Genomic DNA, 57,671 nt, shown 5'->3' with positions numbered 1-57,671 from the left:
ACGCATTCAGCAAGCGTTCTTTGGCCTCTTCACCGGCGAGACAGAAGATAAATACGGCTGGTTGGATCAGGTTAATAACTAAATATAAATGTGGGACGGCACGCACCGTCCCATTAAATAGTCAGACGGGAGTAAATAAAGCATGCCTAAGTATCGTTCAGCCACCACCACCCACGGCCGTAATATGGCGGGTGCCCGCGCACTGTGGCGCGCCACCGGAATGACCGACGCCGATTTCGGCAAGCCAATTATCGCCGTGGTGAACTCCTTCACCCAGTTTGTGCCGGGCCACGTACACCTGCGCGATCTCGGTAAGCTGGTTGCCGAGCAAATCGAAGCCTCCGGCGGCGTGGCGAAAGAGTTCAACACCATTGCGGTGGATGACGGTATCGCAATGGGCCACGGAGGGATGCTCTATTCGCTGCCGTCGCGCGAGCTGATCGCCGACTCGGTGGAGTATATGGTTAACGCCCACTGCGCCGATGCGATGGTCTGTATCTCCAACTGCGACAAAATCACCCCGGGGATGCTGATGGCCTCCCTGCGTCTGAACATTCCGGTGATCTTCGTTTCCGGCGGCCCGATGGAAGCGGGGAAAACCAAGCTTTCCGACAAAATCATCAAGCTCGACCTGGTCGATGCGATGATCCAGGGCGCGGACCCGAAAGTCTCTGACGAGCAGAGCGACCAGGTGGAACGCTCCGCGTGCCCGACCTGCGGCTCCTGTTCCGGGATGTTCACCGCCAACTCCATGAACTGCCTGACCGAAGCGCTGGGCCTTTCTCAGCCGGGCAACGGCTCGCTGCTGGCGACCCACGCCGACCGTAAACAGCTGTTCCTTAACGCGGGCAAGCGCATCGTTGAGCTGACCAAACGCTACTACGAGCAGGACGATGCCAGCGCGCTGCCGCGCAACATCGCCAGTAAAGCGGCGTTCGAAAACGCCATGACGCTGGATATCGCCATGGGCGGTTCCACCAACACCGTTCTGCACCTGCTGGCCGCCGCGCAGGAAGCTGAAATCGACTTCACCATGAGCGACATCGACAAGCTCTCCCGCAAAGTGCCGCAGCTGTGTAAAGTCGCGCCGAGTACCCAGAAGTACCACATGGAAGATGTCCACCGTGCGGGTGGCGTGATTGGTATTCTCGGCGAGCTGGATCGCGCCGGGCTGCTGAACCGCGACGTGAAAAACGTGCTCGGCCTGACGCTGCCGGAGTCGCTGGAGCAGTACGACGTGATGCTGACCAAAGACGACGCGGTGAAAAACATGTATCGCGCCGGTCCGGCGGGCATCCGTACCACCCAGGCGTTCTCGCAGGATTGCCGCTGGGACACGCTGGATGACGATCGCGCCGAAGGCTGCATTCGCTCGCTGGAACATGCCTACAGCAAAGACGGCGGTTTGGCCGTGCTGTACGGTAACTTCGCAGAAAATGGCTGCATTGTGAAAACCGCAGGCGTGGACGACAGCATCCTGAAATTTACCGGCCCGGCAAAAGTGTATGAAAGCCAGGACGAAGCGGTAGACGCTATCCTCGGCGGCAAAGTGGTGGAAGGCGACGTGGTGGTCATTCGCTACGAAGGGCCGAAAGGCGGTCCGGGCATGCAGGAGATGCTCTACCCGACCACCTTCCTGAAATCGATGGGCCTCGGCAAAGCCTGCGCGCTGATCACCGATGGTCGTTTCTCTGGCGGCACGTCAGGCCTCTCCATTGGCCACGTCTCGCCAGAAGCGGCAAGCGGCGGCAATATCGCGATCATCGAAGATGGCGACCTGATCGAAATCGACATTCCGAACCGCGGCATTCAGCTGAAGCTGAGTGACCAGGAGATTGCGGCCCGTCGTGAGGCGCAGGAAGCCCGCGGCGACAAAGCCTGGACGCCGAAAGATCGTCAGCGTGAAGTCTCCTTCGCCCTGCGCGCTTACGCGAGTCTTGCCACCAGTGCAGATAAAGGCGCGGTGCGCGATAAATCTAAACTGGGGGGCTAATGATGGCCGAGTCACAACCCTTATCCGCCGCCCCTGAGGGGGCGGAATACCTGAGAGCGGTGCTACGCGCGCCGGTCTATGAAGCCGTGCAGGTCACGCCCCTGCAAAAAATGGAAAAACTCTCCTCGCGCCTCGACAACGTCATTCTGGTGAAGCGTGAAGACAGGCAGCCGGTGCACAGCTTCAAGCTGCGCGGAGCCTACGCGATGATGGCCGGGCTGACGGACGAGCAGAAAGCGCGCGGGGTGATTACCGCGTCGGCGGGCAACCACGCGCAGGGCGTGGCGTTTTCCTCGGCGCGTCTGGGGCTGAAGGCGCTGATCGTGATGCCGGTTGCTACCGCAGACATCAAGGTCGACGCGGTGCGCGGTTTCGGCGGAGAAGTCTTGCTCCACGGGGCTAACTTTGACGAAGCCAAAGCCAAAGCGATTGAGCTGGCGCAGCAGCAGGGGTTCACCTGGGTGCCGCCGTTCGACCACCCGATGGTGATTGCCGGGCAGGGTACGCTGGCGCTGGAACTGTTGCAGCAGGACGCCCATCTCGACCGCGTTTTCGTCCCGGTGGGCGGCGGTGGCTTAGCCGCAGGTGTGGCGGTGCTGATCAAACAGCTGATGCCGCAGATCAAAGTGATTGCGGTTGAAGCGGAAGACTCTGCCTGCCTGAAGGCGGCGCTGGACGCGGGACATCCGGTAGATCTGCCGCGCGTCGGGCTGTTCGCCGAGGGCGTGGCGGTGAAGCGCATTGGCGACGAAACGTTCCGCCTGTGCCAGGAGTATCTCGACGATATCGTCACCGTCGACAGCGACGCTATCTGCGCGGCGATGAAAGATCTGTTCGAAGACGTGCGTGCGGTGGCGGAACCCTCCGGCGCGCTGGCGCTGGCGGGGATGAAGAAATACATCGCCCAGCACAACATTCGCGGCGAGCGTCTGGCGCACGTGCTTTCCGGCGCCAATGTGAACTTCCACGGCCTGCGCTACGTGTCCGAACGCTGCGAGCTCGGCGAACAGCGTGAAGCCCTGCTGGCGGTGACCATTCCGGAAGAGAAGGGCAGCTTCCTGAAGTTCTGCCAGCTGCTGGGCGGCCGTTCGGTAACGGAGTTCAACTACCGCTTTGCCGACGCCAAAGATGCCTGCATTTTTGTCGGCGTGCGTCTGAGCCGTGGCGTGGAGGAGCGCAAAGAGATCCTCAGCCTGCTGCACGACGGCGGCTACAGCGTGGTCGATCTCTCTGACGATGAGATGGCGAAGCTGCACGTGCGTTACATGGTCGGCGGCCGTCCTTCCAAGCCGCTGAAGGAACGCCTGTTCAGCTTCGAGTTCCCGGAATCACCGGGCGCGCTGCTCAAGTTCCTGCACACGCTCGGCACGCACTGGAACATCTCCCTGTTCCACTACCGCAGCCACGGCACCGACTACGGGCGCGTGCTGGCGGCGTTCGAACTGGGCGAGCACGAGCCGGATTTCGAAACGCGCCTGAACGAACTGGGCTATGAATGTCATGACGAAACCCATAACCCGGCTTTCAGGTTCTTTCTGGCTGGCTAGTGGTTCGGCAATATCGTCCAGAACGCATCAATAAGCGGCTCATGCAGCCGCTTTTTTTGTGCGCACACGCCCAGCTCAAACGGCGTTTTCTCATCGCTGCGTTCTAAAATCATCACGCGATTGCGCACCGGTTCCGGGCTGTTTTCCAGCACCACTTCCGGCAGCAGCGCCACGCCGCAGCCAAGCGCCACCATCGACACCATCGCCTCATGGCCGCTGACGGTAGCGTAAATCGACGGGTTGCTGATTTTCTGACGGCGGAACCACAGCTCGATGCGGCGGCGCACCGGCCCCTGATCGGCCATGATAAACGGCACCGTCGACCAGTCCGGTTTTTCTACCGAGACCTGGTTACGCACCGGGCAGGGCAGCGCCGGGGCAATCAGCACCACCGCCAGATTCTCCAGCATCGAGAACGCCACCGCCCCCGGCAGGGTTTCCGGTTTCCCGGCAATCGCGAGATCCGCTTCGCCCGTGACCACTTTTTCCATCGCGTCGGCGGCATCGCCGGTGGTGAGCTTAATTTCAACCGACGGATGTTCCGCGCGGAAGCGGTCAAGAATGGGGGGAAGATGGCTGTAGGCAGCGGTCACGGAACAGAAAATATGCAGCTCGCCGGAAAGCGACGGCCCCTGCTGGTCGATGGTGTGCCGCAGCTGCTGATACTGCAACAAGGTTTGCTGGGCAAAGATGCGCAGCTCTTCGCCGGCTTCCGTGAGGGTGACGGTGCGGTTATCGCGCACGAACAGCGGCTGGCCGAGGTCTTCCTCAAGGCGCTGGATCTGGCGCGAAAGCGTGGACGGGCTGACGTGCATCGCCCGGGCGCTGCGGCCAAAGTGACGGCTTTCCGCCAGGTGCAGGAACATTTTCAGATCGCGTAAATCCACCGATTCCACTCCCTCTTTTTACATTGCATAAATTGCAATGTGACGTTGTGAATATATCAATTTCCGCAATAAATTTCCTGTTGTAATGTGGGTACATTGTCGCTGAAAGGCGAACCGAACAATAAGACACACAACATCACGAGGTATCACCCATGGCTAACTACTTTAATACACTGAACTTGCGCCAGCAGCTGGCGCAGCTGGGCAAATGCCGCTTCATGGCGCGCGATGAATTTGCTGATGGCGCGAGCTACCTTCAGGGTAAAAAAGTGGTCATTGTCGGCTGTGGCGCACAGGGTCTGAACCAGGGCCTGAACATGCGTGACTCCGGGCTGGATATCTCCTACGCCCTGCGCAAAGAAGCGATTGCCGAGAAGCGCGCTTCATGGCGTAAAGCGACCGAAAACGGCTTCAAAGTGGGCACCTACGAAGAGCTGATCCCGCAGGCGGATCTGGTGGTGAACCTGACGCCGGACAAGCAGCACTCTGACGTTGTGCGTTCCGTACAGCCGCTGATGAAAGACGGCGCCGCGCTGGGTTACTCCCACGGCTTCAACATCGTTGAAGTGGGCGAGCAGATCCGTAAAGACATCACCGTGGTGATGGTGGCGCCGAAGTGCCCGGGCACCGAAGTGCGTGAAGAGTACAAACGTGGCTTCGGCGTACCGACGCTGATCGCCGTTCACCCGGAAAACGATCCGAAAGGCGAAGGCATGGCGATTGCCAAAGCCTGGGCAGCGGCCACCGGCGGCCATCGTGCGGGCGTACTGGAATCTTCCTTCGTTGCGGAAGTGAAATCTGACCTGATGGGCGAGCAGACTATCCTGTGCGGCATGCTCCAGGCTGGCTCTCTGCTGTGCTTCGACAAGCTGGTGGAGGAAGGCACCGATCCGGCATACGCTGAAAAACTGATTCAGTTCGGCTGGGAAACCATCACCGAAGCGCTGAAGCAGGGCGGCATTACGCTGATGATGGACCGTCTGTCCAACCCGGCAAAACTGCGCGCGTTCGCACTCTCTGAACAGCTGAAAACCATCATGGCGCCGCTGTTCCAGAAACATATGGACGACATCATCTCCGGCGAGTTCTCCTCCGGCATGATGGCAGACTGGGCGAACGACGATAAGAAACTGCTGACCTGGCGTGAAGAGACCGGTAAAACCGCGTTCGAAACCGCACCACAGTACGACGGCAAGATCACCGAGCAGGAGTACTTCGATAAAGGCGTCCTGATGATTGCGATGGTGAAAGCAGGCGTTGAGCTGGCGTTCGAAACTATGGTGGATTCCGGCATCATTGAAGAGTCTGCGTACTACGAATCGCTGCACGAGCTGCCGCTGATCGCAAACACCATCGCCCGTAAGCGTCTGTATGAGATGAACGTGGTGATCTCCGATACCGCCGAGTACGGTAACTACCTGTTCTCTTACGCCTGCGTACCGCTGCTGAAAGAGTTCATGACCACCCTGCAAGCGGGCGATCTGGGCCAGGCGATTGCGGAAGGTGCGGTTGATAACGCGCAGCTGCGTGACGTTAACGAAGCGATCCGCAGCCACGAAATCGAGAAAGTGGGCCAGAAACTGCGTGGCTACATGACCGATATGAAACGTATCGCGGTAGCAGGCTAAACACGATGAATCGGGTGGCGCAAGCCACCCGAACTGTTTTAGCTACGCAGTATCGCGCCGGGATAACCCAGCTGGCGCCACGCCTCATACACCACCACCGACACCGCATTCGACAGGTTCATGCTGCGGCTGTCCGGCATCATCGGAATACGAATTTTCTGCTCGGCTGGCAGGGCATCCAGAATGGTGGCCGGCAGGCCGCGGGTTTCCGGACCAAACATCAGATAATCCCCGTCCTGATAGCTTACGGCGCTGTGCGCTGGCGTGCCTTTGGTAGTCAGGGCGAACATGCGCTGTGGTTTTTCGGATCCCAGAAACGCGGCGTAATCGTGATGACGAACGACGGCGGTAAACTCATGGTAGTCCAGCCCCGCGCGGCGCAGACGTTTGTCGTCCCACGTAAAGCCCATCGGCTCAATGATGTGCAGACGAAAACCGGTGTTGGCGCACAGGCGGATAATATTGCCGGTGTTCGGCGGAATTTCTGGTTCGAATAAGACGATGTTAAGCATGCTGCCCCCTTAATTGCGGGGGCAGAATAGCAGAAAAGAGAGGGACTAGGCGACGCCCGGCTCCTGCGCGCGGCTATACAGCATTTTGTAGACGGTTGCCGCCGCGGCCACGAGAGCAGGCACGCTGAGGATCATTAAAATACTGTCTGCCTGCCACTGCATGGAAAGAAGCTGGGCGCTGGTCATGGTGCCCGCCACGCCGCCGAAGCGGCCGATCCCCTGCATCCAGGCGATACCCGTCGCGCGGCACTCGGTAGGGTAAAAGGTGGCGGCCAGGGTCTGCATGCCCGACTGCGCGCCGTTCATCGCGATCCCCATCAGGAAAATTAACCCGCCAAACAGGGCGATATGGTTATGCTCAATGCCGAGTAAAAGAATCAGGCCCATCGTCAGCACGAAACCACACGCGACCACCTTGTGCGCTTCCCAGCGATCCATCATCCAGCCCGCGAGCAAAATGCCAGCGGTGCCGCCGAAGGTGAACAGCGAGGTGAGCCAGGCGGATTCCGCCAGCGCATACCCCATCCCCTGCATCAGCGTCGGCATCCAGCTCAGCAGGACGTAATAAATCACCAGTCCCATAAAGTAGGTGACCCACAGCATCAGGGTGCCGGGCAGCCAGGGCATGGAAAACAGCTGCGACACGCTGCCTTTTTTCGACGCGACTTTCTCCTCTGTCAGGAAAAAGCCCGTGACGCTATCCAGCGTGCTGCGGGCGAACCGGCTGGCGATGCGGCGAACCTGGGCGATGTCTTTCCCGCGCTGCACCAGAAACTTCACCGACTCCGGCAACAGCAGCGCCAGCAGCACCGTTAAAATCAGCGGCGCAATCGCGCCGGTCAGCAGCACGCTTCGCCAGCCATGGTGAGGGATAAGCCAGGACGAGATCGCCCCGCCGCCCGCCGCACCCAGCGTAAAGCCGCAGTACATGGTGTTAATTGCCATGGCGCGGCAGCGCTGGGGGGCAAACTCTGAGATCAGCGTGATGGCGTTAGGCATCGCGGCGCCCAGCCCGAGACCGGTCAGAAATCGCCATAGCGTCAGGGTATTCAGACTTTGCGCCCAGGCCGTGCCCAGGCTCGCCAGGCCGAAGAAGAGACACGAAAAGACCAGCACGCGCTTGCGTCCCATCCGGTCCGATACCGGACCTGCAATCAGGGCTCCCAGCGACAGCCCCAGCAGCGCCGCACTCAGCACCGGCCCCAGATCCTGTTTATGTATTCCCCACTCCGTCGACAGCGTAGGCGCAATGTAACCCATCGCTGCGGTATCAAACCCATCGATCGCCAGCACCAGAAAGCCCAGCACAATAAGAAGCCAGTGAAACCCTGAAAAAGGACTTTCATCGATCACCTGCTGAATATCCACCCGACCTGAATACGTCATACGTTCCCCTCCGATGTGATGTTGTTTTTGTGTTCTTGTATTTGCTTGTCTATACAATTGCGGAGGGGCGGGGTGTGTCAAATTTTCTTATCAAGAATGTTACGCAGGTGTTATTTTCGACAAAAAAAGCGCCCGAGGGGAAAGTCGGGCGCGGAAGAAGGGGAGGCTAACCGGGGAAGATCAGGCCGCGTTTCCTTGGGAAAGAGGGGCCAGCGCCGCAGGCAGCTTACTGAGCTCCTGCACCAGAGAGTCTTTGCTGATTTCGCTAATCGACTTCGCCCCGGTCAGGGTCATCGCTACTTTCATCTCTTTCTCGATCAGGTTCAGCAGATTCGCCACGCCCGCCTGGCCGCTGGTGGCCAGCGCGTACAGGTAAGCACGGCCCAGCAGCACGCTGTCGGCGCCGAGCGCAATCATGCGCACCACGTCCAGCCCGTTACGGATGCCGCTATCGGCCAGGATCGCAATATCGCCTTTCACCGCATCGGCAATGGCCGGCAGGGCGCGGGCGGAGGAGAGCACCCCATCAAGCTGGCGGCCACCATGGTTAGAGACCACGATCCCATCGGCGCCAAAACGCACCGCGTCGCGGGCATCTTCCGGGTCGAGGATCCCTTTGATCACCATCGGGCCGTCCCAGAATTCGCGGATCCACTCCAGGTCTTTCCAGGAGATCGACGGATCGAAATTGTTCGCCAGCCAGCCAATGTAGTCCTCCAGCCCGGTCGGTTTACCCAGGTAGGCCGAAATATTGCCCAGATCGTGCGGACGGCCGTTCAACCCGACATCCCACGCCCACTGCGGGTGCGTCACCGCCTGCCAGTAACGGCGCAGGGCCGCGTTAGGGCCGCTCATGCCGGAGTGGGCGTCGCGGTAGCGCGCGCCGGGGGTCGGCATGTCGACGGTAAAGACCAGGGTTGAGCAGCCCGCCGCTTTGGCGCGCTCCAGCGCGTTGCGCATAAAACCGCGATCGCGCAGGACGTACAGCTGGAACCACATCGGGCGCTTGATGGTCGGGGCGACTTCTTCAATCGGGCAGACGGACACGGTGGAAAGGGTAAACGGAATGCCTTTGGCATCTGCGGCGGCGGCGGCCTGCACTTCACCGCGACGGGCATACATGCCACATAAACCGACGGGCGCAAGCGCTACCGGCATGGAGAGCGTCTCGTTAAACAGCTTCGTCTCAAGGCTCAGGTCAGACATATTTTTCAGCACGCGCTGGCGCAGGGCCACTTCCGACAGGTCCTCCACGTTGCGGCGCAGGGTATATTCGGCGTACGCCCCGCCGTCAATGTAGTGGAACAGGAATGGCGGCAAAATGCGCTGTGCCGCGGCGCGATAGTCACTGGCTGCGGAAATAATCATGCTTTGTTCTCCCTGGAAATATCACTCTCGCCAGGCAGACGGGTAATACGCGCCTGTCGGGCCTGATCTTCATCGAATCGTTTAATGGTGGTATGCACGAAGCCGAGATGCGCCATCATCGCCTTGCGCGCGGCCTCGGCATCACCGGCCAGAATGGCGTTGAGCACCGCCTCGTGCTGTTCGGTCAGCTGGGCAAATACCGGCGGGACCAGATACATGCGCTGGCGACTCTGCTTCACGGAGGATTGCAGCAGGTCGAAGAACCCGCGCATGGTTTGCAGCAGCACCACGTTGTGCGAGGCCTCGGCAATCGCCAGATGGAACCGCACGTCCGCCTGGGAGGCGATGTCCGGGTCGCTGCTTTGCGTGGCTTCAAAACAGGCTTTGAGCTTCTCTTTGTCGGCGTCGGTTGCCCGCATCGCCGCGTGCCACGCGGTGCTGGTTTCGATGGCGTGACGCGCTTCGAGGATGTCGAAGCTGTAGTCCGGGTCGTTTTCCATCAGCGTCTTCAGCGGCTGCACGATGTTTTGTTCGGACCAGTCGTCATGCTGCCAGCGCACGAAGGTGCCGCCGCCGCGACGGCTCAGCAGCACCCCTTCGCTGACCAGCGTCGCCAGCGCCTCGCGCAGTGAGTTGCGCGACACGCCAAGCTGAGCGGCAAGCTGACGCTCGGCGGGCAATCTCATGCCCGCTTCCAGCTGTTGTTCTTCTATCAGCGCCCGTACGCGAGTGGCAATCTCGTCGGACAGGCGTCTGGGCATCACTATCATGGAATCATCCAGGTTAAGACATAGGCCTGCAATGTGGTGATCACGCCCACCATGCAGGTAAATATCAGGCTGTGTTTAACGGTAAAGCGGAACAGATCCGACTCTTTGCCTACCAGCCCCACCGCAGCACAGGCAATGGCGATGGACTGCGGTGAGATCATCTTCCCGGTCACGCCGCCGGTGGTGTTCGCGGCGACCAGCAGCACGTCCGAGACGCCAATCTGCTGCGCGGCCGTGGCCTGTAGGGCAGCAAACAGGGCGTTAGATGACGTATCTGAACCGGTCAGGAACACCCCCAGCCAGCCGAGGAACGGCGAGAAGAAGGTAAACGCGTGGCCGGTATGCGCCAGCGCTAACGCCAGCGTCGACGACAGGCCGGAGTAATTCGAAATAAACGCGAACGCCAGCACCATGCCGATGGAGTAAATCGGCAGCATCAGCTCTTTAATCGTCGCCGCAAAGGTCTGTACCGCGGCGGCAGGCTTCATGCGCAGCCACACAACGGAAAGGATAGCGGCAAACAGGATGGCCGTACCGGTGGCTGAGAACCAGTCGAACTTAAACACTGCCGCATACGGCGTGGCGTCGTGCACCACCGGCGGCATACGGGCGACCATTTTGTCGAGGAACGGCACGGAGATATTAATCACCATGTCGTACAGCGCGCCGCCCGGGGCGAACAGGGCTTTAAACGGCGGAATGCTCCACAGCGTCACGGTGGCGGTCAGGAACAGGAACGGTGACCACGCGCGCACAATCTGTCCGGCGGTATAGCCGGTGCGCGCCAGCGTCTGATCCACGTGCGATGCGCCCATGTCAGCAAAGCGGAAGATACGTACCGGCTGCCAGCGTTTCAGGAACAGCGTCAGGCAGACCAGCGACACCAGGGAAGAGATGATGTCCGGCAGTTCCGGGCCGAGGAAGTTGGAGCTGAGATACTGGGCAATGGCGAACGAACCGCCCGCTACCATCACCGCAGGCCAGGTCTCCTTCACGCCGCGCCAGCCGTCCATAATCGCCATGATCCAGAACAGCACGATAATGGTCAGGAACGGCAGCTGGCGGCCCACCATCTGGCCGATCTCGAAGCTGTCCAGCCCGGTCACCTGGCCCGCCACCAGAATCGGAATGCCCATCGCGCCAAACGCCACCGGGGCGGTGTTCACAATCAGGCACAGGCCAGCGGCATACAGCGGATTAAAGCCCAGCCCGACCAGCAGAGCGGCGGTGATCGCCACCGGCGCGCCAAATCCTGCCGCCCCTTCAAGGAACGCCCCGAAGGAGAAACCGACAATCAGCATCTGTAAACGCTGGTCCGGTGTAATAGAGAGAATCGACGAGCGAATAATGTCGAACTGCCCGGTTTTCACCGAGATTTTGTAGACAAAGACAGCGGCGATGATGATCCACGCAATCGGCCACAGGCCGTAGAAGAAACCATACACCACAGAGGCCAGCGCGCGATCGACCGGCATTTTATAGAAGAACAGCGCCACCAGCAGGGCGATGGCAACGGTGTACGTTGCGGCAAGGTAGCCCTTCAGCTTGAGCTTTATCAGCGCAAAGAAGAAGAACAGGATCGGTAGCGATGCGATCAGGCTCGACAGCCAGATATTCCCGGCCGGATCGTAGTTTTGTTGCCAGAGGCTCATGCAGGTCTCCTGAGGACCACACAGGTGTTCGTCGGGTGAGTCTCTGCTCATCTCAGCGTCACACTTAGTGTAAAAGTGGTCCTTCCAATATTGTGATGTAGGGTTAATGGCAATAAATGGTTAACCAAGTGTTGCTATTCAGCAATGCTTTTGTGAAGTGGAGCATCGAAACTGTGAACGATGGATAGCTTTACGCATGATTGGTAGGACCAAAACCGCAAGTTCAACTCACCGCGTGCGTTGGGAGCGGTAGTCAGGTGGAGGGCATTACATTCGCCTTTTGAGCAGATACGGCGCGTAAAAGAGGTTGAATAAAATGGGTATGTGATAATATTGCGTGAATCAAATGAGGTTTGTTTGTTTTATTTATGTTTTTGAAAATCTGTATATGTGTGATCAGAGTGATATATTTCCTATAAATAAAAAATTTTTTTGGTTAAAAATGCGAAATCGAAGCTGTAGCAAAAAATTTTAATTAAGGTAAATTTCACATATAGATTTTAACAGTGTATTACAAACGATCAATTGCTGATCGATAAGGAAATATCCTGTTTAACCGTGATTTTTCAGGATAAAGTGAAAGAATTTTTTGCTGAAGTGACATTTTTTGGCTAATAATATTCTGAAATAAATTGATCAAACAATGATCAGTTAACTCTCTTGTAATTTAGTTGCGGTATTAAAAGCAGATTAATAATTATTAGGGCAATGGAAAGGGGTTAAATTTGTTAGCTGAGTGTTAATTTCAGAATGTTTACAAGCGCGGCGTATTACTTTTCAATACGTAGACGTTAAAAGGCATTTGATTTACTATTTATTCAGAAGCAACGTAACAGAAGATTTTAAATTTATTACTAACCACAACGTATTCAGTGTTATTTTCGGCCAGAAGTCATTCCTCAGTTGAAGGATATCTGTGTATGGCCTTCTGAAAATATACGGATTATCACCATGGGATGGACCCTGCTTTATTCTATAAGGTCGCGTCACCCATTCTGCTAAAACCCTTTCGGTGGCGTTTTTAAATCCTTATAGCGGTTATTGTACCTGGTACAACAAGTCTATATCTGTTTAATTTACAGAGGGGAAAGTGTTCCAAATGAAAATCAAAAATGTGGCGCTGGCGATTGCCGCGGCGGGGCTGCTGTTATCTTCTCAATCGATACTGGCAAGCAGTGATTCTGGCGTTAATGCTTCTCTGGATACCGGTGCGGGTTCGCAAAGTACGGGCGGGGTGATCAATTTTACCGGGAAGATTACCCTTATTTCCTGTGATATTACTCCGGCCTCTAAAAACAAAACGGTAGACCTTGGGGCGTGGGCAAAAAGCTACTTTGACGATCACAACGAAACGACGCCGCGCGAGTTCAAAATCAACGTGGAAAACTGCCCGGAGACGGTTGAATCGGTTGCGGTACTGTTTGACGGAACCAAAGATACGGTGAATGACACACTGCTTCAGGTTACGCCAGGTGAAGGTATGGCGACGGGTGTCGGCGTGAAGCTTTATAACAGCGATCGCAGCACGGCGATTAAACCGGGTACGGTATCTGAAACAACCTCACCGGATGATGAAGGCAATGCTGAATTAACTTTCTATGCCGCACTTGACAAAGATGGCACGGAAATCAACGCCGGCGATGTTAACGCCGTATCCAACTTCCTGATGGTTTATAACTGATTTCACTGTCAGCCACCTCCAGAGATAATAATGATGAAACGTTTATCGTATATTATGCTCACTGCATTAATGGTTAGTTCTGCGTCAGTTTCCGCTGGCGTTGTAATGGGGGGAACACGGATCGTATACCCACAACACAGCAAGGAGGTGGCATTTTCTGTTTCTAATATGGAAAGTGCGGTTCCCTATCTTATTCAGTCGTGGGTTGAAGGGGATGGGCAGGGTAAAAATAACGCTGCGCCATTTATTGTCACGCCACCTCTGTTCAGACTTGATCCGGAGCAGACCAACACGCTGCGTATTCAATATACCGGCGCTCCGCTGCCCACAGATCGTGAATCTGTATTCTGGCTCGATATTAAAGCGATTGCGCCAAAGCCAAAAGAGAGCAGCAACGAATTACAAGTTAACGTTAAATCGAAATTTAAAATTTTCTACCGCCCGGACAATCTAAAAGGGGACGCTGCAACTGCCTGGCAGAAAATAACGTTTTCGCGGACGGGAAAAGGGCTTAAGGCCGCTAACCCGACGCCATACTACGTCTCTTTTTATCGGCTGACCGTTGGCGGGCATAAAATTGAGCAGCCGGGCATGATCGGTCCAGGGGAAACCCGTGAATGGCCTGTGTCCGCCTCCGGGGGCGTAAGCTGGTCGGCTATTAATGATTTTGGTGCCATCACCGCCACCCACACCCAGCCTCTTTAAGATCATGCCTTTTCGCCTGTTTCGTTACGCGCCGCTTTCAGTGTTGCTGCTTAGCTTCAGCCGTGCGGGGATGGCCGAGGATTACTTTGATCCCGCCGCGCTGGAGCTTTCCTCTACTGAACAGAAAACGGCGGATCTGCACTATTTCTCTGAAAAGGGCGGGCAGATGCCAGGCACCTGGCTCGTGACGCTGGAGATTAACGGACGCGAGGAGCGGCATCAGGAGATCACCTTCGTCAATGAGAAAGGCAGCCTGCAACCCGTTTTTAGCGTATCGCTGCTGGAAGCGCTTGGCGTAAATGTAGGGGCCATTCCTGCATTCTCCCGGTTGCAGGAGGGAGAAACGTTCACGCACCTCGAGGATTTTATTCCGGCAGCGCGAACCTCCTATGATTTCAACCAACAGCGCCTTTTTCTCAACCTGCCGCAGGCGGCGATGAAACACCGCAGCCGTGGCTACGTGCCGCAGTCGCAGTGGGACGATGGTATCCCGGCGGCATTTACTGATTACAGTCTGTCGGGCGGTCAGGCCCGTCATCAGAGCGGGGTCACGACATCCAGCTATCTGAGCCTGCGTAACGGCATCAATCTGGGGGCGTGGCGGTTGCGCAACACTTCGGCCTGGAGCCACAGCGACGCGGGCGGCAACCATTTTCAGTCGCAAAGTAGCTGGCTGAGCCGGGATATTCGCCGTCTTAACAGCCAGCTACGGATCGGCGATGCCTGGACCGCAGGCGACGTCTTCGATAGCGTGGCGTTTCGCGGGGTTCAGCTCTCGTCCAGCGAGAGCATGTTACCCGACAGCCAGCGCGGCTTCGCACCAACCATCCGCGGCGTTGCACACAGCTTCGCTAAAGTCTCCGTTTCGCAAAATGGCTATGTGATCTATGAAACCTGGGTGGCCGCCGGGCCATTTATCATTAACGATCTGTTCCCCGGCGCACAAAGCGGCGATCTACAGGTTACGGTCACGGAAAGTGACGGCTCAACGCGCGTCTTTACCCAACCCTATTCTGCGGTGCCGTTTATGCGACGCCAGGGCAGCCTGAAATACAGTCTCAACGCCGGACGATTTCACTCCGGCTCCGGCGATGCGCGTTCGCCTGAGTTTGTTGAAGGCGCTTTTTTCTACGGTCTGCTCTCCATGATGACGGTGTATGGCGGCTTTCGTACGGCGAGCAACTACCAGGCCGGTGCAATTGGCATAGGCAGAGGGTTTGGCGCATTTGGCTCGCTGGGCATTGACGATACGCTGGCAAAAAGCCATTTACCCGACGGCAAAAACGCGATAGGGCAGGCGTGGCGCATTCAGTATCAGAAAGATTTCAGCGCTACCGGCACCGCCTTCAACCTGGCGAGTTATCGCTATGCCTCGCGCAATTACTATGAATTTAGTGAACTGAATCAGTCTGACAGCCAACAGCTGCAACTCAATAATCGCCGTAGCCGCTCGCAGGTCACCTTTTCACAGACGCTGGGTCAGTTCGGCAGCCTCAGCGTCTCGGCATGGATGCAGGATTACTGGCATATGTCCGGGCAGGATAAAACCATCCACATTGGCTGGTACACCAGCTGGCGGGGCATTTCCTGGGGCGCGGGATATGACTACACCGACTCAGCGCGTGAGCAGCATCCCGATCGCACCGTGTCGTTTAACGTCAATGTTCCGCTTGGCCACTGGTTACCGGACAGCTCGGTCAGTTACTTCATCAACCACAACAATCGTGGAATGACCACGCAGCAGATGTCTCTCAACGGCAGCGCGCTGGCGAATCGCAACCTTAATTACAGCGTTCAGCAGAGTAAGGCCAGCGAGGGACAAGCCGACAGTACCAGCCTGGCGCTGCAATACAACGGTGGCTACGGCAACGTCAGCCTCGGTTATGACCACAGCCGAAGCGGTAGCAACGCGAGCCTCGGACTCGCCGGAGGCGTTATCGCCACGCAGTATGGCGTCACGCTTAGCGAGCCGCTGGGCGATACCGTCGCCCTGCTGCGCGTGCCCGGTGCGGCGAACGTTGAGCCGGAGGGTTACAACGGGATCCATACCGACAGCCGCGGCTATGCGGTCATGCCAACGCTCTCGGCGTATCGCAAAAATACCGTCAGCCTTGATACGGCGACGCTGGGTGAGAACGTCGACGTTGAGCAGAGCGGTCTGACGCTCATTCCCACCAGCGGCGCGGTGGTGCTGGCCAATTACAAAACCCACATTGGTTATCGCGTTCTGTTTTCCCTGCGCTACCACGGTGAACCGTTGCCGTTTGGCGCGCAGGCTGAAGTGGTGGAGCAGAACCGCCATTCTGCAAACCGAAGCATGGTCGCTGACGGCGGTCAGGCCTACCTGAGCGGAGTACCCGAGCGCGGCACCCTGCGCGTCACCTGGTATGAAAACGGGGAGCAGCAGCAATGCCAGACACCTTTCAGACTGGGGAAAGCTCATATGGCCCCCGGCATCGCTACGCTGTCTCTTGAGTGCCACTAGAGGAATATCATGCGTCACTTTATTCACTGGTTTTTCTATCTGAGCCTTCTTTCGCTTTTTGGCATGCTGAGTTTTCATGCCCATGCCCAGACTTCAACCTGCCGCACCACGCGCGATCAGTGGGTCGTTCAGGTGCCTTATGCCATTGGGTATGCGCCCGGCACGTCTGACTGGACGCCGATATCTGCGCCGATACAGTCTACCGGGGCGGATTTCTACAGCTGTGATGGCGGGAATGACGCCTGGCGTAGTATCGGCTTTGTCGACATGGATAACCCCGTCGGCACCGTGGTGGGTGAAGACGGCGCGTCACGTCACGTCTATAAAACTCAGATCGACGGCATCGGCTACGCGCTGGGGTTCCGGGAACAGCAGTACTGCGGCGCCGATGCGGTACGCTATATTGACGGCACAAGTCAGGTGAATGGCAACGAGTCCCGGCGTATCTGCGATGCCTCACAGAATCCTGCCTTTGCCAGCGCCCCAACGTATAAATTGCAGTTCTGGGTGGTGTTTTACAAAATCCCGACGACCAGCCCCATGCCTGACGATAACGCCAACTCCCAGGAGCAAAATGTCGGATCGCTGATATTGCAGGCGGGAGAAAATCAAGCCAGCGCCACCAACGTGGCGACACCAGTACAGATTCATCTCGCCAGCTTCACCGTCAGGCGTACCAGCTGTTCAGTGGGCTCTCGCAGCATTCTTGTTCCCATGGGGAGCGTGAGCCAGCGTGAATTTCACGGCATCGGCTCCCGCGCCGGGGGCGGACGCTTCAGCATTCCGGTGACTTGCGAAAATAACACGGCGGTTAAGATGGGTTTCTTTGGCGATACCACGCCGGGCAACGATCGGGCGCTGGCGTTGACGAAGCAGGAGGATAGCGCCAGCGGTGTCGGGATCGAACTGCTTTACGGTGACAATACCGGTTCGGTTCAGGGGCAGGTGGTACCGTGGAACACCCCGCAGGTGTCAGCGCTTGGGCAAGTAGGGGATAACCAGACGCAAACCTTCTGGTTTGATGCGCATTACATTCAGACGGAAGCGAACGTGACGGCGGGAAAAGCGGATGCGATGGCCACGTTTAACCTGATTTACAACTGAGTTTCCCCTGCCGCAGCGGCAGGGGAGGACGATCAGAACGCGGTCTTACAAAAACCCGTCATCTCTTTCAGGCCCATTTCGCGGCCAAGCTCAGTCATCGGGTGCACCACCACCAGGCCACGGACGCTTTTCTTCAGCTTGCCCATGTCGGCCTGCTCTTTTTTGGTGATCGCGCGGCGATGCGGCATGTTCATCAGCTTCTGCGCTTCTTTACTCAGCTTCTGGCCTTTCACTTCGCGCAGGCGTTCAATTTCCGCCTCCAGCTTCACGGACTCTTTTTCCAGCTCGGCATATTTCTCGGCGGAATCAACAAGGGAGAGGCCGGCCATCTGATGGCGGATCATATCCAGACGGTCGCTCAGGCGTTTAATTTCGTTCTTTTCGACTTCTTTCATGACAAATAACTCTGAAAACGGGGAATTTACAGGGAAGGATACACCAATGTGTGCGGGCTTACTTCTGAAACGCTTTTTTTAAGCTGATTTTAGAAATCAGCTCAGTCAGGGAAAGCACCATGGTGGAGCGGACAACCTGTTGATAACGCAGCTTTTGCATCGCGTACAGCTCTGGGTCGCTGTTATCAAACTGAGGTGCGGGAGGGAGCGCGGATACGCAGTGCAGTTCGCCGAAGGGCCCCAGTATCTCATCATCGGTAAAGGTGTACTCATTGCCGTCATGATTGAGCTCTTCGCGCAGCGCCATTAACAGCTCGGCGTCTTCATACTCCTGACGGTTCAGCACGCCGAGACCGTAAATCAGCTTCAGCCGTACCGACAAATCGCCCAGCGGTCCGTCTCCGTCCAGTAACGGTTCTACAGCATACTTTACCGCGTAGTCGTCTTTGCGAAACACCTGAAGCACCAGAATGTTTACCGCCTCGGTTAACAGCTCGACGGCGGTAATCAGGAAACTTCGTACGGTTTTGCCAGCATTCAGACGCTCAAGCACACGATTTTCAAAGGCCTGGGTTTGTTCCATTATTGCCTGCATATCTGACAATCTGTTATTCGGGCGCAGGCTCACCTGCGCCGGACTCTGCATCATTTGGTTGCGTTGTATGCGCTGACCGCCTCCGCAACTACGTCACTGTTGGCATCCAGACCGGAGATCTGCGCCAGCGCAGCCTGCGCGCCTTTGTCATCAATCAGCTGAGCCAGCTCAATTGCCTGCGGGTCCTGCTCGCTGCGGTAGTGCATTGCGGCAGCGATTCCCTTCACCAGGTTAGCGTGCGGCAGGCCGTATTCCAGCGTGCCCAGCAGCGGTTTAATCAGGCGATCGCCCGCGCTCAGTTTACGCAGCGGCTGACGACCCACGCGCTCAACGTCATCTTTCAGATACGGGTTTTCAAAACGACCGAGGATTTTCTGGATGTATGCTGCGTGTTTATCAGCATCAAAACCGTAGCGTTTGATCAGCACCGCGCCGCTCTCTTCCATTGCCCCTTTGACCACCGCACGGATGTTCTCATCGAGGATCGCGTCACGAATGGTCTGATGACCGGCCAATTTTCCGAGGTACGCGGTTATAGCATGCCCGGTGTTCAGCGTGAAGAGTTTACGTTCGACAAATGCCATCAGGTTATCGGTTAATTCCATTCCCGGAATGGTCGGCAGCGCGCCCTTAAACTGGGTTTTATCAACGATCCACTCGCTGAAGGTTTCCACGGTCACTTCCAGCGGGTCGTTGGTGGCGGATGCTGACGGCGGAACGATGCGATCCACGGCGGAATCAACAAAACCTACGTGCGCTTCAACCCAGGCTTTATCTTCGTCGGCGACGGCCGCAAGAACGTGGCCTTTCAGCTGCGTGGTGCCGCGCACCATGTTTTCACAGGCGATGATGTTCAGCGGCGTTTCAACGCCCTGTGCTTTACGCTTCGCCAGGCCTTTCGCGACCGCCGGGGCGATACGCTCAAGCACTACCGGACCCACGGCTGTGGTGACCAGATCAACGCTGGCAATAAGATCGATAACATCGTCGCCAATGCTGCTTACCGCGTTGACGCCAGAGACCGTTTCAACCTGTTCGTTTTCACCCACCACGTGAACCTGATAGCTATGACGGGCATTCAGGGCATCCAGAACCACCTGATTCACATCGGCGAATGTCAGGGTAATGCCCGCGTCTGCCAGCAGTTTACCGATAAAGCCACGACCAATATTACCTGCGCCAAAATGTAATGCTTTCATAGTGTTAACCTTCATCAATGTTTTTACCCGAGAGGGCTGGGGTGAGGAACGTTTTCCCCTCACCCTAGCCCTCTCCCCGGGGGGGAGAGGGAGGAGTACCGTTATTTGTTAAGCAGGGCCAGAACTTCTTCAACGCTGGTGGTGTTGGCCAGACGCTCAATAACCGTTTCGTCATCCAGCGCGTTGGTCAGGCTGGTAATCACCTGGATATGCTCGTTGTTGCGAGCGGCGATACCAATCACCAGACGGGCGATGTCGTCCTCTTCTTCACCGAAGCGCACGCCATCAGGATACTGACAGAACACCACGCCGGTTTTCAGCACGCGGTCTTTGGCTTCCACCGTACCGTGTGGAACCGCGATGGATTCACCCAGGTAGGTTGGGGTCAGCTTTTCACGCTCCAGCATCGCCTCAACGTATTCCGGCTGAACGTAGCCACCTTTCACCAGCTGCTCACCGGCGAAGCGAATGGCCTCTTCTTTATTGGTCGCCGTGCGGCCAAGGAAGATGTTTTCTGCGCCCAGTTTGAACAGATGCGCGTTGCTCTCGTCGAAGCTGTCTTGCAGGCTGGTACGTACTTTCACTTCGTTATCTTCATGGCGCTGCGCCGCCACCAGACGTTCGGTCAGGCTCGTGTACAGGCCGCTGTCGAGGAAGTTGGTCAGGGAAATGTGCTGCGCCTGCGGTACCTGACGCATAGCGCGTTCGGTCAGATCGCGGTGCGTGATCACCAGGTCAACGTCCGGCGGCAGGCTGTTAATCGCGCTGTTGGTGACGGAGATGTTGGTCAGACCCGCATCCTGCACTTTCTTACGCAGCACGCCCGCACCCATTGCGCTGGAGCCCATACCGGCATCACAGGCCACGATGATTTTACGAACGTGGCTCAGGTCGTTAGAGACATCGCCTGCCGCCAGCGGCGTTGCGCCTTTGGATTCGGCTTTCATGTCATGCATACGACGGGTTGCCGCTTCGATATCGTCGTCTTCTTTCACCTTGCTGGTTTTCAGCAGGATAGCGGAGGCCACGAAGGAGACCGCCATGGCCGCACAGATCGCCGCGATGTTCGCGAAGTAGGCGCCTTTTGGGGTCATCGCCAGCACCGCCAGGATAGAGCCCGGAGAAGCAGGAGAGACCAGACCGCCGCCCAGTACACTCAGGGTGAACACGCCGGTCATACCGCCGAGGATAACGGCCAGGATCAGGCGTGGGTTCATCAGCACGTACGGGAAGTAAATTTCGTGAATACCGCCCAGGAAGTGGATGATTGCCGCGCCGCCAGCAGACTGCTTCGCGCTGCCGCGACCGAAGAACATATATGCCAGCAGAACGCCCATACCCGGACCCGGGTTGGCTTCAATCAGGAAGAAGATGGACTTGCCGAGATCGTGAGACTGCTGAATACCCAGCGGCGAGAAGATACCGTGGTTGATGGCGTTGTTCAGGAACAGGATTTTCGCCGGTTCAACGAAGATTGACGCCAGCGGCAGCATGTCATGCGCCACCATGAAGTTAACGCCCGCCGCCAGCAGCTTGGAGAGCACTTCAACCGCAGGGCCAATGCCGAGGAACGCCAGAATCGCGAGGATCATCCCGATGATGCCCGCAGAGAAGTTGTTCACCAGCATTTCGAAGCCGGATTTGATCTTGCCATCAACCCAGACGTCAAATTTCTTGATTGCCCAGCCGCCCAGAGGACCGGCAATCATCGCACCGAGGAACATCGGCATATCCGCACCGACGATCACCCCCATGGTTGTGATGGCACCCACGACGCCACCACGGTCACCGCCCACCAGACGACCACCGGTATAACCGATGAGCAGCGGCAGCAGGTACGTAATCATTGGGCCAACAAGTTTCGCCAGCGTTTCGTTAGGCAACCACCCTGTCGGAATAAATAATGCGGTGATAATACCCCACGCGATAAACGCGCCGATATTTGGCATCACCATGTTGCTGAGGAAACGACCAAAGCTTTGCACTTTGATCTTTAAATCGGATGACATAAAACACCCCTTCTTATGTTTACGCTTAGGCTTGTGGCCCGAGGTTTATCGTTAATGTGCGGCGGCAGAGGTAGCCGGGCCCTGTTCTGATGCTGTGAAATCTGGCACTGAATCGTTCAACTGTCCAGACAGCGAAATTTTGTGTGATCTGAATCACATGAATGTAGGGGGTGAGGACATTAATGAAGTGATAGCGATCACATAATGAGTGTGTAAAAAAAATACATCGTTCAGAATTACGCCAAAATGGGCGGGTTTTTGTGATTAATATCACAATGTTAAGTTGGCTGTTTGTTTTCAGATTGTGATTTGATTCACAAAATATTTTTATGCAGATTTCTCCCGTATCCCCTCACGACAGGAATGCGATACGCACACCTGCCTTTTACCACGGCTTGATCCATACTGACCTCTTTGTGGGCATTAAGGATAGGCAATGAAACTCATCGGCAGTTATACAAGTCCTTTCGTGCGTAAGATTTCGATTCTCCTGCTGGAGAAAGGGATTGAATTTGAATTCGTAAATGAACAACCCTACAACGCAGAGAACGGCGTTGCGCAGTACAACCCGCTGGGGAAAGTCCCGGCGCTGGTAACGGACGAGGGCGACTACTGGTTTGATTCCCCGATCATTGCGGAGTACATCGAGCTGCTTGGCGTTGCGCCAGCCATGCTGCCGGCGGATCCAAAAGCAGCGCTGGCGATGAAGCAAATTGAAGCCCTGGCGGATGGCATTATGGATGCGGCATTAACGTCCGTACGCGAGCAGGCAAGGCCCGCCGCCCAGCAGTCAGAAAATGAGCTGCTGCGCCAGCGCGAAAAAATCAGCCGCAGCCTGGATATGTGCGAACAGCTGATCCGCGACGGGAAAATTCAGAGCGATAGCCTGAATCTGGCGACGATCGCCATCGCCTGCGCCATCGGCTACCTCAATTTCCGCCGCGTCTCGCCGGGCTGGTGCGTGGATCGTCCGCTGCTGGTCAAACTGGCGGAGACGCTCTTCCAGCGCGAAAGTTTCGCCCGGACTGAACCGCCAAAGGCTTGATGCGGGTTATAACACTTCCTGGCGGGAGGCGGTACAATCCCCCCACATGTTAACTCCCTCTCCCGTCGGGAGGGGGGAAGATATTTACTCGCCAGGCGCATTCATGACTACTCATCATTCCCTCTACAGCCAGATCCCCGCTACCGATCGTCTGCTTCGTGACCCGCGCATCACTGCGGTGCTGGAGCAGTTTGGCCATACTGCAACGGTCGACATGCTACGCCAGCTTCAGGACGATGCGCGTCGCCATATTCAGGCTGAGAACGCGCTACCCGGCTGGTGCGAGGCATGGGCGCAGGAAGTTGAAAGGAGGTTGAGCAAGCACGCGCAAAGCGCGTTGCGCCCGGTTATTAACCTGACAGGCACGGTTCTGCACACCAATCTGGGCCGGGCACAGCAGGCAGAAGAGGCAATAGAGGCCGTCACCCGGGCCATGCGCTCGCCGGTGACGCTGGAGTACGATCTGGACGGCGCCGGGCGCGGACATCGCGATCGCGCGCTGGCGGATCTTCTCTGCCAGATCACCGGCGCGGAAGATGCCTGCATTGTGAATAACAACGCGGCGGCGGTGCTGTTAATGCTGGCGGCCACCGCAAGCGGAAAAGAGGTTGTCGTCTCTCGCGGCGAGCTGGTGGAGATCGGCGGGGCGTTTCGTATTCCGGACGTCATGCGGCAGGCGGGCTGCACGCTGCATGAAGTGGGCACAACTAACCGTACCCATGCAAAAGATTATCGCGCGGCGGTGAATGAAAACACCGCCCTGCTGATGAAAGTGCATACCAGCAATTACCACATTGAGGGTTTCACCAAAACGGTGGAAGAGGCTGAACTGGCCGCCATCGGGCGCGAGCTAAACGTGCCGGTGATTGCCGATCTTGGCAGTGGGTCGCTGGTGGATATGCGCCAGTATGGTCTGCCAAAAGAGCCAATGGTGCAGGAAATGGTTGCCGCGGGCGTAAGCCTGGTCAGTTTCTCTGGCGATAAACTGCTGGGCGGGCCGCAGGCGGGTATTATCGTCGGCAGGCGCGAGATGATTGCGCAGCTACAGCAGCATCCGCTGAAGCGCGCCCTGCGTGCCGATAAAATGACGCTGGCCGCGCTGGAAGCCACGCTGCGGCTCTATCTCCACCCGGAGAAACTGGCTGACCGCCTGCCCACGTTGCGTTTGCTGAGCCGTGATGCGGCCTCTGTTCGCGCGCAGGCGGAAGCGCTACTGCCGCAGGTTGCTCCTCATTACCCTGAGTTTGAAGTTCGTATCGAGCCTTGCCTGTCGCAAATTGGCAGCGGCTCGCTGCCGGTGGACAGGTTACCGAGCGAAGCGCTGACGTTCACCCCGCGCGACGGACGCGGAAGCCAGCTTGAGGCGCTGTCGGCGCGCTGGCGCGCATTACCGACGCCGGTGATTGGCCGGATCGGTGACGGGCGCATGTGGCTGGATTTACGCTGTCTGGAAGATGAAGTGCGGTTTCTGGAGATGATGTTGAAATGATTATTGCCACCGCCGGTCACGTTGACCACGGCAAAACCACGTTATTGCAGGCCATTACGGGCGTGAATGCCGATCGCCTGCCGGAAGAGAAAAAGCGCGGCATGACCATTGACCTGGGTTACGCCTACTGGCCGCAGCCCGACGGTCGCGTGCTGGGCTTTATCGACGTGCCCGGCCACGAGAAGTTTCTTTCCAATATGCTCGCGGGCGTGGGCGGGATCGATCACGCCCTGCTGGTGGTCGCGTGCGATGACGGGGTGATGGCGCAAACGCGCGAGCATCTGGCGATCCTCCAGCTGACGGGAAACCCGCAGTTGACCGTCGCCCTCACCAAAGCGGACCGTGTGGAGGAGGCGCGTATCGACGAGGTGCGTCAAGAGGTGCTGGCGGCGCTGAGTGAATACGGTTTTAAGGATGTCGCACTGTTTGTCACCGTAGCGACAGAAGGCCGCGGTATCGATGCTCTTCGCAACCATTTGCAGCAGATCCCGTCTCGTGAACAGGCCAGCCATCACCGCTTCCGTCTGGCGATCGACAGGGCGTTTACCGTGAAAGGGGCTGGGCTGGTGGTGACCGGTACCGCGCTGAGCGGGGAAGTGAACGTGGGCGATACCCTGTGGCTGACGGGCGTGAACAAACCGATGCGCGTGCGCGGGCTTCATGCGCAAAACCAGCCGGTGGAACAGGCCCACGCCGGGCAGCGTATCGCGCTGAATATTGCCGGTGATGCCGAAAAAGACCAGCTTAACCGCGGCGACTGGCTGCTGGCCGACGCGCCGCCGGAGCCCTCTGAACGGATTATCGTTTCTCTCCAGACCCATACGCCGCTGACCCAGTGGCAGCCGCTGCATATCCACCACGCGGCCAGCCACATCACCGGACGCGTGTCGCTGCTGGAAAACGATCTCGCCGAACTGGTGTTCGACTCCCCGCTCTGGCTGGCGAATAACGACCGCCTGGTTCTGCGCGATATTTCGGCGCGGGAAACGCTGGCGGGCGCGCGCGTGGTCATGCTGGATCCGCCCCGTCGCGGCAAACGTAAGCCCGAGTATTTACAGTGGCTGGCCGCGCTGGCCCAGACCCGCGATGATAAGTCTGCGTTAGATATCCACCTTGAGCGTGGCGCGGTGGATCTGGCGGCGTTCGCCTGGGCGCGCCAGCTCAGCGGCGAAGGATTGCGTCTTCTGACGCAGGAGCCAGGTTTTATTCAGGCCGGGAACAGCCTGCTGAACGCGCCGGTGGCGGCGCGCTGGCAGCGCAAAGTGCTGAGCACGCTGGCGACCTACCATGAACAGCATCAGGATGAGCCCGGCCCGGGCCGTGAACGTCTGCGGCGCATGGCGTTGCCCATGGAAGACGACGCGCTGGTGCTGTTGCTGATTGAAAACATGCGTGAAAGCGGCGTTATTGCAAGTCATCACGGCTGGCTACACCTGCCGGAACACAAGGCCGGTTTTACCGCTGAGCAGGACGCGGTCTGGCAAAAAGTGGCGGCGCTGTTTGGCGATGAACCGTGGTGGGTGCGCGATCTGGCGCGTGAAACCAATACCGATGAGCAGCTGATGCGTCAGGTACTGCGCCATGCGGCACAGCAGGGGATGATTGTGGCGATCGTGAAAGATCGTTATTACCGCAACGATCGGATCGTAGCGTTTGCGAACCTGATCCGGGAGCTGGATCAGGCGCGCGGATCAACCTGCGCCGCAGACTTCCGCGATCGGCTGAATGTGGGACGCAAACTGGCGATTCAGATCCTGGAGTATTTCAACCGCATCGGGTTTACGCGTCGTCGTGGCAATGACCATGTGCTACGCGACGCGCAGTTATTTCCGTAAGCGTTAAGCGCTGCGCGCCTGCTTCTGCTTAGCCAGCCAGACCGCGCCCAGCCTTCCCGCCTGGTTACCCAGCTCGCAGGGAAGGATGGGCACCCGGAGCGCCTCCCACTCCTCGAATCGCTGTAGGTATTTATCCAGCAGGAGATAGATTTTCTCCTGCTCGCTAATGCCGCCGCCAATCAGCACCGCCTGCGGATCAAACATGGAGATCACGCTGTAGATGCCGCGCGAGAGGAAATGCGCCCACTCTTCTATGGCCTCACGCAGATGCACGTCGCTGTCCATGCGTTTAAACAGCTCCTCACCGTCAGGCATCTCATCTTCCGACACGGCCAGCGCGCGGCGGCAGGCTTTCATCAGGCCGCTGGCTGACGCCACTTCGTGCATCGGCTCGCCGTTGTTGCCAACGGGCAGCACGCCAAACTCACCCGCCCGGTAGTGCGACCCACGGTAGAGATCGCCCTCCATGACGATACCGCCGCCGATGCCGGTGCCGATGGTGATGCAGACAAAATGCTCATAGTCCTTGCCGGCGCCCTGCCAGCGTTCGCCCAGCGCCGCGCAGTTGGCGTCATTTTCGGTTGTTACGGGGAGATCGGTCAGCTGTGCGAAAAGCTCGCACAGGTTTTCACCGTCAAGGTAATCCAGCGCCCCGGCCTTGGCCGCTTCGCCGGTATGGTGATTGATGTGGCCCGGAAAACTCACGCCGATGCCGACGATCTCATGCTCCTGGCGGTACTTATCCACCACCGCTTTCCACTTCTGTTTGAAGGTGCTTTCATCGTCAGGCGTATCATATTCATCGGATGTCAGTTCTTCGCCGTTTTCGTTAATCACGCCGTGTTTGATGTGGGTTCCGCCCACGTCAAAGCCGATAAATAGCTGCATTGCATCGTTCCTCATGAGCCCCTGAGCTATTAAGTATGGCTCTGGCGGCAGAAACGAAACGTAAAGTACGGTAATCCGTGATACGGCTCGTAAACCCGTTACCGACTGGCGAGAAAACCACCAGCCGGAACTACCCTTGTTGTACACCTACTGCAAGGAGACGGTCATGACAAACAATCCTCCCTCATCGCGTATCCAGCCAGGCGAGTATGGTTTTCCCCTTAAGCTGAAGCCCCGCTATGACAACTTTATCGGCGGCGACTGGGTGGCGCCCGTCGACGGTGAATACTATTCCAACCTGACGCCCGTTACCGGCCAGCCGCTGTGTGAAATTGCGAGTTCGGGCAAGCGGGATATAGATTTAGCGCTGGATGCGGCGCATAAGGCGAAAGATAAGTGGGGACAAACGTCCGTTCAGGACAGAGCGGCCATTTTGTTCAAAATCGCCGATCGGATGGAGCAGAATCTGGAGCTGCTGGCGACCGCAGAAACGTGGGACAACGGCAAGCCGATCCGGGAAACCATGGCGGCGGACGTGCCGCTGGCGATTGACCATTTCCGCTATTTTGCGTCCTGCATTCGTGCCCAGGAGGGGGGAATAAGTGAAGTTGACAAAGATACCGTGGCGTATCACTTCCACGAGCCGCTCGGCGTGGTGGGGCAAATTATTCCGTGGAACTTCCCGCTGCTGATGGCGAGCTGGAAAATGGCGCCCGCGCTGGCGGCGGGTAACTGCGTTGTGCTGAAACCCGCTCGCTTAACGCCGCTTTCGGTACTGCTGCTGATGGAGGTGATTGGCGACCTGTTGCCGCCGGGGGTCATTAACGTGGTCAACGGGGCCGGGGGAGAGATCGGCGAATATCTGGCTACCTCAAAACGTATCGCCAAAGTGGCGTTCACCGGCTCAACGGAAGTGGGCCAGCAGATCATGCAGTACGCGACCCAGAACATCATTCCGGTCACGCTCGAGCTGGGCGGCAAATCGCCGAACATCTTCTTTGCCGACGTGATGGACGAAGAGGACGCCTTCTTCGACAAAGCGCTGGAAGGGTTTGCGCTGTTCGCGTTTAACCAGGGCGAAGTCTGCACCTGTCCGAGCCGCGCGCTGGTGCAGGAATCCATTTATGAGCGCTTTATGGAGCGGGCGATCCGGCGCGTGGAGTCGATTCGCAGCGGTAATCCGCTGGATAACGTTACCCAGATGGGGGCGCAGGTATCGCATGGCCAGCTGGAAACCATCCTCAACTATATTGATATCGGTAAAAAAGAGGGGGCCGATGTGTTGACCGGCGGTCGTCGTAAGGTGCTGGGCGGCGATTTGCAGGAGGGCTACTACCTTGAGCCGACTATCCTGTTCGGTAAGAACAATATGCGCGTTTTCCAGGAGGAAATTTTTGGACCGGTGCTGGCCGTCACCACGTTTAAAACCATGGACGAGGCGCTGGAGCTCGCCAACGACACGCAGTATGGCCTGGGGGCGGGCGTCTGGAGCCGTAACGGTAATCTGGCCTATAAAATGGGCCGGGGCATTCAGGCCGGACGCGTATGGACAAACTGCTATCACGCCTATCCGGCTCATGCGGCGTTTGGCGGCTACAAGCAGTCGGGCATCGGGCGTGAAACCCATAAGATGATGCTGGAGCACTACCAGCAAACGAAATGTCTGTTGGTCAGCTACTCCGATAAACCGCTGGGGTTGTTTTAATCTCCGGGCTCAGGCCGTCCCGGGTGGCGTGGCCTGAGCCGGGTTAAAGCCGGGTGGCGGCTTCGCCTTACCCGGCCTACGATAGTGGCCGCATTTTTATTTGCAACATGACAATCTTCCCTCTTCTTTTCTCGATGCCTCTTCCTGTTTCGCTAAAGTCTGGCTGCGCTGCCGTTTTTAATGCGGTAGTCTCATTCAACCCAGTAGCGATGGTGTGTATCATGTGTATAATCAGGGAAGGATTGGGATGTGAAAAGTGCGGATATCATTACTGTTCTGGTTAGCCATGGCTGGAAATGTGTAAGAACGAAGGGAAGCCATCATCAGTTTCGCCATCCAGTGCAAAAAGGGTTGGTTACCGTCCCACATCCTAAAAAGGACATTAAACCAGGCACTCTCGCACAAATCTGGCGACAGGCGGGAATTAAACACTGATATCAGGAGTAGTTATGTTTTATCCGGCTTACATTCATTCTGATTCCGACGGTAGCGCCAGTGGTTTCTTTCCTGACGTTCCGGGGTGTTTTTTTGCGGGGGATTCACTGGATGATGCTTTTCAGGATGCACGTGATGCATTAACTGCCCATTTTGAAGCGTTGTTTGAAATGGATGAAATGTTGCCACTTCCGGGTATGGTTGAAGCGCATCTGGCAAGTCATCCGGAGGATTTCATTGGCGGACAATGGTTGCTGGTGGATATCAATATGAAACAGTTTGAAGGCAGAGTAGAGCGCATCAATATTACGATACCTCGCCGTTTGCTGGTGAAGATTGATTCCTTTGTCAGCGAGCATCCACAATTTACTAACCGAAGTGCTTTTCTTGCAGAGGCAGCACGGCGTGTACTGCCCCGGTGATGATTAGTTGTAAAGAGCAGCAGTTGCTTTCAGGATATCAGCAAAGGAATAAATATCATCAACTGTAGCAATTGGGTGCCGTGTTTCGTTTTTTTCCAGATCAAAAAGCCCGATGTATTTTTGTGTTCGATTAAAATGCAGTCGGCAAAGAGGCTTGCGGTTATTGTCGTCTACAAGAATGCCGCAATAGCTCTTTGTGTCTCTATGGGTAATGCGAGGCGCCTCAAGAACGGCTCGGGTGATTGCTTTAACAATGTGAAAACCTTCCAATTCTTCCAGAGTCGTTATGATTTCACTTTCATCCTTTTGTTCATCATCCTCACTTTGCTGTGTTTCTGTTTGAGTTTCGACAGTAGCCGGAGTGATACCTGTGATGGCAGACTTAAGCCTCTCATTAACTTGATCGTTTATGTACTGGCTTGCTGCCTTTCTGGTGAGATTTTGAAAAGACTCTCTGACTTTTTGGGTCAGCATACCGTCATAAACTCGCGAAGCAAAAAACTTAACGAAATCGTCTTCTGGATTGTTAAGTTGTGTATGCAATATTCTCTTGATTTGGCTAACGTACTTTAACTCTCCAGCAGCGTTTATGATGGATTCAAGATCAAAAGAAGATTTGGTGAGTTTTTTTAATTCAGGTATAACGTTTTCATCAATATCAAGCAGGTCGACCTCTAAAAAAGGTTTTTCATCCATTTTATTAGGTGCGTCGAGATCGGTATAAAATCTGTATATTTGTCCGTTCGTTAAGATTGATATCCTTGCGTTTGTAACATGAAAGTATCTAAAAAGTTGTGATGCATGATTTATATTTAAAGGCTCACCAATTTTTTTACATTCGATGAGAATTTGCACGTCATTGTTTTTCATTATCGCATAGTCAATTTTTTCACCTTTTTTTGTGCCAATATCACATACAAATTCAGGTGTAACCTCTGACGGGTCAAACACATCGTACCCTAAGACATTATGAATAAAAGGCATAACAAATGCCGTTTTGGTTGCTTCTTCAGTATTAATTACTTCAATTTGCTGTCTAATTTTAGTAGATAATGCATTCAGTCTTTCTGTAAATTCCATGGGATATCCTTATTTCAATACTGTGTGTCCTGATGAAATAGCATCAAAATGCATGCCATTTAATGAACTCCATGGGGAGTTAACAGCAAATAAAACGATTCCGGGGTTTGGATCACAGAGTGATTAAATTGAATAAAAGAAAATAAGCCCGTTAACGCCGAGCTTATTAAGTATATTATATATATAAAGCTATTTTATTTTTTCAAATTATGCCTACATTCACCTATAACCGCATTTCCTCTCCACGCCGGTTTGCCCAGCTAAACCACGGAGTGAGGGTAGCATTAGAGCCCTGCGCCTGATAACCGATCCCCTCCGCCTGTTGGCGCACCTTCGGGTAAGCTAAAAGTATCCGCGCCCGCTCTTTGACCCACAGCATCCTTAACGATTCGCACGCAAGGTATGATGCGCTAACGATAATTCAACGGAACTGACTTTTAACCTGCGCGAGGCGTTATCCATGAACCGATTTATCCTGGCGGATCCTGAAAAATGTATCGGGTGCCGTACCTGTGAGGTAGCGTGCATGATGTCGCATCAAAGCAGCGCCACGCCAGAAGCGCTTACGTCACGGATCCGCGTGGTTAAGGGGGGAACCTTCACTACGGCGGTGGGCTGCCACCAGTGTGAAGATGCGCCCTGCGCGAATGTCTGCCCGACGGGGGCCATTCACCACGCTGCGGGAGCCTGGCTCGTTAAGCAATCGCGCTGTATCGGCTGCAAAAGCTGTATGGTGGCGTGCCCGTTCGGGGCAATGCAGGTTCGGGTCGTGGAAGATCGCGTTCAGGCGCTGAAATGTGATTTGTGCGCGCATCGCGAGAGCGGTCCCGCCTGCGTCGAAGCCTGTCCCACCCACGCGCTGCGCTGCATAGACCCCGCCAGATTACGCGCGGAACGGCTGCGTAATCTGGCCTGAGGTTTTATTAACCGGCCTCGCGCCAGGCGTTCTCAATCTCTTCGGCGAGAATTTTCACACCCGCTTCGATTTTTTCCGGGTCCGGGACGTAGTTCATACGCATGCACTGGTGCGTGTGCGGCCACGGCTTATCCAGCCCCGGGAAGAAGTAATCCCCTGGCACCATCAGTACGCCACGTTTTTTCAGACGCTGATAAAGCAGCTCTGTCGTAATGGGCAGATCCTTAAACCACAGCCACAGGAAAATTGCCCCTTCCGGTTTATGGATCAGGCAGCGTTCTTCCGGTAAGTAGCGGCGAAGGATGGCTATAGTTTCCTGAACGCGCTGAGAGTAAAACGGCTTAATCACCTCATTCGACAGGCGCAGCAGGTCGTTACGCCTGATCATCTCGCACATCATCGCCGGGCCGATGCCGCCAGGCGAAAGGCTGATAATGCCGTTCATGTTGGTAATGGCGGTGATGATTTTCTCGTTAGCAATGATAATGCCGCAACGGCTGCCCGGCAGGCCCAGCTTGGAGAGGCTCATGCAGAGGATGATATTCGGGTTCCATAGCGGACGCGCTTCGCTGAATATGATCCCCGGGAACGGTACGCCATAGGCGTTATCGATCACCAGCGGGATGCCGTGCTGATTCGCCAGCGCATCCAGCTTCATCAGCTCGTCGTCGGTGATCACGTTGCCCGTCGGGTTGGTGGGACGTGATACGCAGATCATGCCCGTCTCTTCACCGATATGCAGATGTTCAAAATCGACGTGATATTTGAACTGGCCCTCTGGCAGCAACTCGATATTCGGACGTGCGGAAACAAACAGGTCTTCTTCGAGGCCGGCATCGGCATAGCCAATATATTCCGGTGCCAGCGGGAACAGCACTTTTTTCGTGGTGCCATCGGCGCGGCGTCCGGCGAACAGATTGAATAAGTAGAAAAACGCGCTCTGACTGCCGTTTGTCAGTGCAATATTCTGTGGTTCGATATCCCAACCCAGCGCTTCCCGCAGCATTGCCGCCAGAAGCGTCAGTAGTTCTGTTTTACCCTGAGGGCCGTCGTAATTACATAGCGCATCGGTTGCTTTACCGTTTTCCAGCATCTCTGCCAGCAGCGTCTGGAAGTAGGTGTTCATCTCCGGAATTTGAGCCGGGTTTCCGCCGCCAAGCATGATAGCGCCTGGGGTGCGCAGCCCGTCGTTGAGGTCCTCCATCAGGCGGGTAATGCCTGAATGGCGGGTAAATTTGTCGCCGAAAAGTGAAAACGTCATAGCAGGTGATCTGTCGGGCTTAATATGAAAGGCAGTAACCATAACGCCAGCACCGTGTTGGTGCAAATCGGCGAATGTGGTCGGATTTGTTGTTTTATGTGGTAGATTTGTATTTGTGTGGTGAATTATTCTGGTGAATACCCCTCACCCCGGCCCTCTCCCCTTTGGGGAGAGGGTTAGGGTGGGGGGTCTATTGATTACCCGCCCAAACCACCATCACCTTATCGCCCTTGTGCTCGCGCACAAAGCCGTAGCCTTCTTTCATCGACAGCGTTGTTTGCTTGCCTTCACCCACCGCCGGATGACGGGCGCGGAACTGCACCAGAAGCTGCCAGTGGGCGACAGTTAACGCCTGTTTACCCGTGACGTCCTGCCAGTTCATATCCGAACGGGTTCCCTGTAGCGGATCGGAGCCCGTCGGGCCGAAAGGACGCTCTGATTCATCGCCGTAATAGATCTGCACGCTTCCCGGTGCCAGCAGCAGTAACTCAGCGGCGCGCTGGCCTCCTTCACGGAACAGACGCGTATCATGGGAGGAGAGATAGCTCAGCACATTAAAACTTTGCAGCTTTTCTGCCATTTGCTGCCAGGTCAAATCCATATCGGCCAGGCAGTCCACCGCTTTTGCCGCCTGCTCCTGATAGTCAAAATTGATCATCGCATCGAAGCCGTGGCGGTAATAATCGCTCTGCATCACGCCGTGGCCCCAGGATTCACCGGTCATCCAGAATGGCGCATCGTCGAGTTTTTTGTCCGGGTTGGCGGCTTTCCACGCGGCCAGCGCCTGGCTGGCCTGGTTTTTCAGTTGCAGCCAGGCTTCAGGCTCAACGTGCTTAGCGGTATCGACCCGGAAACCGTCGATGCCGTAGTCACGTACCCACTGGCTAAGCCAGTGAGTCAGGTAATCTCGCGGCGTGAAATTCGTCATCACTTTCGCGTTGGTGTCGGGCTTGTGTTGATAAAAGTTCGGCAAACCTGACGGGATCTTAGATTCCGTTTTCAGATCAGGCAGGAAGGCCAGCGACATGGTCAGATCGTCAAAGCCCGGGTTGTCGTAATCACCGATATCGGTACGGATCCATTTTTTACCCCACCATTTTTCCCATGCGGCTTTGTCACTGAAGTTGATGTAATCGTTGAAGCTGTGCCAGCTTTGACCCGCGCCTGGCTTCCAGTCAGTCCAGCGCTCGCCGAGGGTTTTTTTCAGCTCATCGCCCTGCAAATAGAGCGCGCCAAACTGATACTCCTGCATATCTGCAAGCGTCGCATAACCCGCGTGGTTCATGACAATGTCAAACAGGACGCGGATACCGCGCCTGTGCGCGTCGTCGACAAGCTGGCGTAAATCATCTTCGTTGCCCATGTTGGCGTCGAGTTTCGTCCAGTCCTGAGTGTAATAGCCGTGATAGGCGTAGTGGGGGAAATCCCCTTTGGTGCCGCCGCCAACCCAGCCGTGGATCTGCTCCAGCGGCGAGCTTATCCAGAGCGCATTCACGCCCAGCTGCTGAAGGTAATCCAGTTTGCTGGTAAGCCCTTTCAGATCGCCGCCGTGGAAAGTACCAATCTCCTGCATACCGTCTTTATGACGGCCATAGCTGTTGTCGTTGGTGGGGTCGCCATTCACGAAGCGATCGGTCAGCACGAAATAGACGGTGGCGTTTTGCCAGCTGAACGGCGCGGGTTTGTCCGTCTCGGCGCGCTCAAGCAGCAGCAGGCCATTGCTGTTGGCGGCTGGCTGAAGAGTCACTTTGCCATTTTGAACGGTCGCGGTCTGTTTACTGTAAAAATCACGCACCACCGTGCCTTCCGGGAAGGTGTTAACGACGTCGATCGTCAGCGGTTTGCCGTCCCACTTCGGGCACTGGCGGGTGACGTTTGCGACAGGCTGTGGCGCCGCACTTTGCACCGTCAACATCAGCGTCGGCGTTCCCGAGCGCGTATCAATACGCATCTGATAAACGCCGTCACGGAATAACCGCCACTGCGGTGGGGTGCCTTCGCACGGTTTGAGCGACAGCATCTCGTTGAGCTTAATGGCACCTGTCGGCTGCCAGCACGCGTTGTCAAGACTCAACGTCAGCGGGCGGGTACCCTTCGCAAGCGTTGCCTGGCTGGTAAAGACGCCGGTACCTTCAGCGCTAAACGCATTAAATCCCGGCGATGACCAGTCGGCATGCGCGAATGCGGGTAACATCAGAACAGCTAATGCAGTGCGTTTCATTCCATTTTCCTGTCGCGGCATTTTTGACCAGTGTGCCATTCGGCTCAGGGGAAAAACTCCTCCTCTACGGCTTTCTGCAAGGAGGACGCGAAGGGATGAGTGATCCCGCGCAAAATTAGGCAGTTATCTGCGATATCGCGCACATTTTTCCAGCGTTGATGCTTTAATGAGCATGTTCCGGATGACATAGTTTCGGAATTGGACTATTTATAGACGTGCTCTTGAAGACTATTTTTGGTACGATTTGAGATTCCGCTCTCAAATTTTTGAAGAAAATAAGGTGTTGGAATGTTTATATCCGACCAGGAGACCTAATGATATCGACTCCCATTCGACGATATGGGGCCGCGATACTCATGTTACTCACCATGGCATTTTCAGGTGAGGTGCTTGCAAAGACGCACACGGATACAACGAGTAAGAAAGCCCACGTAATAAAGACGACAAGCAGTAAGGTTAGCAGTAAACAAGAGTATTCTCGCAATAGTGCAAAGAGTAGTTCACTTCCTGATTTGCGAAAATACCCTTCCGGGACACCAAGGAAAAAAGCGTTTCTCCGGACGGTAATGCCTTACATTAAAAGCCAAAATGCCGCGATTACTGCGGATCGTAACTGGCTGATCTCCAAACAGTACGACAGCCGCTGGTCGCCGTCTGAGCGCACTCGCCTGAAAGATATCGCCAAACGCTATAAAGTGAAGTGGAGCGGGAACACGCGTCGCGTGCCTTGGAACTCACTGTTAGAACGTGTGGACATCATTCCAGGCAGTATGGTCGCGACAATGGCCGCCGCCGAAAGCGGTTGGGGCACCTCGAAGCTGGCGCGCAACAACAACAATCTGTTTGGCATGAAATGCGTAAAAGGTCGTTGTACTAACGCCCCCGGCAAGGTGAAGGGCTATTCACAGTTTGAATCGGTGAAAGATTCCGTGAATGCCTACGTGGTGAACCTGAACACCCACCCGGCCTATTCCTCGTTCCGTAAGTCACGCGCTCAGCTGCGTAAGGCGGATCAGGAAGTGACGGCCACGGCGATGATCCATAAGCTGAAAGGTTATTCCACTCAGGGACAGCGTTATAACAATTACCTGTTCTCCATGTACCAGGATAACCAGCGTCTGATTGCCGCACATATGTAATGAAAAACGCCTTCCACTGGAAGGCGTTCTTTTTTCTAGAGCAGGACTTCACTGTACCGTTCCCGGTACTCCTTCGGCGTGGTGTCATACTCTTTCCTGAACACCGAATAGAAATACTGAAGCGACGGATAGCCACACATCTGTGAAATCTCGTTGATCGACAGCGAGGTGGAGATCAGCAGACTGCGCGCTTTCTCCAGCTTTTCCGCATGGATCACGGCGTGGATCGTCTCACCCACTTCCTCTTTAAACCGCTTCTCCAGATTCGAACGTGATATGCCGACCGAATCGAGCACCTGATCGACCTTAATCCCTTTGCAGGCATGATTGCGAATGTAGTGCATCGCCTGAATCACGGCCGGATCGTTTAATGAGCGGTAGTCAGTTGAGCGACGTTCGACCACGCGAACGGGAGGAACCAGCAGACGCTGGAGCGGCAGGGATTCGTTGTCTAACAGTCTGTGCAGCAGCTTTGCGGCCTGATAGCCCATCTGACGGGTACCCTGAGCCACGGATGAGAGCGCCACGCGCGACAGATAGCGCGTAAGCTCTTCGTTATCAATACCAATCACGCACAGCTTTTCAGGCACCGGAATATGCAAATGTTCGCACACCTGTAATACGTGGCGGGCGCGGGCGTCCGTCACGGCGATAATCCCTGTCTGGGGCGGCAGCGTTTGCAGCCAGTCAGCCAGACGATTTTGTGCGTGCTGCCAGTTTTCTGGCGCGGTTTCCAGCCCCTGATAAACGACGCCGCGATACTTCTCCTGGGCAACCAGCTGGCAGAAGGCATACTCACGCTCCATCGCCCAGCGCTTTCCGCTCGTGGCGGGCAATCCGTAAAACGCAAAACGATGGACGCCTTTCTCCTTTAAATGGAGGAAGGCAGTCTCGACCAGAGCATGGTTATCCGTGGCGATGTAGTGAACGGGAGGATAATGTTCCGGTGTATGATAAGAGCCGCCAACGCCCACGATAGGCACGTCAACGCCACTCAGCAACTGTTCAATCACGGGGTCGTCAAAGTCAGCGATGACCCCGTCGCCCAGCCAGTCTTTGATGTTCTCCAGACGGGTACGGAAATCTTCTTCGATGAAAATATCCCATTCGGATTGCGACGCCTGCAAATATTCGCCAACCCCTTCAACCACCTGCCGGTCATAGGCTTTGTTGGCATTGAATAACAACGTAATGCGGTGACGCTTTTCAAACATGGCTTATTTCCCAAATTAGTCACGATACTGTTATCAGGCGCGCCGCTTGGTGGCAGAGTCCATCCAGACTGCCAGCAAAAGAATGGCACCCTTGACGATATACTGCCAAAACGTCGGCACGTCCATCATACTCATCCCGTTATCCAGCGAAGCCATAATAAATGCGCCCATCACCGCCCCCGCCACGCTGCCAATGCCCCCGGCGAGGCTGGTCCCGCCAATCACGCAGGCGGCGATGGCGTCCAGCTCGGCAATATTACCGGCAGAGGGGGAGCCCGCCCCCAAACGTGAGCTGAGGATCAGCCCCGCGATGGCCACCATCAGGCCGTTGATGGCAAAGACGGCGAGTTTGGTGCGTTCTACGTTAATGCCGGACAAACGCGCGGCTTCGAGATTGCCACCGATGGCATAAATACGGCGACCGAATGCGGTACGCGTGGCCATAAACATCCCACCTAACAGCAACAGCGCCAGCAGCAGAACGGGCGTTGGGACGCCGCGATAATCGTTTAACAGCCAGATGGCGCCCAGTACAATCACCGCAGTAAGCGCCTGACGGCCGACAACCGAGGTTGAAGCAGGCGAGGCCAGCCCCAGCGCCTGGCGACGCATGCGTCCTCGCCATTGCCACGCGACAAACGCCATCAGCCCAACCACGCCGATCGTAAAACCGACGCCATCAGAGAGGTAGCTTTGGCCAATCTGGGACATCGAGGCGCTGGTCGGGGAGACGGTAGTGCCGTTGGTGATCCCAATCAGAATGCCGCGGAAGGCCAGCATCCCCGCTAAGGTGACGATAAACGACGGGACCTTACGGTAGGCCACCCACCAGCCATTCCACGCACCCAGCAGCAGACCCAGTACCAGCGTGACCGCAATCGTCAGCGGCAGCGGCCAGCCGAGCCAGACGTCAAAAATTGCCGCCACGCCGCCGAGCAGACCCATCATCGACCCTACTGACAGGTCAATTTCCGCTGAGATAATCACAAAGACCATCCCCACCGCCAGGATCCCGGTGATGGCGGTCTGACGCAGCAGGTTAGAAACGTTACGTGCGCTCAAATAGGAGCCATCGGTCATCCAGGTAAAGAACAACATGATCACGATAATGGCGGCAATCATTACAAAAACTTGCAGATTCAGCGATTTAAGTCCTGCGAACGCACCGGGCGTCGGAACAGCGACTTTGATATCAGACGGGTTGCTTTTCGACATGGCGTTCGCTCCTTAAGGCAGCTTCCATCACCTGCTCTTGCGTCAGGTTCTGGTTGTTCAGGTTGGCTTTGAGTTTCCCTTCATGCATGACCAGCACGCGGTCGCTCAGCCCCAGCACTTCAGGCAATTCGGACGAGATAACAATGACGGCAATCCCTTGCTGCACAAGCTGGTTGATCAGCTTGTAGATTTCATACTTCGCGCCGATATCGATCCCGCGCGTGGGTTCGTCCAGAATTAAAATGCGCGGATTAAGCAACAGGCAGCGCGCCAGAATCGCTTTCTGCTGGTTGCCGCCGCTCAGGCGACCTATCGCCAGTTCCGGCGAGGAGGTTTTCACCTTGAGCCTGGCAAGTGACTGAAGAATACACTGCTGTTCTGCGGCATCATCCAGGCTGCTCAGCGCGCCGGAAAACTGGCTGAGCGCCGCCAGCGTGATATTTTTTCCCACCGCCATGACCGGCACGATGCCGTCTTTTTTGCGGTCTTCGGGCACCATAGCAATGCCTTTGGCAATGGCCTGCTGGCAGTTGTCGATTTTTACCGGCTGACCGTCGATATAAATTTTGCCTTCCCAGCGCCCCGGCCAGACGCCAAACAGACACTGCACGGCCTCGGTTCTTCCGGCACCCACTAAACCCGCAATACCGAGAATTTCGCCGCGGTGCAGCGAGAAGGAGAGGTTATCCACGCGCTTGATGTGGCGGTTAACGGGATGCCACGCCGTCAGGTTTTCCACGCGCAGGAGTTCTTCGCCTATGGTGTGTGGTTCGTTGGGATACAGTGCGGTGAGTTCGCGACCCACCATCATGGTGATGATGTCATCTTCGCTCATGCCTTCTGCTTCACGCGTGCCAATGTGCTGCCCGTCGCGGATGACGCAGATGGTGTCGGAAATAGCTTTCACCTCATTGAGCTTGTGCGAAATATAGATGCAGGCGATACCGTGGTTTTGCAGGTCGCGGATGATATTGAGCAGAACGGCGGTTTCCTGTTCGGTGAGTGAGGCGGTTGGCTCGTCGAGGATCAGCAGGCGTACCTGCTTGTTCAGCGCCTTGGCGATCTCCACCAGCTGCTGCTGGCCCAAACCTAAGTCGCCCACGCGCGTATCCGGTGAGATAGCCAGGCTCACCTGGGCCAGCAGTTTTTCGCAGCGCAGCGTCATGGTGTCGTAATCCAGTACGCCGTGGCGTGAGAGTTCGGCGCCGAGAAAAATATTTTCCAGCACGGTAAGGTGCTTCACCAGCGCCAGCTCCTGGTGAATAATAGCGATGCCTTTACGTTCGGTATCGCGAATGTGCGTGGCCTGGAGCACCTCGCCGGCAAAGACGATTTCGCCCTCGTAGCTGCCGTGCGGATAGATCCCGCACAACACTTTCATCAGCGTGGATTTTCCCGAGCCATTTTCGCCGCACAGCGACATCACTTCGCCGGGATTCAGCCGCAGGCTTACGTTATCGACTGCTTTCACCGCCCCGAAGGCTTTGGTGATGCTTTTCATTTCAAGTAAATAAGACATAACTGCTCCGCATGGCCCGACAGATGTACAGGGCAGGTCGATGCGCCCCTGCCGGGCAGGGGCTGCGCTGGATTACAGTTCACTCTTCTTATGGAAACCGTCTTTCACCACGGTGGCGTCAATATTCTCTTTGTTGACTTCGATAGGGGTAAGCAGGCGAGCAGGTACGTCTTTCAGGCCGTTATTTAACGTCGCGTCTGCTTTAGGTTGCTGGCCATTGCCCAGCTCAACGGCAATTTCGGCGGCCGTATTGGCAAGCTCGGTAATGGGCTTATACACCGTCATGGTCTGGGTACCCGCGATGATGCGTTTTACACCCGCAAGGTCGGCGTCCTGTCCGGAAATAGCGACTTTCCCGGCCAGACCCTGCGCGCTCAGCGCCTGAATGGCGCCACCCGCAGTGGCATCGTTAGAGGCCACCACCGCATCGATTTTGTTGTTATTTGCAGTCAACGCGTTTTCCATAATTTTCAGCGCGTTTTCCGGTAACCAGCCGTCAGCCCACTGGTCGCCGACGACTTTAATTTTGCCCTCGTCGATATACGGCTTCAGCACTTTCATTTGTCCCTGGCGGAACAGTTTGGCGTTGTTATCCACGGGCGAGCCGCCCATCAGGAAATAATTCCCCTGAGGCACTTTTGCGACCAGGCTTTTAGCCTGTAATTCGCCCACCTTTTCATTGTCGAACGAAATATAATAATCAATGTCGGCATTATTAATCATGCGGTCATAAGCCAGGACTTTTATGCCTTCCTGTTTCGCTTCTTTCACCACGTTGCTTAATACCTGGCCGTTATACGGGATAATGACCAGCACATCGACGCCACGGTTGATCATATTCTCGATTTGCGACATTTGCGTCTCTTCGTTGCCGTTAGCGGACTGAACGAACACCTCCGCGCCGAGAGATTCCGCTTTTTTAACAAAGATATCGCGATCTTTTTGCCAGCGCTCCAGGCGTAAGTCATCAATCGCCATGCCGATTTTGACCTCTTTGGCGTGGCCGGCAAAGCTTGCAAGCAGGAGAGTAGTGCAGAGCGTTAGGGTCAGGTTCTTTATCTTCATAATTATTAGGCCTTTTTGTAGGGGTATGTGTAGCTGAGATAAAAGAAACATTCACTGCTGAGACGCAGCAAATTTTTAACGTGGAAAGGCCTGCTGGCAATTACAGATTTTTATCTTCTCATTACGATATTTGGTTTATTTCTGAATTTATGACCGCGATCGGATTTTAAAAAGCGTAACCTATTAATTACATTTGATTCTGGAATGCGCGCCGAAAAATAGTTTGTCTGCACATTATTTTGCGAGCCAGCGCACAATTGCGCATTCTCTCAATAGCAGTGTGAAATAACGTAATTGAGCAACCTCCAATGTCTATTCACTATTACTCCAGAAGCAAGACCACGCCGCATACCCTGATTATGGAGCTCAATATGCAAGCTTATTTCGACCAACTCGATCGCGTTCGTTTCGAAGGCACGAAAACGACCAATCCTTTAGCATTTCGTCACTACAACCCGGATGAGCTGGTGCTGGGTAAGCGCATGGAAGATCACTTGCGCTTTGCCGCCTGCTACTGGCACACCTTCTGCTGGAACGGTGCCGATATGTTCGGCGTGGGCTCTTTTGACCGTCCATGGCAACAGCCGGGCGAGGCCATTGAGCTGGCGAAGCGTAAAGCCGACGTCGCGTTCGAGTTCTTCCATAAGCTGAACGTGCCGTACTACTGTTTCCACGATGTGGACGTGTCGCCGGAAGGGGCATCGCTGAAAGAGTATCTGAACAACTTCGCGCAGATGGTCGACGTACTGGCTGAAAAACAGCAGCAAAGTGGCGTCAAGCTGCTCTGGGGTACGGCTAACTGCTTTACCAACCCTCGCTATGGCGCGGGCGCGGCAACCAACCCGGATCCGGAAGTCTTCAGCTGGGCGGCAACCCAGGTCGTGACTGCGATGAACGCCACGCATCAGCTGGGCGGTGAGAACTATGTACTCTGGGGCGGTCGTGAAGGTTATGAAACGCTGCTGAATACGGACCTGCGCCAGGAGCGTGAGCAGATTGGTCGCTTTATGCAGATGGTGGTGGACCACAAACACAAAATCGGTTTCCGCGGCACGCTGCTGATTGAGCCAAAACCACAGGAGCCAACCAAGCATCAGTATGATTATGATGTCGCCACCGTGTATGGCTTCCTGAAGCAGTTTGGTCTGGAAAAAGAGATCAAAGTGAATATCGAGGCTAACCACGCTACCCTGGCGGGCCACTCGTTCCATCACGAAATTGCCTCTGCGATTGCGCTGGGCATCTTCGGCTCTGTCGATGCTAACCGTGGCGATCCACAGCTGGGCTGGGATACCGACCAGTTCCCGAACAGCGTGGAAGAGAATGCGCTGGTGATGTACGAGATCATCAAAGCGGGCGGTTTCACCACCGGCGGCCTGAACTTCGACGCCAAAGTGCGTCGCCAGAGCACCGACAAATACGATCTGTTCTACGGGCATATTGGCGCGATGGACACCATGGCGCTGGCGCTGAAAGTGGCGGCCCGTATGATTGAAGACGGTGAGCTGGATAAGCGCGTGGCGAAGCGCTACAGCGGCTGGAACAGTGAGCTGGGCCAGCAAATTTTGAAAGGTCAGTTATCGCTTGCGGAGATCGCGAAGTATGCTGAACAGCATCAGCTTGCGCCGCAGCATCAGAGCGGCCATCAGGAGCTGCTGGAAAACCTGGTCAATCACTACCTGTTCGATAAATAACAGCATTCATGCCCGGTAAGCGCTGCGCCACCGGGCATTTCTGTCAAAGGAGTCACCACATGTATATCGGGATCGATCTTGGCACGTCGGGGGTGAAAGCCATCCTGTTAAGCGAGCAGGGCGATGTGTTAGCCACGCAGACTGAAAAGTTGCAGGTTTCACGCCCGCATCCGCTTTGGTCGGAACAAGATCCGGAGCAGTGGTGGCAGGCGACGGACCGCGCGATGACAGCCTTAGGCGAGCAGCACAGCCTGCGCGACGTTAAAGCGCTGGGCATCGCCGGACAAATGCATGGCGCAACGTTGCTGGATAGCCAGCATCGCGTTCTGCGCCCGGCTATTCTCTGGAACGATGGCCGCTGTGCGGAAGAGTGCGCGATCCTTGAGGAACGTGTGCCTGCGTCCCGCGAGATTACGGGCAACCTGATGATGCCCGGTTTTACCGCGCCAAAACTCCTGTGGGTGCAGCGCCATGAGCCTGATATTTTTCGCCAGGTGGCGAAGGTTCTGTTGCCGAAAGACTACCTGCGTTTTCGCATGACGGGGGATTTTGCCAGCGACATGTCTGACGCCGCGGGCACGATGTGGCTCGACGTGGCGAAACGGGACTGGAGCGAGGCGATGCTGGATGCCTGCCAGCTGACGCGCGATCATATGCCTGCGCTGTTTGAAGGCAGCGAAATCACGGGCGCTTTGCAGCCTTCTGTTGCTGAACGCTGGAATATGCCAGCCGTACCTGTCGTCGCTGGCGGCGGCGATAATGCGGCGGGGGCGGTCGGCGTGGGGATGGTCGAGGCAGGACAGGCCATGCTCTCGCTCGGCACTTCCGGTGTCTATTTTGCCGTCAGTGACGGGTATCGTAGCAATCCTGGAAGCGCCGTACACAGCTTCTGCCACGCGTTGCCGGGTAAATGGCATTTAATGTCGGTGATGCTGAGCGCGGCTTCCTGCCTCGACTGGGCGGCAAAACTAACCGGAATGGCGGACGTCCCGGCGCTTATCGCAGCGGCACAGCAGGCGGATGATAATGCCGGTGCGGTCTGGTTTTTACCGTACCTTTCCGGCGAGCGGACGCCTCATAACAACCCGGAAGCGAAAGGGGTGTTCTTCGGTCTTACCCATCAGCACGGCCCGGCAGAGCTGGCGCGCGCGGTGCTTGAAGGCGTTGGCTATGCTCTGGCGGACGGAATGGATGTCGTGCATGACTGTGGACTTACGCCATCCAGCATTACGTTAATTGGCGGCGGTGCGCGAAGCAGCTACTGGCGGCAAATGCTTTCCGATATCAGCGGGTTGCAGCTGGACTATCGTACGGGAGGCGATGTCGGCCCGGCGCTCGGTGCGGCACGGCTGGCGCAAATTGCGCTGAACCCGGATAAACCACTGCACCAGCTTTTGCCCCAGCTGTCGCTTGAACAGCAGCATCGTCCTGATGCGAAAAATCATGCTCGCTATGCTGAAAGACGAGACGTGTTCCGCAAAATTTATCGGCAGCTTTTGCCGCTAATGTCATAAACAGGAGCCGGGTGGCGCTAACGCTTACCCGGCCTGCCAGCCTTCAACCGGGTTAGCTCACAAACCGGCGCGTATCGATTCTTTGCAGCAACATTGACAGCAGCAGGCTGACAACCAGCGTAACGGTAAATATCCAGACAATATCCAGCACCGGCCAGCTTTTAAGCTCAACGCCTCGGGTGCGCAGGGCGTGGATCACCAGCGCGTGAAAACCGTAAATGCCCAGCGAGTGGCGAGAGATAAACCCCAGCACAGGAAGCGGGCGGGCATTCAGGGTGTTTTTAACCAGCGTCAGCAGAGAGATTGCGCAGATAAAGACCATCGGGCCGCAGTACAGATACCAGGTATCGGCAAAGTTGCCGCGCCATTGCAGCTCATGCAGCGTCCCGCGAGAGATAATAAACACACCGACGAGAAACGCGGCCGCGCATAGCCAGTTTATTCCTCGCTTTTGCGTCTCCATCATGCCAATGGCGCGCCCCAGCATGCCGTACAGCACGTAATAAAACGTATCCCCGGTGATATAGAGGTTAACGGGCAGCCATTCAAAGCCATCAATTTTCTGTGAGACGGTATTCGGGTTGGCCACGATCCCGATGACCACCATCAGCGCCAGCAGCATTTTACCGTTGACGTTTTTTACCTGAATTAACGGTGAAACAAGATAAATAACGATTAACGCGAAGAAAAACCATAGATGATAGAACACTGGTTTTTGCAACAAGTTGAGCAGGGAACGTTCAGCGTTAATTGAAGTGAACAGGACGATATAGAGCAGCGAAATCGCGCTGTAAAACAGCAGACAGGAGACAATACGGATGAAATGTCTCGGCTGTGCGCTACGCTCGCCAAAAAAGAGAAAACCGGAAATCATAAAGAACAGCGGGACGCTCACGCGGGAGGCCGAGTTCAGAACATTGGCGACATCCCAGTTAACAGGGCTGATACTGTGCGCGTTCGTGACATACCAGGTCGTTGTGTGGATCATCACCACCATCAGACAGGCTATTCCCCGCAGGTTATCAATCCAGTTAATTTTTGACTGCATCAGTTCCTCTGTATTCCTGATAAAGAAAGTGTGACTGCGATTGCGTAAAACTTTTCCCTTAGAAAATTCTGAGTTTAGCCAGGCTAACTTGTAGGGAGCTGGCGAGATTCGCAGAATGACGGACTTTAATCTATAAACGTGTTGCTACTAAAAATAACAGCCACTGACCAGGGCGGTAATAAAAATGATGATGAAGCGTGGGGTGTCACTCTTTCTGCTGCTCTTATTAACAGGATGCAGTGCTTCTGAGGAAATACCTGTCCAAAAAGCGCAGCAGGGGAAAATGAGCCCGGAGCGTTCCCTGAATATGGAACAGCTGTGCAGGGATCAGGCGGCTCACCGCTATAATTCTGAAGCACAGAAAATTCATATAAACGGCTTCGAGCGCTTTCAGGGCAGCTATGAACTGAAAGGCTATACGGCGCGTAAAGAGGGCTTTGTCTGCTCTTTTGATGCAGACGGCCAGTTTTTACATCTCTCAATGCGCTAAATTGCTCGGATAAGCAGCAACCAGAGCCTTCGCAGGTTCTGGCTGTAGGGCTTATTCCCCAATTTTCCCTAAACAACCCCGTTTCGTACTGTATATCTTGCAGCCAGCGGGTATACTGATCCCTTCCATTTAAAACCACACGTATCCAGCACGAAATACTATGCAAAAGTTTGATACCAAGACCTTCCAGGGCCTGATCCTGACCTTACAGGATTACTGGGCTCGTCAGGGCTGCACCATTGTTCAACCTTTGGACATGGAAGTTGGCGCAGGCACCTCACACCCGATGACCAGCCTGCGCGCGTTAGGGCCAGAGCCAATGGCGACCGCCTATGTGCAGCCATCCCGTCGTCCGACCGATGGCCGTTATGGCGAAAACCCGAACCGTTTGCAGCACTACTATCAGTTCCAGGTGGTGATTAAGCCATCACCCGACAACATTCAGGAACTGTACCTCGGGTCGCTGAAAGAGCTGGGTATGGATCCAACCATTCACGACATTCGTTTCGTGGAAGATAACTGGGAAAACCCAACGCTGGGTGCCTGGGGTCTGGGTTGGGAAGTGTGGCTGAACGGCATGGAAGTGACCCAGTTCACATACTTCCAGCAGGTTGGTGGTCTGGAATGTAAACCGATTACCGGCGAAATCACCTATGGTCTGGAACGTCTGGCCATGTACATTCAGGGCGTAGACAGCGTTTACGACCTGGTCTGGAGCGACGGCCCGCTGGGTAAAACCACCTACGGCGACGTGTTCCATCAGAACGAAGTGGAACAATCCACCTATAACTTCGAATACGCGGACGTGGACTTCCTGTTCACCTGCTTCGAGCAGTACGAGAAAGAAGCCCAGCAGCTGCTGGCGCTGGAGACTCCGCTGCCGCTGCCTGCCTACGAGCGTATTCTGAAGGCTGCCCACAGCTTCAACCTGCTGGATGCCCGCAAAGCGATCTCCGTGACTGAACGTCAGCGCTACATTCTGCGTATTCGTACCCTGACCAAAGCCGTTGCAGAAGCTTACTACGCGTCCCGTGAAGCCCTTGGCTTCCCGATGTGCAACCGAAACAAATAAGAGGCGGCCATGTCTGAGAAAACTTTCCTGGTGGAAATTGGCACCGAAGAGCTGCCACCAAAAGCCCTGCGCAGCCTGGCTGAATCTTTTGCTGCGAACGTGACTGCCGAGCTGGATAACGCTGGCCTGGCGCACGGTAAAATTGAGTGGTTTGCTGCTCCGCGTCGTCTGGCGCTGAAAGTGGCAAACCTGGCGGCGTCCCAGCCGGATCGTGAAGTGGAAAAACGTGGCCCGGCCATTGCTCAGGCGTTTGACGCGGAAGGCAAGCCGAGCAAAGCGGCGGAAGGCTGGGCGCGCGGCTGCGGCATCACCGTCGATCAGGCCGAGCGTCTGACCACCGATAAAGGTGAGTGGCTGCTGTATCGTGCCCATGTGAAAGGCGAAAGCGCGGAAGCGCTGCTGCCGGACATGATTGCCACTTCTCTGGCGAAGCTGCCCATTCCTAAGCTGATGCGCTGGGGCGCGTCCGACGTGCACTTCGTGCGTCCGGTTCACACCGTGACCCTGCTGCTGGGCGACACCGTTATTCCGGCGACCATTTTGGGCGTGGCGTCCGATCGCGTGATTCGCGGCCACCGCTTTATGGGCGAGCCTGAGTTCACCATCGACAATGCCGACCAGTATCCGCAGATCCTGCTGGAGCGCGGCAAGGTCATTGCTGACTATGAACAGCGTAAAGCCAAAATCAAAGCGGACGCGGAAGACGCGGCGCGTAAGATTGGCGGTAAAGCCGATCTGAGCGACAGCCTGCTGGAAGAAGTGACCTCGCTGGTGGAATGGCCGGTTGTGCTGACCGCGAAGTTCGAAGAGAAATTCCTGGCCGTTCCGGCTGAAGCGCTGGTGTACACCATGAAGGGTGACCAGAAGTACTTCCCGGTCTATGCCAACGACGGCAAGCTGCTGCCAAACTTCATTTTCGTGGCGAACATCGAATCGAAAGATCCGAGCCAGATTATCTCCGGTAACGAGAAGGTCGTGCGCCCACGTCTGGCGGATGCCGAGTTCTTCTTCAACACCGACCGTAAAAAGCGTCTGGAAGATCATCTTCCACGCCTGCAGACCGTACTGTTCCAGCAGCAGCTGGGTACGCTGCGCGACAAGACCGACCGTATTGCGGAGCTGTCCGGCTGGATCGCTCGTGAAATCGGTGCCGACGTTAACCACGCGACCCGCGCAGGCCTGCTCTCCAAGTGTGACCTGATGACCAACATGGTGTTCGAATTTACCGACACCCAGGGCGTGATGGGTATGCACTACGCGCGTCACGATGGCGAAGCGGAAGACGTGGCGGTTGCCCTGAACGAGCAGTATCAGCCGCGCTTTGCGGGTGACGAACTGCCGTCCAACCCGGTGGCCTGCGCCGTAGCGATTGCCGATAAGATGGACACCCTGGCGGGTATCTTCGGTATCGGCCAGCATCCGAAAGGCGACAAAGACCCGTTTGCGCTGCGTCGTGCTGCGCTCGGCGTGCTGCGTATCATCGTTGAGAAGAACCTGAACCTGGATCTGCAGACCCTGACCGAAGAAGCGGTGCGTCTGTACGGCGACAAGCTGACCAACGCCAACGTTGTGGATGACGTGATCGACTTTATGCTCGGTCGTTTCCGCGCCTGGTATCAGGATGAAGGTTACACCGTCGACACCATTCAGGCGGTGCTGGCGCGTCGTCCGACCCGTCCGGCTGATTTCGATGCGCGTATGAAGGCGGTTTCCCACTTCCGTACGCTGGAAGCGGCGTCTGCTCTGGCGGCGGCCAACAAGCGTGTCTCCAACATCCTGGCGAAGTCCGACGAGACGCTGAACGAGCGTGTGAACGCCGCGACGCTGAAAGAGCCGGAAGAGATCGCCCTGGCGATGCAGGTTGTGGTGCTGCGTGACAAGCTCGAGCCGGTCTTCGCGGAAGGTCGCTACCAGGAAGCGCTGGTGGAGCTGGCCGAGCTGCGTGACGTCATCGACGCCTTCTTCGAGAAAGTGATGGTAAACGTAGAAGATAAAGAGCTGCGTATTAACCGTCTCTCTATGCTTGAGAAACTGCGTGAGCTGTTCCTGCGCGTGGCGGATATTTCGCTGCTGCAATAACGTAAAAAACCCGCCCCTGACAGGCGGGAAGAACGGCAACTAAACTGTCTCTCTTCGCCAATGGCGCCATAACTGCGTTGGCTGCGCTCGTTCACCCGAATCACTTACTAATGTAAGCTCATCGGGATTCGCTCGCTTGCCGCCTTGTTCTGACGTCATTGGCTTTGAGATACTTTTCCTTATTTACACTCTCTCAATTAATTTACACCCTCTCAAACACTGTCGCGATCCCCTGACCCAACCCGATACACATCGTTGCCAGACCAAACTGGGCATCTTTGCGTTCCATCAGGTTAATCAGCGTGGTACTGATACGCGCCCCGGAGCAGCCCAGCGGGTGTCCGAGGGCGATCGCGCCGCCGTTGAGGTTAATCTTCTCGTCGATCTGATCCATCAGCCCCAGATCCTTAATGCACGGCAGGATCTGCGCGGCGAACGCTTCGTTCATCTCAAAGAGGTCGATATCACTTGCGCTCAGCCCCGCTTTTTTCAGCGCCAGTTTTGACGCCGGAACCGGGCCGTAGCCCATGATGGATGGATCGCAGCCCACGACTGCCATCGAACGCACGCGGGCGCGTGGCGTCAGGCCTAATTCGCGGGCGCGGCTTTCGCTCATCACCAGCATCGCGGCGGCACCGTCGGACAGGGCAGACGAGGTGCCCGCCGTTACCGTACCGGTGACCGGATCAAACGCCGGACGCAGGGTGGAAAGCGCTTCAACGGTGGTTTCCGGGCGGATGACTTCGTCATAGCTGAACTGCTTCAGTACGCCGTCTGCGTCGTGACCGCCGGTCGGGATGATCTCATTCTTAAAGGCACCAGACTGCGTGGCGGCCCAGGCGCGGGCATGCGAGCGAGCGGCAAAGGCATCCTGCATCTCACGGCTGATGCCGTGCAGACGGGAGAGCATCTCGGCGGTCAGGCCCATCATACCGGCGGCTTTCGCCACGTTGCGGCTCATACCTGGATGGAAATCGACCCCGTGGCTCATCGGCACGTGGCCCATATGCTCCACGCCGCCCACCAGACAGGCCTGCGCATCGCCGGTCATGATCATCCGCGTCGCGTCGTGCAGCGCCTGCATCGACGAACCGCAAAGACGGTTGACGGTGACGGCCGGAACCGAGTGCGGGATCTCCGCCAGCAGGGACGCGTTACGGGCAATGTTGAAGCCCTGCTCCAGCGTCTGCTGGACGCAGCCCCAGTAGATATCGTCCAGCGCAGCAGGGTCCAGCGCCGGGTTACGCGCCAGCAGGCTACGCATCAGGTGCGCGGAGAGGTCTTCCGCGCGCACGTTACGGAACGCACCGCCTTTTGAACGGCCCATCGGGGTGCGAATCGCATCAACAATGACAACCTTTTCCATTGTGACTCCTTAAGCCGTTTTCAGCGCGCCAACCGGACGGGCTGGCTCAACTGCTGGGTAGTAGGGTTCGTTATGACGAGCTTTGTTACGCAGACCTTCCGGCACCTCATAAAGCGGGCCGAGGTGCTGGTACTGCTGAGCCATATCGAGATAGCGAGCGCTGCCGAGCGTATCCAGCCAGCGGAACGCGCCGCCGTGGAACGGAGGGAAGCCGAGGCCGTACACCAGCGCCATATCCGCTTCTGCCGGGCTGGCGATAATGCCTTCTTCGAGGCAGCGCACCACTTCGTTGATCATCGGGATCATCATCCGGGCGATGATCTCGTCGTCAGTGAAGTCGCGTTTCGGCTGACTGACGTCGGCCAGCAGGCCATCCACCGCCGCATCTTCTTCTTTTTTCGGTTTGCCTTTGCTGTCTTCTTTATAGCGCCAGAAGCCCAGACCGTTTTTCTGACCAAAGCGGTTGGCGTCGAACAGGGCGTCAATGGCGTCGCGATAGTCTTTCTGCATGCGCTGCGGGAAGCCCGCCGCCATCACCGCCTGAGCGTGATGGGCAGTATCGATGCCGACAACGTCCAGCAGATACGCCGGGCCCATCGGCCAGCCGAACTGTTTTTCCATCACTTTATCGATTTTGCGGAAGTCTGCGCCGTCGCGCAGCAGCTGGCTGAAGCCGGCGAAGTAAGGGAACAACACGCGGTTAACGAAGAAGCCCGGGCAGTCGTTAACGACGATCGGCGTTTTGCCCATCTTGCTCGCCCACGCCACCACTTTGGCGATGGTTTCGTCGGAGGTTTTCTCCCCACGGATCACTTCGACCAGCGGCATGCGGTGCACCGGGTTAAAGAAGTGCATCCCGCAGAAGTTTTCCGGACGCTTCAGCACGCTCGCCAGTTCGCTGATAGGAATGGTGGAGGTGTTAGAGGCCAGCACGGTTTCCGGACGCACCTTGTCTTCGGTTTCGGCCAGCACCGCTTTTTTCACTTTCGGGTTCTCGACGACCGCTTCAACCACCACGTCCACACGGTCGAAACCGCTGTATTCCAGCACTGGCTGGATGGTGGAGATCACGCCTGCAAGCTTCAGACCATCAATTTTGCCGCGCTCAAGCTGTTTATTCAGCAGCTTGGCCGCTTCGGTCATGCCCAGCGTCAGGGATTTCTCGTTGATGTCCTTCATCACCACCGGCACGCCTTTCCAGGCAGACTGGTAGGCGATGCCGCCCCCCATAATGCCCGCGCCGAGTACCGCCGCGTGTTTTGGCGTTTCAACGTTTTTGGTGAGTTGTTTGGCTTTGCCCTTCACAAACTGATCGTTAAGGAAGATACCAACCAGCGCGCGGGCTTCGTTGGTGTGCGCCAGCGGGACAAAGCTCTGGTTTTCCAGCTTCAGGGCGTCATCACGGCCCAGACGGGCTGCCGCTTCAATGGTTTTCACCGCCGTGATCGGCGCCGGGTAGTGTTTACCCGCCGTCTGCATCACCATGCCTTTGGCGATGGTGAAGCTCATGGTGGCTTCAATTTTGCTGAGCTTCAACGGCTCCAGCTTCGGCTGACGTTTGGCTTTCCAGTCGAGGTCGCCGTTAATGGCCTGACGCAGAATGGCGAGTGCGCCTTCAACAAGCTTCTCAGGTTTTACAACGCCGTCGACCAGGCCAATTTTCTGCGCCTGTTCTGCGCCGACGTCTTTACCCGCGGCAATGATCTCCAGCGCGCTGTCGGCGCCCAGCATGCGCGGCATACGGACGGAGCCGCCAAAGCCCGGCATGATGCCCAGCTTGGTTTCCGGCAGGCCGATACGCAGGTCCGGGGTCGCCAGACGGTAATCAGTGGCTAACACGCATTCGCAGCCGCCGCCCAGCGCGTAACCGTTGACGGCAGAAAGGGTCGGGACAGGCAGATCTTCCAGACGATTAAAGACGCTGTTCGCGAAGTGCAGCCACTGGCTCAGCTGTTCTTCGGGCACCAGGAACAGCGACAGGAATTCGGTGATATCCGCGCCAACGATAAAGGCCGCTTTGTTGGAGCGCAGCAGCAGCCCTTTTAAATCTGATTGCTTTTCAAGTACATCCAGCGCCTGGCCAAGACTGGCCACCGTCGCGGTATCAAGCTTGTTCACTGAGCCGGGGGCATCGAACACCAGTTCGGCAATGCCATCTTCCAGCCAGTCTACGTACAGGGTGTCGCCTTTGTAGAGCATGTCGGTCTCCTGAATCCAGCAATTGGATCTGGTCATACCAGATGAAACGGAGTGTGGAATTTATGTTAATAAAATGCAAATTAGTCATTAAGAAATTGCTGCGCTGATCACGGTCGGTGGAAATCACGCAGCCGGAGTGAGGTGTGCTAAGATGCGATGACTTGAGGTCAAAAAAACGAAAGGAAGAATGATGGACTCACTGGCTTCGCTTTATAAAAATCATATCGTTACCCTACAGGAACGTACCCGCGATGTACTGGCCCGCTTCAAGCTGGATGCCCTGCTGATCCACTCCGGCGAGCTGATGAATACTTTTCTTGATGACCATGCTTATCCCTTCAAGGTTAACCCGCAGTTTAAAGCCTGGGTGCCTGTCACGCAGGTTCCAAATTGCTGGCTGCTGGTGGATGGCGTGAACAAGCCGAAACTGTGGTTCTACCTGCCGGTCGATTACTGGCACAACGTGGAGCCGCTGCCGACCTCATTCTGGACCGAAGAAATTGACGTGATTGCGCTGCCAAAAGCAGACGGCATAGGCAGCCAGCTGCCAGCGGCGCGCGGCAACATCGGCTACATTGGTCCGGTTCCTGAGCGCGCGCTGGGTCTGGATATTCTGGCAGATAAACTCAACCCGAAAGGCGTGCTGGATTATCTGCACTACTATCGCGCCTACAAGACCGACTACGAACTTTACTGCATGCGTGAAGCGCAAAAAACGGCGGTGAATGGCCACCGTGCGGCGCACGAAGCGTTCCAGTCCGGTATGAGCGAGTTCGATATCAATCAGGCTTACCTGACGGCGACCGGCCACCGCGATACCGACGTGCCGTACAGCAACATCGTGGCGCTGAATGAACATGCCTCGGTTCTGCACTACACCAAACTGGATCATCAGGTTCCGGCTGAGATGCGTAGCTTCCTGCTGGACGCGGGGGCTGAGTACAATGGTTATGCGGCAGACCTGACCCGTACCTGGGCGGCGAATGCGGATACCGATTTTGCGCAATTGATTAAAGACGTGAACGACGAACAGCTGGCGCTGATTGGCACCATGAAGGCCGGAACCAGCTACGTGGATTATCACCTCCAGTTCCATCAGCGCATTGCTAAACTGCTGCGTAAGCATCAGATTATCAAAGACATGAGCGAAGAGGCGATGGTTGAGAACGATTTGACCGGGCCATTTATGCCGCATGGTATCGGCCACCCGCTGGGTTTGCAGGTTCATGACGTCGCGGGCTTTATGCAGGATGATACCGGCACGCACCTGGCGGCACCGTCTAAATATCCTTATCTGCGCTGCACCCGCGTTCTGGCGCCGCGTATGGTATTGACCATCGAGCCGGGCATCTACTTTATTGAATCCCTGCTGGCGCCGTGGCGCGAAGGGCAATTCAGCAAGCACTTCAACTGGGAGAAAATTGAAGCGCTGAAGCCTTATGGCGGCATTCGTATCGAGGATAACGTGGTTATTCACGAGAACAGCATTGAGAACATGACGCGAGATTTGAAGCTGGCCTGATGGAAAGCTGGCTGATACCGGCCGAGCCGGTCACCTTTGTTGAGGAAATCAAAAAAAGCCGCTTTATCACGCTGTTGGCGCATACCGACGGCGTGGAGGCGGCGAAGGCGTTCGTCGAGTCCGTCCGCGCGCAGCACCCGGATGCCCGCCATCACTGTGTGGCGTGGGTCGCAGGGCCGCCAGACGACTCACAGCAGCTCGGGTTTTCTGACGACGGTGAACCGGCGGGTACGGCCGGAAAACCGATGCTCTCCCAGTTGATGGGCAGCGGCGTGGGTGAAATCACCGCCGTCGTGGTCCGCTACTACGGGGGCATTTTGTTAGGCACCGGAGGGCTGGTTAAAGCCTACGGAGGTGGTGTCCAGCAGGCGCTTAATCTTCTGATAACAACCCGCAAAACGCCACTTACGGAATATACTTTGTTATGCGATTACGCCCAGCTATCGGGTATCGAAGCACTGCTTAAACAGTTTAACGGTGTCATCGCACAGAGTGATTATCAGGCAATGGTGCAATTACGCGTGGCGCTTCCTCAGGCGGAACTGGCTGCTTTTTCAGCAAAACTCGCTGATTTTAGTCGCGGTTCATTGCAATTACTGCCGATTGAAGAATAATCCCCACCTCACAATTTTGAATACCTAAGGAAGCGGCAGAGATGCATTTTCGTGCCATTACCCGAATCGTTGGATTGCTGGTCATACTTTTCTCCGGGACAATGATCATTCCCGGACTGGTGGCGCTCATCTACCGGGACGGCGCGGGGCGTGCATTTACGCAAACCTTTTTTGTCGCGCTGACGATTGGCTCCCTGCTGTGGTGGCCAAACCGCCGTGAGAAAGGTGAACTGAAATCCCGGGAGGGGTTTCTGATTGTGGTCCTGTTCTGGACGGTACTGGGAAGCGTGGGTGCGCTGCCGTTTATCTTCTCCGAACAACCGAATCTCACCGTCACGGATGCGTTTTTTGAATCGTTCTCCGGATTAACGACCACCGGGGCCACCACGCTTGTGGGGCTGGATTCGCTCCCGCATGCGATTCTCTTTTACCGGCAGATGCTTCAGTGGTTCGGCGGTATGGGGATCATTGTCCTGGCGGTGGCTATCCTGCCGATTCTGGGCGTCGGGGGGATGCAGCTTTACCGGGCGGAGATGCCCGGCCCGCTGAAAGATAACAAAATGCGCCCGCGTATTGCGGAGACGGCGAAAACCCTGTGGCTTATCTATGTCCTGCTGACGGTGGCCTGCGCGCTGGCGCTGTGGTTTGCCGGGATGCCTGCGTTTGATGCCATCGGGCACAGCTTTGCGACTATTGCTATCGGCGGGTTCTCCACCCACGATGCCAGCGTCGGCTACTTCGACAGCCCGACAATCAATACCATCATTGCCATCTTTTTGCTGATCTCAGGCTGTAACTACGGTCTACACTTCTCGTTGCTTAGCGGACGGAGCCTGAAGGTGTACTGGCGCGACCCGGAATTCCGGATGTTTATTGGCGTCCAGCTGACTCTGGTGATCATCTGTACCCTGGTACTGTGGTTCCACGATGTCTATAACTCGGCGGTCACGACCCTGAACCAGGCCTTCTTCCAGGTGGTATCGATGGCAACAACCGCCGGTTTCACCACGGACAGTATTGCGCGTTGGCCGCTGTTCCTGCCGGTGCTGCTGTTGTGCTCTGCGTTTATCGGCGGCTGTGCCGGGTCAACGGGCGGCGGTCTGAAGGTGATCCGTATTCTGCTGCTGTTCAAGCAGGGGAACCGTGAGCTGAAACGTCTGGTCCACCCGAATGCGGTTTACAGTATTAAGCTGGGGAACCGCGCGCTGCCGGAACGCATCCTCGAAGCGGTGTGGGGATTCTTCTCCGCTTATGCACTGGTCTTTATTGTCAGTATGCTGGCGATAATCGCCACGGGCGTGGATGATTTTTCTGCCTTCGCCTCTGTGGTGGCAACGTTAAACAACCTGGGGCCGGGGCTGGGCGTCGTGGCGGATAACTTCGCCAGTATGAACCCGGTGGCGAAGTGGATCTTAATCGCCAATATGCTGTTTGGGCGTCTTGAGGTCTTTACGCTGCTGGTGCTGTTTACCCCAACATTCTGGCGTGAGTAAGGAGACATTGGTGAAAACGTTAATTCTTTTCTCAACGCGTGACGGACAAACGCGTGAGATTGCTTCATATCTGGCTTCTGAACTCAAAGAGCTGGGCATTTATTCTGATGTGGTGAACCTGAATCGCACTGAACAGATTGCCTGGCAGGATTACGACCGCGTGGTCATTGGCGCTTCAATTCGTTACGGCCATTTCCATCCGGCGCTGGATCGCTTTGTGAAAAAGCATACGGCGGAACTCGCTCAGCTGCCTGGCGCGTTTTACTCGGTCAACCTGGTTGCCCGTAAAGCAGAGAAGCGTACGCCGCAGACTAACAGCTATACGCGTAAGTTTTTGCTGAGTTCGCCATGGCAGCCCGATATCTGTTCTGTCTTTGCTGGCGCGCTGCGTTACCCGCGTTACCGCTGGTACGACCGCTTTATGATCCGCCTGATCATGAAAATGACGGGCGGGGAAACGGATACACGTAAAGAAGTGGTCTACACCGACTGGGCTCAGGTCGCCAGTTTTGCCCGTGAAATTGCGCATTTAACGGACGATGCGCGGGTTTAATAAGCGTTGAGTTTGAAAAGTGAGCGAACGAAAAGTTTTTTGTATTTAGTGCTTGTCACTTCAGAAGAACTCCCTATAATGCGCCTCCACTGACACGGAACAACGGCACGCAAGCCGCCGGGTCAGCAGAGAAAAGCAAAACAAACGCTTGACTCTGAAGCGGGAAAGCGTAATATGCACACCCCGCGCCGCAGCGAAAACGAAGCGGCACTGCTCTTTAACAATTTATCAGACAATCTGTGTGGGCACTCAAAGTGACATGGATTCTTAACGTCCTCGGACGAAAAATGAATACCAAGTCTCAACGAGTGAACACGTAATTCATTACGAAGTTTAATTCATTGAGCATCAAACTTTTAAATTGAAGAGTTTGATCATGGCTCAGATTGAACGCTGGCGGCAGGCCTAACACATGCAAGTCGAACGGTAACAGGAAGCAGCTTGCTGCTTCGCTGACGAGTGGCGGACGGGTGAGTAATGTCTGGGAAACTGCCTGATGGAGGGGGATAACTACTGGAAACGGTAGCTAATACCGCATAACGTCGCAAGACCAAAGAGGGGGACCTTCGGGCCTCTTGCCATCGGATGTGCCCAGATGGGATTAGCTAGTAGGTGGGGTAACGGCTCACCTAGGCGACGATCCCTAGCTGGTCTGAGAGGAT

The 57,671-nt window shown here is 56.0% G+C and carries 46 protein-coding genes (1 of these 46 running past the window's edge); 25 read left to right on the top strand and 21 right to left on the bottom strand.

Going from position 1 to position 57,671, the window contains the following annotated elements; genetic code table 11:
- The 3 genes in view from ilvE to ilvA are tightly spaced (at most 60 nt apart) and all read left to right on the top strand, a layout consistent with a single transcriptional unit that may run on beyond the window.
- Positions 1 to 82 carry the end of a branched-chain-amino-acid transaminase gene (gene ilvE, locus L384_RS16090; protein ID WP_023323879.1) on the top strand. 848 nt of this gene lie to the left of the window's left edge, so the window shows 82 of its 930 coding nt (coding positions 849–930); the start codon falls outside the window, past its left edge; its stop codon occupies positions 80 to 82.
- Positions 83 to 142: 60 nt separating this feature from the next.
- Entirely contained in the window at positions 143 to 1,993 is a 1,851-nt protein-coding gene (ilvD, locus tag L384_RS16095; RefSeq protein ID WP_008501574.1) for a dihydroxy-acid dehydratase, read from the top strand.
- Between the two features lie 2 nt (positions 1,994 to 1,995).
- Positions 1,996 to 3,540, top strand: a complete 1,545-nt coding sequence (ilvA, locus tag L384_RS16100; protein WP_032608562.1) for a threonine ammonia-lyase, biosynthetic — start codon at positions 1,996 to 1,998, stop codon at positions 3,538 to 3,540.
- On the opposite strand, the gene ilvY is transcribed toward ilvA, so the two are convergent.
- On the bottom strand, positions 3,537 to 4,427 hold the full coding sequence (gene ilvY / locus L384_RS16105) for an HTH-type transcriptional activator IlvY (RefSeq protein ID WP_022652050.1): 891 nt from the start codon (positions 4,425 to 4,427) through the stop codon (positions 3,537 to 3,539). The two genes, ilvA and ilvY, sit on opposite strands and share 4 nt — an antisense overlap.
- A 152-nt stretch (positions 4,428 to 4,579) precedes the next feature.
- Between ilvY and ilvC the strand changes: the two genes are divergently transcribed.
- Entirely contained in the window at positions 4,580 to 6,055 is a 1,476-nt protein-coding gene (ilvC, locus tag L384_RS16110; protein ID WP_006808634.1) for a ketol-acid reductoisomerase, read from the top strand.
- Positions 6,056 to 6,093: 38 nt separating this feature from the next.
- Here the strand turns inward: ilvC and trmL are convergent, their stop codons facing one another.
- The 5 genes from trmL to lldP all read right to left on the bottom strand — a co-directional run bounded on the left by trmL (position 6,094) and on the right by lldP (position 11,743).
- Complete coding sequence (gene trmL, locus L384_RS16115; protein WP_003860178.1) at positions 6,094 to 6,567, bottom strand: tRNA (uridine(34)/cytosine(34)/5-carboxymethylaminomethyluridine(34)-2'-O)-methyltransferase TrmL; 474 nt, start codon at positions 6,565 to 6,567, stop codon at positions 6,094 to 6,096.
- Positions 6,568 to 6,612: 45 nt separating this feature from the next.
- The gene (locus L384_RS16120) at positions 6,613 to 7,953 is read right to left on the bottom strand and encodes an MFS transporter (RefSeq protein WP_023323877.1); all 1,341 of its coding nucleotides are present in this window, start codon (positions 7,951 to 7,953) and stop codon (positions 6,613 to 6,615) included.
- Positions 7,954 to 8,133: 180 nt separating this feature from the next.
- Complete coding sequence (gene lldD, locus L384_RS16125) at positions 8,134 to 9,321, bottom strand: quinone-dependent L-lactate dehydrogenase (RefSeq protein WP_006808631.1); 1,188 nt, start codon at positions 9,319 to 9,321, stop codon at positions 8,134 to 8,136.
- A complete protein-coding gene (gene lldR, locus L384_RS16130; RefSeq protein WP_006808630.1) occupies positions 9,318 to 10,091 on the bottom strand; it encodes a transcriptional regulator LldR in 774 nt (257 codons plus the stop codon). Before lldR ends, lldD begins: the two co-directional genes overlap by 4 nt.
- A complete protein-coding gene (lldP, locus tag L384_RS16135; protein ID WP_003860175.1) occupies positions 10,088 to 11,743 on the bottom strand; it encodes an L-lactate permease in 1,656 nt (551 codons plus the stop codon). The genes lldR and lldP overlap by 4 nt, the downstream gene beginning before the upstream one ends.
- A 1,099-nt stretch (positions 11,744 to 12,842) precedes the next feature.
- Between lldP and L384_RS16140 the strand changes: the two genes are divergently transcribed.
- Genes L384_RS16140 through L384_RS16155 form a run of 4 tightly spaced genes read left to right on the top strand, consistent with a single transcriptional unit; the run spans position 12,843 to position 17,718 of the window.
- Positions 12,843 to 13,424, top strand: a complete 582-nt coding sequence (locus L384_RS16140; RefSeq protein ID WP_032627973.1) for a fimbrial protein — start codon at positions 12,843 to 12,845, stop codon at positions 13,422 to 13,424.
- A gap of 30 nt (positions 13,425 to 13,454) precedes the next feature.
- The gene (locus L384_RS16145; RefSeq protein WP_022652045.1) at positions 13,455 to 14,129 is read left to right on the top strand and encodes a fimbrial biogenesis chaperone; all 675 of its coding nucleotides are present in this window, start codon (positions 13,455 to 13,457) and stop codon (positions 14,127 to 14,129) included.
- A 4-nt stretch (positions 14,130 to 14,133) separates the two neighbouring features.
- The gene (locus tag L384_RS16150) at positions 14,134 to 16,614 is read left to right on the top strand and encodes a fimbria/pilus outer membrane usher protein (protein ID WP_023323875.1); all 2,481 of its coding nucleotides are present in this window, start codon (positions 14,134 to 14,136) and stop codon (positions 16,612 to 16,614) included.
- Between the two features lie 9 nt (positions 16,615 to 16,623).
- The gene (locus L384_RS16155) at positions 16,624 to 17,718 is read left to right on the top strand and encodes a fimbrial protein (RefSeq protein WP_023323874.1); all 1,095 of its coding nucleotides are present in this window, start codon (positions 16,624 to 16,626) and stop codon (positions 17,716 to 17,718) included.
- A gap of 32 nt (positions 17,719 to 17,750) precedes the next feature.
- Here L384_RS16155 and L384_RS16160 read toward each other — a convergent pair whose 3' ends face one another.
- From L384_RS16160 to L384_RS16175, 4 genes are all read right to left on the bottom strand, one after another.
- Positions 17,751 to 18,113: a YibL family ribosome-associated protein gene (locus tag L384_RS16160; protein ID WP_022652042.1), complete on the bottom strand. Its 363-nt coding sequence runs from the start codon at positions 18,111 to 18,113 to the stop codon at positions 17,751 to 17,753.
- Between the two features lie 58 nt (positions 18,114 to 18,171).
- A complete protein-coding gene (mtlR, locus tag L384_RS16165; protein WP_023315021.1) occupies positions 18,172 to 18,762 on the bottom strand; it encodes a mannitol operon repressor MtlR in 591 nt (196 codons plus the stop codon).
- Positions 18,759 to 19,907, bottom strand: a complete 1,149-nt coding sequence (gene mtlD, locus L384_RS16170; protein ID WP_017382581.1) for a mannitol-1-phosphate 5-dehydrogenase — start codon at positions 19,905 to 19,907, stop codon at positions 18,759 to 18,761. Before mtlD ends, mtlR begins: the two co-directional genes overlap by 4 nt.
- A 101-nt stretch (positions 19,908 to 20,008) precedes the next feature.
- On the bottom strand, positions 20,009 to 21,916 hold the full coding sequence (locus L384_RS16175) for a PTS mannitol transporter subunit IICBA (protein WP_023323873.1): 1,908 nt from the start codon (positions 21,914 to 21,916) through the stop codon (positions 20,009 to 20,011).
- A gap of 436 nt (positions 21,917 to 22,352) precedes the next feature.
- On the opposite strand from L384_RS16175, the gene L384_RS16180 reads away from it, so the two are divergent.
- The 3 genes from L384_RS16180 (at position 22,353) to selB (ending at position 26,285) form a co-directional block, all read left to right on the top strand.
- The gene (locus tag L384_RS16180; protein ID WP_015572763.1) at positions 22,353 to 22,961 is read left to right on the top strand and encodes a glutathione S-transferase; all 609 of its coding nucleotides are present in this window, start codon (positions 22,353 to 22,355) and stop codon (positions 22,959 to 22,961) included.
- 103 nt (positions 22,962 to 23,064) lie between these two features.
- Positions 23,065 to 24,450 (top strand): L-seryl-tRNA(Sec) selenium transferase, encoded by a 1,386-nt coding sequence (gene selA / locus L384_RS16185; protein WP_023323872.1) that lies wholly within the window; start codon positions 23,065 to 23,067, stop codon positions 24,448 to 24,450.
- On the top strand, positions 24,447 to 26,285 hold the full coding sequence (gene selB / locus L384_RS16190; protein WP_023323871.1) for a selenocysteine-specific translation elongation factor: 1,839 nt from the start codon (positions 24,447 to 24,449) through the stop codon (positions 26,283 to 26,285). The genes selA and selB overlap by 4 nt, the downstream gene beginning before the upstream one ends.
- A gap of 3 nt (positions 26,286 to 26,288) precedes the next feature.
- On the opposite strand, the gene L384_RS16195 is transcribed toward selB, so the two are convergent.
- Positions 26,289 to 27,173 carry an ROK family protein gene (locus tag L384_RS16195; protein WP_003860164.1) on the bottom strand — a complete coding sequence of 295 codons (885 nt, stop codon included), beginning with the start codon at positions 27,171 to 27,173 and terminating at the stop codon, positions 26,289 to 26,291.
- A 166-nt stretch (positions 27,174 to 27,339) separates the two neighbouring features.
- Between L384_RS16195 and aldB the strand changes: the two genes are divergently transcribed.
- From aldB to L384_RS16205, 3 genes are all read left to right on the top strand, one after another.
- Complete coding sequence (gene aldB, locus L384_RS16200) at positions 27,340 to 28,878, top strand: aldehyde dehydrogenase AldB (protein ID WP_006808612.1); 1,539 nt, start codon at positions 27,340 to 27,342, stop codon at positions 28,876 to 28,878.
- A 249-nt stretch (positions 28,879 to 29,127) separates the two neighbouring features.
- Positions 29,128 to 29,313 (top strand): type II toxin-antitoxin system HicA family toxin, encoded by a 186-nt coding sequence (locus tag L384_RS21725; protein ID WP_057979982.1) that lies wholly within the window; start codon positions 29,128 to 29,130, stop codon positions 29,311 to 29,313.
- A 14-nt stretch (positions 29,314 to 29,327) separates the two neighbouring features.
- The gene (locus L384_RS16205) at positions 29,328 to 29,735 is read left to right on the top strand and encodes a type II toxin-antitoxin system HicB family antitoxin (protein ID WP_023315016.1); all 408 of its coding nucleotides are present in this window, start codon (positions 29,328 to 29,330) and stop codon (positions 29,733 to 29,735) included.
- Positions 29,736 to 29,738: 3 nt separating this feature from the next.
- Here L384_RS16205 and L384_RS16210 read toward each other — a convergent pair whose 3' ends face one another.
- The gene (locus L384_RS16210) at positions 29,739 to 30,815 is read right to left on the bottom strand and encodes a type I restriction endonuclease (protein WP_023323870.1); all 1,077 of its coding nucleotides are present in this window, start codon (positions 30,813 to 30,815) and stop codon (positions 29,739 to 29,741) included.
- Positions 30,816 to 31,275: 460 nt separating this feature from the next.
- Here L384_RS16210 and L384_RS16215 point away from each other — a divergent pair, with 460 nt between their 5' ends.
- Complete coding sequence (locus L384_RS16215) at positions 31,276 to 31,731, top strand: 4Fe-4S dicluster domain-containing protein (RefSeq protein WP_023323869.1); 456 nt, start codon at positions 31,276 to 31,278, stop codon at positions 31,729 to 31,731.
- A gap of 7 nt (positions 31,732 to 31,738) precedes the next feature.
- On the opposite strand, the gene avtA is transcribed toward L384_RS16215, so the two are convergent.
- The gene (avtA, locus tag L384_RS16220) at positions 31,739 to 32,992 is read right to left on the bottom strand and encodes a valine--pyruvate transaminase (protein WP_015572749.1); all 1,254 of its coding nucleotides are present in this window, start codon (positions 32,990 to 32,992) and stop codon (positions 31,739 to 31,741) included.
- Between the two features lie 190 nt (positions 32,993 to 33,182).
- Positions 33,183 to 35,213, bottom strand: a complete 2,031-nt coding sequence (locus L384_RS16225; protein ID WP_023323868.1) for an alpha-amylase — start codon at positions 35,211 to 35,213, stop codon at positions 33,183 to 33,185.
- Between the two features lie 314 nt (positions 35,214 to 35,527).
- Here L384_RS16225 and L384_RS0120975 point away from each other — a divergent pair, with 314 nt between their 5' ends.
- Entirely contained in the window at positions 35,528 to 36,352 is an 825-nt protein-coding gene (locus tag L384_RS0120975; RefSeq protein ID WP_022652025.1) for a protein bax, read from the top strand.
- Between the two features lie 35 nt (positions 36,353 to 36,387).
- Here the strand turns inward: L384_RS0120975 and xylR are convergent, their stop codons facing one another.
- The 4 genes from xylR to xylF form a co-directional block, all read right to left on the bottom strand.
- Positions 36,388 to 37,566, bottom strand: a complete 1,179-nt coding sequence (gene xylR, locus L384_RS16230) for a D-xylose utilization transcriptional activator XylR (RefSeq protein ID WP_003860152.1) — start codon at positions 37,564 to 37,566, stop codon at positions 36,388 to 36,390.
- A gap of 33 nt (positions 37,567 to 37,599) precedes the next feature.
- On the bottom strand, positions 37,600 to 38,781 hold the full coding sequence (gene xylH, locus L384_RS16235) for a xylose ABC transporter permease XylH (protein ID WP_003860151.1): 1,182 nt from the start codon (positions 38,779 to 38,781) through the stop codon (positions 37,600 to 37,602).
- Positions 38,759 to 40,300 carry a xylose ABC transporter ATP-binding protein gene (locus tag L384_RS16240; protein WP_015572746.1) on the bottom strand — a complete coding sequence of 514 codons (1,542 nt, stop codon included), beginning with the start codon at positions 40,298 to 40,300 and terminating at the stop codon, positions 38,759 to 38,761. The genes xylH and L384_RS16240 overlap by 23 nt, the downstream gene beginning before the upstream one ends.
- 72 nt (positions 40,301 to 40,372) lie before the next feature.
- Entirely contained in the window at positions 40,373 to 41,365 is a 993-nt protein-coding gene (gene xylF, locus L384_RS16245) for a D-xylose ABC transporter substrate-binding protein (protein WP_006808602.1), read from the bottom strand.
- Positions 41,366 to 41,736: 371 nt separating this feature from the next.
- On the opposite strand from xylF, the gene xylA reads away from it, so the two are divergent.
- Both xylA and xylB read left to right on the top strand, forming a co-directional pair.
- Positions 41,737 to 43,059 (top strand): xylose isomerase, encoded by a 1,323-nt coding sequence (gene xylA, locus L384_RS16250; protein WP_026080557.1) that lies wholly within the window; start codon positions 41,737 to 41,739, stop codon positions 43,057 to 43,059.
- 59 nt (positions 43,060 to 43,118) lie between these two features.
- On the top strand, positions 43,119 to 44,573 hold the full coding sequence (xylB, locus tag L384_RS16255) for a xylulokinase (protein ID WP_023323867.1): 1,455 nt from the start codon (positions 43,119 to 43,121) through the stop codon (positions 44,571 to 44,573).
- Positions 44,574 to 44,625: 52 nt separating this feature from the next.
- Here the strand turns inward: xylB and L384_RS16260 are convergent, their stop codons facing one another.
- Positions 44,626 to 45,621, bottom strand: coding sequence for an acyltransferase (locus L384_RS16260; RefSeq protein ID WP_023323866.1), 996 nt, complete (start codon positions 45,619 to 45,621; stop codon positions 44,626 to 44,628).
- A gap of 184 nt (positions 45,622 to 45,805) precedes the next feature.
- Here L384_RS16260 and L384_RS16265 point away from each other — a divergent pair, with 184 nt between their 5' ends.
- The 3 genes from L384_RS16265 to glyS all read left to right on the top strand — a co-directional run bounded on the left by L384_RS16265 (position 45,806) and on the right by glyS (position 49,262).
- A complete protein-coding gene (locus tag L384_RS16265) occupies positions 45,806 to 46,111 on the top strand; it encodes a YsaB family lipoprotein (protein WP_017693801.1) in 306 nt (101 codons plus the stop codon).
- Positions 46,112 to 46,271: 160 nt separating this feature from the next.
- Positions 46,272 to 47,183, top strand: a complete 912-nt coding sequence (glyQ, locus tag L384_RS16270; protein WP_003860141.1) for a glycine--tRNA ligase subunit alpha — start codon at positions 46,272 to 46,274, stop codon at positions 47,181 to 47,183.
- Positions 47,184 to 47,192: 9 nt separating this feature from the next.
- A complete protein-coding gene (glyS, locus tag L384_RS16275; RefSeq protein WP_008502753.1) occupies positions 47,193 to 49,262 on the top strand; it encodes a glycine--tRNA ligase subunit beta in 2,070 nt (689 codons plus the stop codon).
- 202 nt (positions 49,263 to 49,464) lie between these two features.
- Here glyS and fadA read toward each other — a convergent pair whose 3' ends face one another.
- Positions 49,465 to 50,628: an acetyl-CoA C-acyltransferase FadA gene (fadA, locus tag L384_RS16280; RefSeq protein ID WP_023323865.1), complete on the bottom strand. Its 1,164-nt coding sequence runs from the start codon at positions 50,626 to 50,628 to the stop codon at positions 49,465 to 49,467.
- A 9-nt stretch (positions 50,629 to 50,637) separates the two neighbouring features.
- The gene (gene fadB / locus L384_RS16285) at positions 50,638 to 52,827 is read right to left on the bottom strand and encodes a fatty acid oxidation complex subunit alpha FadB (RefSeq protein WP_023315008.1); all 2,190 of its coding nucleotides are present in this window, start codon (positions 52,825 to 52,827) and stop codon (positions 50,638 to 50,640) included.
- Between the two features lie 190 nt (positions 52,828 to 53,017).
- Between fadB and pepQ the strand changes: the two genes are divergently transcribed.
- Genes pepQ through hemG form a run of 4 tightly spaced genes read left to right on the top strand, consistent with a single transcriptional unit; the run spans position 53,018 to position 57,009 of the window.
- The gene (gene pepQ / locus L384_RS16290; protein WP_023323864.1) at positions 53,018 to 54,349 is read left to right on the top strand and encodes a Xaa-Pro dipeptidase; all 1,332 of its coding nucleotides are present in this window, start codon (positions 53,018 to 53,020) and stop codon (positions 54,347 to 54,349) included.
- On the top strand, positions 54,349 to 54,963 hold the full coding sequence (locus L384_RS16295; RefSeq protein WP_023323863.1) for an IMPACT family protein: 615 nt from the start codon (positions 54,349 to 54,351) through the stop codon (positions 54,961 to 54,963). The genes pepQ and L384_RS16295 overlap by 1 nt, the downstream gene beginning before the upstream one ends.
- A gap of 41 nt (positions 54,964 to 55,004) precedes the next feature.
- Positions 55,005 to 56,456 carry a Trk system potassium transporter TrkH gene (trkH, locus tag L384_RS16300; RefSeq protein WP_022649737.1) on the top strand — a complete coding sequence of 484 codons (1,452 nt, stop codon included), beginning with the start codon at positions 55,005 to 55,007 and terminating at the stop codon, positions 56,454 to 56,456.
- 10 nt (positions 56,457 to 56,466) lie between these two features.
- On the top strand, positions 56,467 to 57,009 hold the full coding sequence (gene hemG, locus L384_RS16305; protein ID WP_003860122.1) for a menaquinone-dependent protoporphyrinogen IX dehydrogenase: 543 nt from the start codon (positions 56,467 to 56,469) through the stop codon (positions 57,007 to 57,009).
- The last annotated feature ends 662 nt before the right edge of the window (positions 57,010 to 57,671 follow it).

The sequence above is a fragment of the Enterobacter sp. MGH 38 genome (assembly GCF_000492855.1).
Classification (GTDB): Bacteria; Pseudomonadota; Gammaproteobacteria; order Enterobacterales; family Enterobacteriaceae; genus Enterobacter; species Enterobacter hormaechei_C.
The sequence above is the reverse complement of the archived record's forward strand: the minus strand, read 5'-3'. Positions and strand labels throughout refer to the sequence as shown.

Coding starts and splice junctions, on each gene's coding strand:
- ilvD (WP_008501574.1), top strand. CDS start 143: ATGCCTAAGTATCGTTCAGCCACCACCACCCACGGCCGTAATATGGCG.
- ilvA (WP_032608562.1), top strand. CDS start 1,996: ATGGCCGAGTCACAACCCTTATCCGCCGCCCCTGAGGGGGCGGAATAC.
- ilvC (WP_006808634.1), top strand. CDS start 4,580: ATGGCTAACTACTTTAATACACTGAACTTGCGCCAGCAGCTGGCGCAG.
- trmL (WP_003860178.1), bottom strand. CDS start 6,567: ATGCTTAACATCGTCTTATTCGAACCAGAAATTCCGCCGAACACCGGC.
- L384_RS16120 (WP_023323877.1), bottom strand. CDS start 7,953: ATGACGTATTCAGGTCGGGTGGATATTCAGCAGGTGATCGATGAAAGT.
- lldD (WP_006808631.1), bottom strand. CDS start 9,321: ATGATTATTTCCGCAGCCAGTGACTATCGCGCCGCGGCACAGCGCATT.
- lldR (WP_006808630.1), bottom strand. CDS start 10,091: ATGATAGTGATGCCCAGACGCCTGTCCGACGAGATTGCCACTCGCGTA.
- lldP (WP_003860175.1), bottom strand. CDS start 11,743: ATGAGCCTCTGGCAACAAAACTACGATCCGGCCGGGAATATCTGGCTG.
- L384_RS16140 (WP_032627973.1), top strand. CDS start 12,843: ATGAAAATCAAAAATGTGGCGCTGGCGATTGCCGCGGCGGGGCTGCTG.
- L384_RS16145 (WP_022652045.1), top strand. CDS start 13,455: ATGATGAAACGTTTATCGTATATTATGCTCACTGCATTAATGGTTAGT.
- L384_RS16150 (WP_023323875.1), top strand. CDS start 14,134: ATGCCTTTTCGCCTGTTTCGTTACGCGCCGCTTTCAGTGTTGCTGCTT.
- L384_RS16155 (WP_023323874.1), top strand. CDS start 16,624: ATGCGTCACTTTATTCACTGGTTTTTCTATCTGAGCCTTCTTTCGCTT.
- L384_RS16160 (WP_022652042.1), bottom strand. CDS start 18,113: ATGAAAGAAGTCGAAAAGAACGAAATTAAACGCCTGAGCGACCGTCTG.
- mtlR (WP_023315021.1), bottom strand. CDS start 18,762: ATGATGCAGAGTCCGGCGCAGGTGAGCCTGCGCCCGAATAACAGATTG.
- mtlD (WP_017382581.1), bottom strand. CDS start 19,907: ATGAAAGCATTACATTTTGGCGCAGGTAATATTGGTCGTGGCTTTATC.
- L384_RS16175 (WP_023323873.1), bottom strand. CDS start 21,916: ATGTCATCCGATTTAAAGATCAAAGTGCAAAGCTTTGGTCGTTTCCTC.
- L384_RS16180 (WP_015572763.1), top strand. CDS start 22,353: ATGAAACTCATCGGCAGTTATACAAGTCCTTTCGTGCGTAAGATTTCG.
- selA (WP_023323872.1), top strand. CDS start 23,065: ATGACTACTCATCATTCCCTCTACAGCCAGATCCCCGCTACCGATCGT.
- selB (WP_023323871.1), top strand. CDS start 24,447: ATGATTATTGCCACCGCCGGTCACGTTGACCACGGCAAAACCACGTTA.
- L384_RS16195 (WP_003860164.1), bottom strand. CDS start 27,173: ATGCAGCTATTTATCGGCTTTGACGTGGGCGGAACCCACATCAAACAC.
- aldB (WP_006808612.1), top strand. CDS start 27,340: ATGACAAACAATCCTCCCTCATCGCGTATCCAGCCAGGCGAGTATGGT.
- L384_RS16205 (WP_023315016.1), top strand. CDS start 29,328: ATGTTTTATCCGGCTTACATTCATTCTGATTCCGACGGTAGCGCCAGT.
- L384_RS16210 (WP_023323870.1), bottom strand. CDS start 30,815: ATGGAATTTACAGAAAGACTGAATGCATTATCTACTAAAATTAGACAG.
- L384_RS16215 (WP_023323869.1), top strand. CDS start 31,276: ATGAACCGATTTATCCTGGCGGATCCTGAAAAATGTATCGGGTGCCGT.
- avtA (WP_015572749.1), bottom strand. CDS start 32,992: ATGACGTTTTCACTTTTCGGCGACAAATTTACCCGCCATTCAGGCATT.
- L384_RS16225 (WP_023323868.1), bottom strand. CDS start 35,213: ATGAAACGCACTGCATTAGCTGTTCTGATGTTACCCGCATTCGCGCAT.
- L384_RS0120975 (WP_022652025.1), top strand. CDS start 35,528: ATGATATCGACTCCCATTCGACGATATGGGGCCGCGATACTCATGTTA.
- xylR (WP_003860152.1), bottom strand. CDS start 37,566: ATGTTTGAAAAGCGTCACCGCATTACGTTGTTATTCAATGCCAACAAA.
- xylH (WP_003860151.1), bottom strand. CDS start 38,781: ATGTCGAAAAGCAACCCGTCTGATATCAAAGTCGCTGTTCCGACGCCC.
- L384_RS16240 (WP_015572746.1), bottom strand. CDS start 40,300: ATGTCTTATTTACTTGAAATGAAAAGCATCACCAAAGCCTTCGGGGCG.
- xylF (WP_006808602.1), bottom strand. CDS start 41,365: ATGAAGATAAAGAACCTGACCCTAACGCTCTGCACTACTCTCCTGCTT.
- xylA (WP_026080557.1), top strand. CDS start 41,737: ATGCAAGCTTATTTCGACCAACTCGATCGCGTTCGTTTCGAAGGCACG.
- xylB (WP_023323867.1), top strand. CDS start 43,119: ATGTATATCGGGATCGATCTTGGCACGTCGGGGGTGAAAGCCATCCTG.
- L384_RS16260 (WP_023323866.1), bottom strand. CDS start 45,621: ATGCAGTCAAAAATTAACTGGATTGATAACCTGCGGGGAATAGCCTGT.
- L384_RS16265 (WP_017693801.1), top strand. CDS start 45,806: ATGATGATGAAGCGTGGGGTGTCACTCTTTCTGCTGCTCTTATTAACA.
- glyQ (WP_003860141.1), top strand. CDS start 46,272: ATGCAAAAGTTTGATACCAAGACCTTCCAGGGCCTGATCCTGACCTTA.
- glyS (WP_008502753.1), top strand. CDS start 47,193: ATGTCTGAGAAAACTTTCCTGGTGGAAATTGGCACCGAAGAGCTGCCA.
- fadA (WP_023323865.1), bottom strand. CDS start 50,628: ATGGAAAAGGTTGTCATTGTTGATGCGATTCGCACCCCGATGGGCCGT.
- fadB (WP_023315008.1), bottom strand. CDS start 52,827: ATGCTCTACAAAGGCGACACCCTGTACGTAGACTGGCTGGAAGATGGC.
- pepQ (WP_023323864.1), top strand. CDS start 53,018: ATGGACTCACTGGCTTCGCTTTATAAAAATCATATCGTTACCCTACAG.
- L384_RS16295 (WP_023323863.1), top strand. CDS start 54,349: ATGGAAAGCTGGCTGATACCGGCCGAGCCGGTCACCTTTGTTGAGGAA.
- trkH (WP_022649737.1), top strand. CDS start 55,005: ATGCATTTTCGTGCCATTACCCGAATCGTTGGATTGCTGGTCATACTT.